Source organism: Thermomicrobiales bacterium (genome assembly GCA_041390825.1).
Lineage (GTDB): Bacteria > Chloroflexota > Chloroflexia > Thermomicrobiales > UBA6265 > JAMLHN01.
Genome location: JAWKPF010000034.1, coordinates 1 through 46,105 on the forward strand (window position 1 = coordinate 1; position 46,105 = coordinate 46,105).

The 46,105-nt window shown below is 62.4% G+C and carries 40 protein-coding genes; 24 read left to right on the forward strand and 16 right to left on the reverse strand.

Features of this window, described 5'->3' with window-relative positions; all coding sequences use genetic code 11:
- The coding region (locus R2855_16160) for a hypothetical protein (GenBank protein ID MEZ4532527.1) at positions 1-699 on the forward strand (699 nt) is incomplete at its 5' end.
- A gap of 1 nt (position 700) precedes the next feature.
- Entirely contained in the window at positions 701-1,408 is a 708-nt protein-coding gene (locus R2855_16165) for a haloacid dehalogenase type II (protein ID MEZ4532528.1), read from the forward strand.
- Positions 1,409-1,572: 164 nt separating this feature from the next.
- Here the strand turns inward: R2855_16165 and R2855_16170 are convergent, their stop codons facing one another.
- The gene (locus R2855_16170) at positions 1,573-1,950 is read right to left on the reverse strand and encodes a cupin domain-containing protein (GenBank protein ID MEZ4532529.1); all 378 of its coding nucleotides are present in this window, start codon (positions 1,948-1,950) and stop codon (positions 1,573-1,575) included.
- A gap of 179 nt (positions 1,951-2,129) precedes the next feature.
- Here R2855_16170 and R2855_16175 point away from each other — a divergent pair, with 179 nt between their 5' ends.
- A complete protein-coding gene (locus R2855_16175) occupies positions 2,130-4,583 on the forward strand; it encodes a LuxR C-terminal-related transcriptional regulator (GenBank protein ID MEZ4532530.1) in 2,454 nt (817 codons plus the stop codon).
- 319 nt (positions 4,584-4,902) lie between these two features.
- Here R2855_16175 and R2855_16180 read toward each other — a convergent pair whose 3' ends face one another.
- The 3 genes from R2855_16180 to serA form a co-directional block, all read right to left on the reverse strand.
- Positions 4,903-5,556, reverse strand: a complete 654-nt coding sequence (locus R2855_16180) for a hypothetical protein (protein MEZ4532531.1) — start codon at positions 5,554-5,556, stop codon at positions 4,903-4,905.
- A gap of 78 nt (positions 5,557-5,634) precedes the next feature.
- Positions 5,635-6,285, reverse strand: coding sequence for a hypothetical protein (locus R2855_16185; protein MEZ4532532.1), 651 nt, complete (start codon positions 6,283-6,285; stop codon positions 5,635-5,637).
- A 79-nt stretch (positions 6,286-6,364) separates the two neighbouring features.
- Positions 6,365-8,626: a phosphoglycerate dehydrogenase gene (serA, locus tag R2855_16190; protein ID MEZ4532533.1), complete on the reverse strand. Its 2,262-nt coding sequence runs from the start codon at positions 8,624-8,626 to the stop codon at positions 6,365-6,367.
- 253 nt (positions 8,627-8,879) lie between these two features.
- Between serA and R2855_16195 the strand changes: the two genes are divergently transcribed.
- The 5 genes from R2855_16195 to R2855_16215 all read left to right on the forward strand — a co-directional run bounded on the left by R2855_16195 (position 8,880) and on the right by R2855_16215 (position 16,325).
- Positions 8,880-11,300 carry a LuxR C-terminal-related transcriptional regulator gene (locus R2855_16195; GenBank protein MEZ4532534.1) on the forward strand — a complete coding sequence of 807 codons (2,421 nt, stop codon included), beginning with the start codon at positions 8,880-8,882 and terminating at the stop codon, positions 11,298-11,300.
- Between the two features lie 156 nt (positions 11,301-11,456).
- Positions 11,457-13,505 (forward strand): PQQ-binding-like beta-propeller repeat protein, encoded by a 2,049-nt coding sequence (locus R2855_16200; protein ID MEZ4532535.1) that lies wholly within the window; start codon positions 11,457-11,459, stop codon positions 13,503-13,505.
- A gap of 41 nt (positions 13,506-13,546) precedes the next feature.
- The gene (locus tag R2855_16205) at positions 13,547-13,753 is read left to right on the forward strand and encodes a hypothetical protein (protein ID MEZ4532536.1); all 207 of its coding nucleotides are present in this window, start codon (positions 13,547-13,549) and stop codon (positions 13,751-13,753) included.
- A gap of 329 nt (positions 13,754-14,082) precedes the next feature.
- Positions 14,083-14,499, forward strand: coding sequence for a hypothetical protein (locus R2855_16210; protein MEZ4532537.1), 417 nt, complete (start codon positions 14,083-14,085; stop codon positions 14,497-14,499).
- Positions 14,463-16,325, forward strand: coding sequence for a PQQ-binding-like beta-propeller repeat protein (locus R2855_16215; GenBank protein ID MEZ4532538.1), 1,863 nt, complete (start codon positions 14,463-14,465; stop codon positions 16,323-16,325). Before R2855_16210 ends, R2855_16215 begins: the two co-directional genes overlap by 37 nt.
- A 71-nt stretch (positions 16,326-16,396) precedes the next feature.
- Here R2855_16215 and R2855_16220 read toward each other — a convergent pair whose 3' ends face one another.
- Together R2855_16220 and R2855_16225 are read right to left on the reverse strand one after the other, a co-directional pair.
- Positions 16,397-16,795 (reverse strand): PPOX class F420-dependent oxidoreductase, encoded by a 399-nt coding sequence (locus R2855_16220; GenBank protein MEZ4532539.1) that lies wholly within the window; start codon positions 16,793-16,795, stop codon positions 16,397-16,399.
- A complete protein-coding gene (locus tag R2855_16225; GenBank protein MEZ4532540.1) occupies positions 16,795-17,877 on the reverse strand; it encodes a D-2-hydroxyacid dehydrogenase in 1,083 nt (360 codons plus the stop codon). The genes R2855_16220 and R2855_16225 overlap by 1 nt, the downstream gene beginning before the upstream one ends.
- Before the next feature lie 359 nt (positions 17,878-18,236).
- Between R2855_16225 and R2855_16230 the strand changes: the two genes are divergently transcribed.
- From R2855_16230 to R2855_16240, 3 genes are all read left to right on the forward strand, one after another.
- Complete coding sequence (locus R2855_16230; GenBank protein ID MEZ4532541.1) at positions 18,237-19,727, forward strand: plastocyanin/azurin family copper-binding protein; 1,491 nt, start codon at positions 18,237-18,239, stop codon at positions 19,725-19,727.
- A gap of 203 nt (positions 19,728-19,930) precedes the next feature.
- Positions 19,931-21,046: a Xaa-Pro peptidase family protein gene (locus R2855_16235; protein MEZ4532542.1), complete on the forward strand. Its 1,116-nt coding sequence runs from the start codon at positions 19,931-19,933 to the stop codon at positions 21,044-21,046.
- Positions 21,047-21,213: 167 nt separating this feature from the next.
- Complete coding sequence (locus tag R2855_16240) at positions 21,214-21,954, forward strand: SDR family NAD(P)-dependent oxidoreductase (GenBank protein MEZ4532543.1); 741 nt, start codon at positions 21,214-21,216, stop codon at positions 21,952-21,954.
- Between the two features lie 38 nt (positions 21,955-21,992).
- On the opposite strand, the gene R2855_16245 is transcribed toward R2855_16240, so the two are convergent.
- Positions 21,993-23,864 (reverse strand): hypothetical protein, encoded by a 1,872-nt coding sequence (locus tag R2855_16245; GenBank protein ID MEZ4532544.1) that lies wholly within the window; start codon positions 23,862-23,864, stop codon positions 21,993-21,995.
- Positions 23,865-23,922: 58 nt separating this feature from the next.
- Complete coding sequence (locus R2855_16250) at positions 23,923-24,408, reverse strand: DUF983 domain-containing protein (GenBank protein ID MEZ4532545.1); 486 nt, start codon at positions 24,406-24,408, stop codon at positions 23,923-23,925.
- A 113-nt stretch (positions 24,409-24,521) separates the two neighbouring features.
- On the opposite strand from R2855_16250, the gene R2855_16255 reads away from it, so the two are divergent.
- The 4 genes from R2855_16255 (at position 24,522) to R2855_16270 (ending at position 29,347) form a co-directional block, all read left to right on the forward strand.
- The gene (locus R2855_16255) at positions 24,522-25,805 is read left to right on the forward strand and encodes an MFS transporter (protein MEZ4532546.1); all 1,284 of its coding nucleotides are present in this window, start codon (positions 24,522-24,524) and stop codon (positions 25,803-25,805) included.
- Positions 25,806-26,032: 227 nt separating this feature from the next.
- The gene (locus R2855_16260) at positions 26,033-27,217 is read left to right on the forward strand and encodes an N-acetylmuramoyl-L-alanine amidase (GenBank protein ID MEZ4532547.1); all 1,185 of its coding nucleotides are present in this window, start codon (positions 26,033-26,035) and stop codon (positions 27,215-27,217) included.
- A 222-nt stretch (positions 27,218-27,439) separates the two neighbouring features.
- Positions 27,440-28,798, forward strand: a complete 1,359-nt coding sequence (locus R2855_16265) for a CapA family protein (GenBank protein MEZ4532548.1) — start codon at positions 27,440-27,442, stop codon at positions 28,796-28,798.
- Positions 28,799-28,975: 177 nt separating this feature from the next.
- Positions 28,976-29,347 (forward strand): cupin domain-containing protein, encoded by a 372-nt coding sequence (locus R2855_16270; GenBank protein MEZ4532549.1) that lies wholly within the window; start codon positions 28,976-28,978, stop codon positions 29,345-29,347.
- A gap of 25 nt (positions 29,348-29,372) precedes the next feature.
- Here the strand turns inward: R2855_16270 and R2855_16275 are convergent, their stop codons facing one another.
- The gene (locus tag R2855_16275; GenBank protein ID MEZ4532550.1) at positions 29,373-29,726 is read right to left on the reverse strand and encodes a hypothetical protein; all 354 of its coding nucleotides are present in this window, start codon (positions 29,724-29,726) and stop codon (positions 29,373-29,375) included.
- Positions 29,727-29,775: 49 nt separating this feature from the next.
- Between R2855_16275 and R2855_16280 the strand changes: the two genes are divergently transcribed.
- The 6 genes from R2855_16280 (at position 29,776) to R2855_16305 (ending at position 35,608) form a co-directional block, all read left to right on the forward strand.
- Positions 29,776-30,756, forward strand: a complete 981-nt coding sequence (locus R2855_16280; protein ID MEZ4532551.1) for a threonine/serine dehydratase — start codon at positions 29,776-29,778, stop codon at positions 30,754-30,756.
- 177 nt (positions 30,757-30,933) lie between these two features.
- Positions 30,934-32,304 carry a sugar ABC transporter substrate-binding protein gene (locus R2855_16285; GenBank protein MEZ4532552.1) on the forward strand — a complete coding sequence of 457 codons (1,371 nt, stop codon included), beginning with the start codon at positions 30,934-30,936 and terminating at the stop codon, positions 32,302-32,304.
- Positions 32,295-33,341: an extracellular solute-binding protein gene (locus R2855_16290; protein ID MEZ4532553.1), complete on the forward strand. Its 1,047-nt coding sequence runs from the start codon at positions 32,295-32,297 to the stop codon at positions 33,339-33,341. The genes R2855_16285 and R2855_16290 overlap by 10 nt, the downstream gene beginning before the upstream one ends.
- 490 nt (positions 33,342-33,831) lie before the next feature.
- Positions 33,832-34,356 (forward strand): hypothetical protein, encoded by a 525-nt coding sequence (locus R2855_16295; GenBank protein ID MEZ4532554.1) that lies wholly within the window; start codon positions 33,832-33,834, stop codon positions 34,354-34,356.
- Positions 34,357-34,533: 177 nt separating this feature from the next.
- Positions 34,534-35,061 carry a hypothetical protein gene (locus R2855_16300; GenBank protein ID MEZ4532555.1) on the forward strand — a complete coding sequence of 176 codons (528 nt, stop codon included), beginning with the start codon at positions 34,534-34,536 and terminating at the stop codon, positions 35,059-35,061.
- On the forward strand, positions 35,042-35,608 hold the full coding sequence (locus R2855_16305; protein ID MEZ4532556.1) for a hypothetical protein: 567 nt from the start codon (positions 35,042-35,044) through the stop codon (positions 35,606-35,608). Before R2855_16300 ends, R2855_16305 begins: the two co-directional genes overlap by 20 nt.
- Before the next feature lie 743 nt (positions 35,609-36,351).
- Here R2855_16305 and R2855_16310 read toward each other — a convergent pair.
- The 7 genes from R2855_16310 to R2855_16340 all read right to left on the reverse strand — a co-directional run bounded on the left by R2855_16310 (position 36,352) and on the right by R2855_16340 (position 44,819).
- Complete coding sequence (locus R2855_16310; GenBank protein ID MEZ4532557.1) at positions 36,352-36,528, reverse strand: hypothetical protein; 177 nt, start codon at positions 36,526-36,528, stop codon at positions 36,352-36,354.
- Positions 36,529-37,484: 956 nt separating this feature from the next.
- Complete coding sequence (locus R2855_16315; protein ID MEZ4532558.1) at positions 37,485-38,051, reverse strand: hypothetical protein; 567 nt, start codon at positions 38,049-38,051, stop codon at positions 37,485-37,487.
- Between the two features lie 154 nt (positions 38,052-38,205).
- Positions 38,206-38,985 carry a hypothetical protein gene (locus R2855_16320; protein ID MEZ4532559.1) on the reverse strand — a complete coding sequence of 260 codons (780 nt, stop codon included), beginning with the start codon at positions 38,983-38,985 and terminating at the stop codon, positions 38,206-38,208.
- A complete protein-coding gene (locus R2855_16325; protein MEZ4532560.1) occupies positions 38,978-39,523 on the reverse strand; it encodes a sigma-70 family RNA polymerase sigma factor in 546 nt (181 codons plus the stop codon). The genes R2855_16320 and R2855_16325 overlap by 8 nt, the downstream gene beginning before the upstream one ends.
- Positions 39,524-39,868: 345 nt before the next feature.
- Positions 39,869-41,290 (reverse strand): FAD-binding oxidoreductase, encoded by a 1,422-nt coding sequence (locus tag R2855_16330; protein MEZ4532561.1) that lies wholly within the window; start codon positions 41,288-41,290, stop codon positions 39,869-39,871.
- Positions 41,291-41,367: 77 nt separating this feature from the next.
- The gene (locus tag R2855_16335) at positions 41,368-41,607 is read right to left on the reverse strand and encodes a hypothetical protein (GenBank protein ID MEZ4532562.1); all 240 of its coding nucleotides are present in this window, start codon (positions 41,605-41,607) and stop codon (positions 41,368-41,370) included.
- Positions 41,608-41,765: 158 nt separating this feature from the next.
- Positions 41,766-44,819, reverse strand: coding sequence for an AAA family ATPase (locus R2855_16340; protein ID MEZ4532563.1), 3,054 nt, complete (start codon positions 44,817-44,819; stop codon positions 41,766-41,768).
- A gap of 281 nt (positions 44,820-45,100) precedes the next feature.
- Here R2855_16340 and R2855_16345 point away from each other — a divergent pair, with 281 nt between their 5' ends.
- From R2855_16345 to R2855_16355, 3 genes are all read left to right on the forward strand, one after another.
- Positions 45,101-45,538 carry a hypothetical protein gene (locus R2855_16345; protein ID MEZ4532564.1) on the forward strand — a complete coding sequence of 146 codons (438 nt, stop codon included), beginning with the start codon at positions 45,101-45,103 and terminating at the stop codon, positions 45,536-45,538.
- Between the two features lie 7 nt (positions 45,539-45,545).
- The gene (locus tag R2855_16350) at positions 45,546-45,842 is read left to right on the forward strand and encodes a DUF503 domain-containing protein (protein MEZ4532565.1); all 297 of its coding nucleotides are present in this window, start codon (positions 45,546-45,548) and stop codon (positions 45,840-45,842) included.
- A 41-nt stretch (positions 45,843-45,883) separates the two neighbouring features.
- Positions 45,884-46,105 (forward strand): FAD-dependent oxidoreductase (locus R2855_16355; protein ID MEZ4532566.1); only part of this gene is annotated, 222 nt, incomplete at its 3' end.

Sequence of the window (46,105 nt, forward strand, 5' to 3'; positions counted from 1 at the left end):
ATCACGTTCGATACCGGCGGGTACTCGATCAAGCCAGCCGATGCAATGCTCGACATGAAAGGCGATATGGCCGGTGGCGCGGCGGTGCTGGCCACGATGACCGCGCTGAAGACGCTCGGCTGTCCCTACGAGGTGCATGGCGTCATCTGCGCCGCCGAGAACATGATCTCGGGTGAGGCATTTCGGCCGGACGACATCATCACCGGCATGAACGGTGTGACGATGGAAATCCTGTCCACCGATGCCGAGGGGCGGCTGGTGCTGGCCGATGGTTTGGTCTACACCTCGCGGCTTGGCGTGGGGGAGATGATCGACCTTGCGACCCTCACTGGGGCGAAAGTCGTCGCGCTTGGCGACGAAACTACCGCGCTCTATGCCAACCGAGACGATCTGGCCGCCAACTTGCTGGCGTCCGCCAAGCGTTCGGGCGAGCTGATGTGGCGCATGCCGTTGACCGAGGCCCTGGAAAAACAGATCAAGGGCGAACTGGCCGATATCAAGAACACTGGGGGACGCGCGGGCGGTTCGATTACCGCGGCGCTCTTCCTGCAGCATTTCTCGGAAGGACTGCCCTGGGCGCATCTCGACATTGCGGGCGCCAACCGGACCAAGACCGGCTCATCCTATACCCCCAAAGGCACGACCGGTGTGGGTGTGCGTACGTTGCTCGATTACCTGACGAATGGAGAGGATGCCTAGCATGGCTGACACGATTGGACTCGACGCTATCGACTGGGTTACGTTCGACTGCTACGGCACGTTAGTCGACTGGGAGGGCGCCTTTGGTTCGCTCTGCTATTCGATTGCGCTGCGCAACACCCCCGATCCTCCCTCGGGCGTGCAGTTGCGCGAGCGCTGGGAAGAGATCCAGTTCGAGATCATCCAGGGGCCATACCAGGAGTACAAGCGCGTCCTCTCCGAGAGCATTCGCGCGTGGTGCCTCGAGATGGGATACCAGTGGCAGGATTCGTTCGGACCGGCCATGACTACTGCCATGCGGTCGATTCAGGCGTTCCACGACACGAAACCGGCACTCGAGCGGGCCCGCGCCGCCGGTCTCAACCTGGCGATCATCTCCAACACCGACCGCGACATCATCACGCACTCGATCAAGCAGATCGGCGTTCAGTTCGACAAGGTGATCGTGGCGCAAGATGTCGGGGCCTACAAACCGTCTCCGAAAGTGTTCGAATACGCCATCGGCGAGATAGGCGCCGATCCGGGCCGTATGCTGCACACCGCGTTCGGGTTCAAGTACGACATTGGCCCGGCGCAGCAGTTCGGGATGAAGACCGCCTGGGTCAACCGCAACGCGGAACGGCTCCCCGATGACCGCATCCAGCCTGACTTCATCTGGCCGGACTTGTGGGGATTGGCAGCGTTCGCAGGCAAACCGTACGACGTGTAGTGGGCACGCGGCATGCGGCACGCGGCACGCGGCATGCAGCATGCAGCATGCAGCATGCAGCAACGGATGAGTATTGGCTCCGGGAGGTCGCGCCTGATGGAGCTGAGCGAGTCAACTGCGTGCTGCTAGCTGCATGCTGCATGCCGCATGCTGCATGCCAACCGCTAGCTCTCGTTCGTCCAGACGGTGTAGAGCTTGCGGATTGGGCGCTTGACCTCCCAGGCGCCGGCCCAGCCCTTGGGGAAGGTGCAGGAGTCGCCCTCTGAGAGGGTGAAGGCTTCGCCGCTGTCGGGCGTGCAGACCATCTCGCCCTGCACGATGTAGATCATTTCCCCGTGGTGCTCGAAACGGGCGCGGAAGACCCCGGTGTCGCATTCCCAGATGCCGGTTTCGATACTGCCGTCGCCATTGACCCATGCTTGATAGTCGCGCGTTGGGATGGAGACGCCGTTCTGGCTGATCGGTTTGGCGTCTGGCGCAACGATTCTGGTGAGTTCATCGCTCCCGATCCTCGTAGCCGAAACGGCGGTTGCGGTCGACATCGTGTGGTCACTCCTCGTCTGCTCAGGTCTGGACAGCACGTCGTCGCGCAACTGCGGCAACGGCGCGTTGGTCCATTCTATTGGGTTCGATGCGGGCGCGTTGCGATTGCCGGGCGCACCGAACGTCAACTAAGATTCGACCGCCGAACACCGCATCGCATCCGCAGCAGGGAGTCTCTGTGTCGCTATCGCACGACTCCGTTTCCGCTCAACGGTTACCGGCCCAGCGAACGTCGTTCATTGGGCGTGAGCGGGAGCTTGCCTCGATTCTGGCGATGCTGCGCCAACCCGCGGTGCAACTGATTACCCTGACTGGCCCGGGAGGTGTTGGAAAGACCCGGCTGGCGGAGCATGCCGTCAGCGTTCTGATCGATACGCCGGGACTCGAGGTGGCCTGGATTTCCCTTGCGCCCTTCGAAACGGTCGACCAAGTGGCTCAGGCGATTGGCGAGAAGTTCGGGCTGAAAAGCGTCGGCCCCGATTCGCTGCCTGACCGGCTGGCGGCGATGTTGCTCGGACGTCCCGTGCTGCTCGCACTCGACAACTTCGAGCATTTGCTGGACGCGGCGCCCATGGTTGCCGAGTTGATCGAGGCGTGTCCCACACTGACGATTCTGGCGACGAGCCGCGGAATACTCAATGTCTCCCTCGAGCGAGAGATTGCAATCGACCCGTTGCCACTACCCACCCAGAACGCTGCACGGGCCGAGATCGAGGCGAGTCCGGCCGTGCAGCTCTTTCTTCAGCGATCATCGCCGATTGCCCATGACGACCCGATTCCGCTCGAAGCGCTGCACGCGATCGAAGGCATCTGCCGGCGCCTCGACGGGCTGCCGTTGGCGATCGAGCTGGCGGCGTCCTGGAGCCGGTTGCTGACTCCGGCAGAACTGCGTGTCCGGCTCGACCGGCGACTTCCCCTGTTGGTGGGTGGTCCGGCAGATGCGCCACCACGTCTCCAGTCGATGGGCAGCGCGATCGGCTGGTCGTATGAACTACTAGACGGTGAGGCGAAACGGTTGTTTCGCCGGATCTCGATCTTTCCAGATGTGTTTACCCTGGAAGCTGTGGAGTTCCTGGAACGCATGCTCCCTCCATCCAGGGACGATGCGAGCCAGACGCCGAAGCAGATGGCCACCCTGAGCGCGCTGGCAAGCCTGGTTGGTCAAGGGCTGGTGAGCACGAACGACCGGCACGAGCTCCGCATGCTGCAGACCATACGGGAATACAGTCTCGCCCTGTTGGCGCAACACGATGAGGTGGACGAATGCGGACGGGCGCACGTGGCGTGGTGCGTTAGCCGAACGCAAGAGCCGGTGTTCGATCCGCTCGATGGTTACCTCTGGGGGCCATCCAATCGATTGTCCGATCAAGCGGACTTCTCCGCTGCTTTGTCCTTCGCGCTCGATCATGGCGCATACGACGATGCGTTGCGTCTGGCGATCACGCTGTCACCGACATGGGCGGAACAGGGTCGCTATGCCGAGGCGCGCAACACGCTGGACCGCATTCGCGATGGCCTGCCGTCATCGGCGGCAGAGGAACGTACGGTGCTGATGGGATGGTCTGCCGAGTGGGCATGGCTCCAGGGAGACTATGGGGCAACTCGGTCGCTTGCGGAAGCGTCACTGGATGCGAGCCTGGCAGTGGGGCTGGAGGCCGGGATTGCCGCCAATCAGTACCGACTCGGGCGGGTCGCGACCTTGCACGATCCGCATGCTGCGCTGCCATATTTGCTCGATGCGCTGCAGGCATTTCAGTTTCGGGGAGAACAGCGCAATGCATGCTGGTGCCTGATCGGGTTGGGACACGCCGTGCTTGGAACTGGGGAAGCGACAGGCGCCCAGACCTGGTTCGACCAGGCCTCTGCTATCGTCGCGGGGGTTACGGAGGATCCAGGCGGGTGGATCGCCCTCGGTCTCGAACTGGGGATCGCGCGGCTGGAACTGCAGCTTGGGGAGAACGACCGGGCAGCAAGCGTGTTGACGGAGGCGCTGGCAACGAGCCGGGCGCAGCGAAACGGCTACTTCGAGAGTCTTTGCCTGTCGTACTTATGTGACATCTTTCGGCGCGAGTCGTCGTTCTCCCGCGCGGTGGAGTCCGGGCGTGAAGGATTGCAGATTTCCCAACGCCTGGGGCATCGATTCCGCGAGCGGCAGTGCCTGATCCAGATTGCGCAGGCCGCCTTCGATATGGGCAAGCTCGAGCAGGCGATGTTGCTCGATGGCGCAGTGGCGGCACTTGCAGCGCAGATCGATTTCACGGTCTCGGACCGATCGTTGCGTGATCGGATTCTCGAAGCCTCCCCCGGAAAAGGGAAGCGGCTCTCGGAACTGGAAGCGGCTGGACGACGGCTAACTGGATCGGAACGGCTGGCGGAGGTGATTGCGCTCGAACTCGAGTTGAACCCGGTTCGCGAACGCGCAAACGCGCTCTCCACCCGAGAGGAAGAGGTGCTGCGCCTATTGGCGCAGGGCGCCACCAACGGAGAGATCGCCGATCGGCTCTTTGTCAGCCGACGGACAATCGACACCCATGTCGGATCGATCTTGCGCAAGCTCCAGGTCGCCTCCCGTCGTGAGGCGGTCGAGTCGGCTCGGGAGCAAGGCATCGTCGAACGCGGTGAGACGGAGTAGCGGACCGGTCGATCTCGACATGGCATATCCAGCGGAATGCCAGGGCCAATCGGTATACCGATTTCGCGCGTGAACGGTGACGATACGTAGTTTGGCCGATGCGCCCGGCCAGCGCGCCTGGGACTATTCGATCCATGCCTTCACGAACAGTTGCGCTTGCAATCGAAGATGTTCTGGAGACAAGGACATGGGCATTCGAAGCGTTCCAGCGACTTGGGGAGAGACATGTAGCGGACGGCCCGACGAGGGCAACGCGCGCGGCCCGCGTGTAGGACCGCGCGTGCGAATCATTCGACCCGAATGCTGATCTGACGTTCGGCTAGTTCACCGAGGCGGATGCGCCCGGCAGGTTGATCTGCGCCGCGCCGAGCAGGACGTACGGCGGTGAGCTGAAATTGCTGCTGTTGGTCAGATTCGAGACCACGATACTGTTGGCCCCCAATGCAAAGTACGAAGCCGGGATCGTGATGGCCACCGTGGTCCATGGCGCATTCTGGCCTTGTCCCTGACCATCCCAACTCGCAAACCAGCTCGTGCCATTGAAGATCGAGGCGCCGTTGATGGTGATCTGGATCGGATTCTTGGTGCCCGATTCATCATTGAGGCCAGTGAGCGTCAGCGTGACCGGACCGGTAGGGGTCGAGCTAAGCTGAATCGTGAGGCTGGCGGTGCTGTACTGAGTCTGGGTTCCGTAGAGCGCGGCCCATGGTCGTCCATACCACTGGCCGTTGCCTTGGTAGTAGCCGCCGGTCCATTCGCTGGCGGCAAGGGTCACAGTGGTGGAAACGCTGGTGGTCGGATTCACCAAATTGCCGCCGCCTGCGGTGGCCTGCACACCCTGGCCGAGCACCTGGATCTGTACATCGCCCTGGGCGAGCGTTCCTGCCAGCGGCAAGACCAGCGTGCCGACCGCGAGCGCAGTGGTCAGAGTGATCGTGCGGATTCGACGAGCGATCGAGGGACTGAGATTCACGGACTGCGCTCCTTCATTGCGACAAGCGTCGGGCGATCGAACGACATGAGGCGGCACCGCGCCGCTCCGAAAACGAACCTAGCTTTGTCCCGGTGGGTCGACCGTCACGCCAGTGGTCTGCACCGACGCGCCACCGAGAATGACATATGGCGCCTCGCCTTGATTGCCGGTTTCGGCTGTATTCGAGAGGGTAATCGCATTGACTCCAGGGCCGAGCAAACCCTTCGGAATGGTGATCTGCACGGTGGTCCAGTTGCCTTCGCCCGGGGTTCCTCCCCAGTCTTCGAACCAGGCATCGCCGGTATAGACGACAGTCTGATTGATGGTGAGCTCGATCGGTGTCTTGCTCGGGGCGTCGTCATCCATGCCGACGAGCGTGAGGATCACATCGGTCGTCGAAGGGTCTGAGAGACCGATATTCAGCGTGCCGGTGCCTTCGCCGGTCGATTGGGCGTAGAGCGCGGCCGCCAACCGGCCATAGCTTTCGGTTTCTGTCACCTGCGCCGCACCGACCCAGAGCTCGGGACTGAAGGTAGCGATCGTGGTCAGTCCGGCGACCGGATCGAGGAGGGAACCATAGGCCGCTGGGGTAGCCGGATCGCCCGGTTGGATGATCTCGATCTTGACCTGGTCGCTCTGTGTGTCCTGAGCCACCGTCTGACCGCCGCCGGTCAGCGCGCTTGCAAAAACGAGCGCCGAGACGAAACCACCAAACCGCATTCGCCGCATCGTTGCCTTCCCCTCCACGGTGATTTCAGACAATTCAGTTGTCGCACGGGTGCGAACCGTTCTCGCGCCCAATGTTTGGTTACAGGGTATCAGGCACGGCCAGCGCTGGCACGTGCGGCCGGGGACGGCTGAGATCGGCCGGAAGTGAAATCTTGAACGCCCCGACCATGCCGGGAATCGCCCGGATCTCCTCCAGCGCGCCGTCAGGAATCTCGTTGTCGACGTTGACGACCATGATCGCCTCACCGCCACGGTGGTGGCGTCCAACCTCCATGCCGGCAATATTCACATCGTAGCGCCCGATGATGGTGCCGACCCGGCCGATCACGCCTGGGACGTCCCGGTGGTGCGTGATGAGCAACTCGCCGGCCAGCGGCCGATCGAGGGTAAAGCGGTCGACCGCGACGATGCCGGCCTGCGCGCGGTCCCAGACCACGCGCACCTGATGGGCAGGTTCTTCCGGTTCGCCGGTTGCCTCGAACGAGAAGGTCGGAATCACATTCGGGTCGCGTGTGCCGCTGTCGAGCTTCACCTCCATGCCGAGCTCTTCCGCGATCAACCGGGCGTTGACCGGCGTGACCCGGCGATGGGTCCAGAGATGCATGGCCTCGCTCAGGGCGGCTCCCGCGACATGTTCGGTGACATCGTCCGGGACATTTCCGTTGACGGTCATGCGGAATCCCGCCGGGGGCGACGGCTGAAGCACCGCGAGCAGATGCCCCGCGGCACTGGCGACCGACGTCAGCCGTTGCAACTCGGGCGCCACCAGCGAAGCCGGAGGCAGATTGACCGCGTTCGGCACCGCCTGGCCATTGAGCGCGCAGATCACCGAGGAACTGATCATTTCCCCCACGGCTCTGAGCGCTTCCTCGCTCGAACCGCCGATGTGCGGCGTGAGGACCGCGTTCGGTAGCCCAAAGAGCGGACTCTCGTGGCAAGGCTCATGCGGGAAGACATCGATCCCCGCGGCCGCCACGGCTCCCGACTTGAGCGCCTGGGCGAGCACGTTCTCGTCCACCACGTCGCCACGCGAGCAATTGAGCACGATGACGCCCTCCTTCAGGAGGGGGAATGTTGCCGCGCAGAGCATGTTGCGGGTTTCCGCCGTGGACGGGACGTGGTACGTAATGATGTCCGAACGGCGCAACAACTCTTCATAGGACACCGACTCGGCGCCGAACTCGTCGAAACGGGCGTCGGAAATGTACGGGTCGTAGGCGAGAATGTTCATTTCGAATGCCGCCAGCCGCTTGGCGACTACGCCACCGACCCGTCCAAGTCCCACGATGCCGACCGTGCGTCCCCGCAAATCGACCGGTTTCAGCTTCTTGCGTTGCCAAAGCCCTTCATGGGTTGTTTGGTCGGCGCGTGGAATCTGACGGGTGATCGAAAGCAGCAATGCAATCGTGTGCTCACCTGCCGAATAGCGATTCGCTCCCGGCGCGTTGAGCACCAGCACACCCGCGCGGGTAGCGGCATCGAGATCGACATTGTCGACACCTACGCCTGCCCGCGCGATGACACGCAGGTTCGGTCCGGCGGCGATCACTTCGGAAGTCACCTGGGTTTCGCTGCGCACGATCAGGGCATCGGCATCGCCGAGTACCGCCAGCAATGCCGGGGTGTCGGTGCCGTCGACATCGATGATTTCGGCCGCTTCGGCGAGAGTCGCGCGCGCGCCGGGATCGATGGCGTCTGAAATGACGATGCGCGGGCGCGCGGCGAAGGCGGCGGTACCGTTCTTTCCGTCATCGATCCGCTCCATCTCATCGCGCAAGAGCGATGGGATCGGCGTCAGGCTATCGACCCGCACCACGCCGGGGAGATCGTCGGTGTAGGCATCGGGCGGTGAGATGAGGAAGCAGAGCATTCCGGAGTCGGAATAGGAACGCGCGTGACGGATGCTGTCCTCGACGGCCACGTTGCAGCCGCGCTGGGTGGCGACCGTTGGCTTGTCGTCTGCAAAAAGGATGGTGATCTCCGGGAAGTTGTGATGCCGCAACCAGTTGCGGGTCATCTCCGCCGAAGCGGCCGAACGCGCGGTGATGATCTGGACGTTCTCCGCGCCGAGCAGGTCGATGACATCGCGCAGGAACTGTTGCGCTCCCTCGGCGGGTTGCAATCGGGACGCCGGCCCGGCGTTGGAGTAGACCCAGTCACGCACGGTCTGGGGCACATTCAACCCGGCGGAATCGACAAAGGCGCGTTCTGGAAGATCGAGCTTGAACTTCTCGGATGCGGCAATGGCCAGGGGGCGCGGGTGTTCGGTCAGCACCCCGTCGAGATCGATGGCGAGATTGAGCCGGGGCCGGGCAGTGTGCCCATTCAACGTCGGACGCATAGGTAGCAACGGAGACTCCAGAACCGCTTAGGCAAGATAGTCGCCCGGGCCACTCCACATTGCGCGGTCCGGAAACGCTAATCATAAATGAGTGACGACTATGGGGCCCGGAGACCGGCCGGGACTTTTCCGCATCGCGGTCGATCGGGGACGACGCGCGCGCTGCCTGCGGGTTCTGCGTTATGATGAGTGACACGCCCACAGACGCAAGTGAAGCACCCTGTTTTCGCCATTCATGCACGAGTAGACGCCGATGCGCCCGGACCGCGCAGAGCTCGATGACCTCAGCGATCCATCAGACTCGCCCCCTGGCCCGATTCATCTCGATGAGTTGCGGGTGCTGGAGTTTGCGCCGCGCGCCCTGCACTTTCCCCCCTTGCCGAAACCCCGCACATCGCTCATTGGACGTGAACAAGAGATCGAGCGCGTTCTCGGGCTGGTGACCGATCCGCAGTATCGGCTGGTCACACTGGTAGGCACTGGGGGCATCGGCAAGTCGCGTCTTGCGCTGGCCGTGGCGCATACGATTGCAGACGCCGGAGCGCTGCCAGTAGCGTTCGTGTCGTTGGCCTCCCTGCGCAACCCATCGCGTCTGATTGCTGCGATTTCCGCTCGGCTGGCGTTGCCGGATCTGCCGTCCGATCCAACTGTGCAGCAGTTTGCCGCGGTACTGGGAGGACGCCGGCTGGTGCTGGTGCTGGACAACCTGGAACAGCTGCTGCCAGCGGCCCCGGTGCTGGCCGAGCTCCTCGACGCGTGCCCTGCCATGACATTGCTCTGCGCCAGTCGAAGCCGTCTTCGGCTCTCTGGCGAGCAGGTCGTCCCGGTCGACGGACTGGAGCTCCCAGCTACGGATGTCGATGCGCCGGAGGAAGCGCTGGCCAGTCCGGCGGTGCGGTTGTTCGTCGAACGCGCGATGGCGATGCTGCCGGGATTCGAATGGACGACCGACCAACTTCAGGCCACTGCCGCCATCTGCCGCCGGGTGGAAGGGGAGCCGCTGGCGATCGAGCTTGCCGCTGCACGGGTGCGCATCTTGCCGCCGACCGCTCTCCTGGCGCGCATGGATCCCATTCTCCCGGCGCTTGGCAAGGGCCCAGTCGATGCCGATCCGCGTCTCCAGACGATGGATCGGGCAATTCAGTGGAGCTACGATCTGCTGCTCCCGCGCGAGCGTGACACCCTGCGCCAGTTGGCGGTGTTCATCGGCAGTTGCTCGCTGGAGGAGCTGGATGCCGTGCTGCCGGGCACGCGCGACGATCATCTGGAGAGCATCGAACTTCTGCAGGAGGCCTCGTTGCTGCGCACGATGCCCGATGCGGACGGATCGGTGCGCATCTCCATGACGCCGCCGGTGTGGGAATACGCGCATCAACTCCTCATCGGCAGTGCGGATGAACGCGCCTTGCGAGATGCGCATGCTGATCACTTCGTCCAATGGCTGCGCCCAGGCGACTTTTACCGGAATGTCAGCGGACGAAGCGAACTGCTGCGGCATTACGTCAATGGGTGGCCGAACGTGCGAGCGGCGTTCGAGTGGCTGGTCGAATCGGGACAGGGAGAGCGGGCTCTGGAGCTCACCTGGGCAGCGTCCGATCTGGGCTGGCTGCGCCTGCATACCCAGGAAGTCAGCGACTGGATGGAACGCGCCTACGATGTCACTGCTGGTGACCAGGCATCGCCACTGCGGGTGCGGATCACGTCCTGGATTGGGTTGATGGCCTCGATTCATGCGGACGATGACAAGGCGCTGCGTTTTTCCCAGGAGGCGATCGAGCGGGCACGCGTCTTGGGTGATCTCGATCTGCTTGGATTCGGCTTGCGTCACGGAGGACAGATCGCCCGCAATGCTGGAGCGATCGACCGCTCCATCGCCTATTCGACAGAATCGCTCGCATTGCTGCTTCCAAACAAGCCGACGGTGCAGCGGACGGCAGCGCATTATGAATTGGGGATGAGCCTGAAGGCGGCCAGTCGCCTCGCAGAGGCGAGAGAGCAGATCGAGGCCGGGCTGGTGATTGCGAATGCAACCGCGGCGAACTATCTCCAGCCGCTGAGCGAGTTGGCGCTGGTGGGGCTCGCGTTGGCGGAAGCGCGCATCGAGGAGAGCCGGAGCCTGTTGCGGCATGTGCGCGATGTGAGTCTCGACCGAGAGGTTCTCTCGCTCGTAGCGGAGTTTTTCTTGCGGGTCGCCGAACTCGCGCTGTCCGATGGCGAACCCGAACGTGGAGCGCGTTTGTTGGGCGCTGCCGATCGGGTCCTGGAACTAACCTCACGACTCCGTTTTCGCGATACAGGCAGCCGGGCGGAGCTCGAACAGCATCTGCGCGCGGAGCTCGGCGCTGACGGGTTCGAACGCTTTCGAACGGAAGGCGCTCGGTTGACCCTCGACGCCACGTTTGTCGAGGCGGAGCGGACCATCACGCAGCAAGAGCGGCCAGATGCGGTTGACCAACCGGCAGACCTGCTCGCGCAGCTCTCGCCACGGGAACGCGAGGTGCTCGATCTGTTGGTCGATGGCCTTACCGATCGGGAGATCGCCGACAGACTGTTCATTTCTCGCTCGACGGCGTCGCGCCATGTGGAGGCGATTCTGCGCAAGCTGGGCGTTCCCACGCGCACATCGGCGGCGGTCGTCGCCATCCGCGCCCGCGATCGGCAGGTACCGAGCTGACGCTCTCCCGGATCCGCTCAGGAAATTGGGAATCCTCCCAATAGGCAGCCGTGCACCGCTCTGCCACCATCGGAGCACGTGACCAACCTGGTTTCGCTCGCTGTCAGGACGTCCAGTAGGCGGCGAGTTCGGTGTCCCCAATTGAGGAGGAATGTCATGCGCATCGATTGCCTGTCACGAAGGTTCGGAGTAATCGTGCTTGCTCTGACGTTCGTGATCGTTCCATCTCTCACCGCTGTCGCGCAGGATGCATCGCCTGCGCCAGGAACTCCCTCTCCGGTCGCGAGGCTCGATCCGGCGATGGTCACCGGTACCTGGCTAAGCATGGGGAATCTTCAGCGGAACGGCCAGGTCGACGGCGCGCCGCTGGCCGGTTCACCCACAATCCTCTGGGAATCAGAGCTCGGCAGTGCTGCCTATCTTGCTCCGGCGGTTGGCGACAAGATTGTCATCGCCCAGTCGGAAATGGCCATTGCCGCGCTCGATCGGGAAACCGGATCCCAACTTTGGTCGGTGCCCATCGAATCGGTAGGGACCACACCAACACTGGTCGATGGTTTCGTCTATACCGCCGGCCTCCAGGGTGCTGTTGCGCTGGATGCACGAAGTGGCGAGGTGATCTGGTCGTTCGTCCCGGAACCTGAACTGGAAATGGAACCGCCGGACGGTTTTCCCCCTCTCTCGATCGTGAATGGGCCGGTAACCGTCGCTGATGGATCCGTCTATGTCACGGGCGATATTTACGGGGAACTCTGGGCGATCGACGCCGCGACCGGGGAGCTCCGCTGGGTCTACGACACCGAGGGCGGCGTCCCCGGTGCGGTTTCTTACGTCGATGGAATGCTCTATGTCGCGTCAGATGGCGCCGGAGATGCGGGTTCGCTTGCGGGGTCGACGAAGAGTCAGTTGCATGCGGTCGACGCGGCGACTGGTGAGCGGATTTGGACGAATGAATGGCCGGCGGACTCAGTTTTCCCCGGTGGGACGGTGGTCCTGGACGATATGGTACTTGTCGGCCTCTCGGACCAAGTGGCTCATTTCGGGACATGGCAAGCCTACGACCGCCATACCGGCGAGCTTCGCTGGAGCACGCGTACGTCGATTGCTCCGTGGGCTGGCAGCCTTGCGGCCGTCGACGGGATGTTCATCGTTCCAAACGGGGATGCCGGAGGCACGTTGGCGCTCGATGCCGCGACCGGAGACGTGATATGGCAACACGACTCTTCGCCGATGGCGTACTGGGATATGGTCGTTGTCGATGATGTGCTCTACATGCGAACCGGTGCGCCCGCAATCGAGGCGATCGATACGGCAACCGGCGCGTTGCGCTGGTCGATCTCAACTGGCGAGCCCGATACGGCATGGAGTGGACTCGCATACGCTGATGGCGTGCTCTACGCTGGAACGGATACTGCGATGATGGCAATTGGCGGTGATGGCGGGACCTCGCCGGAACCGGGGCCACCGTCGCTCGCGACGACTATGCCTCTGTCGGCAGATGCAGATGGCTTCCTCCAATGGGTAGGGGTTATCGAGTCTCCGGAGGAGTTCCAGGGGCCGGCCGGGATCGCGTTCCGACCAAACGGTGAGATCTTCATCGTCGATTCGAAGAACGACCGGATTCAGATTTTCTCACCTGATGGGACTTTCGACCGTGTTTGGCCAGGCGAAGGCGATACGGCCGCGATGTTCTCATTTCATGAGCCGGATGGGTTCTTTTGGGGTGATCTGGCCTTTGCCGCCGATGGATCGCTCTTTGTGACCGATCCCATGGATGGCCGAATTCAGATCTTTGATGCCAATCTCAACCCGACTGCCTCCTTCGACCTGCCGTCCACGAGTCCAGACAACCTGAGCCGCCCTGGTGGCATCGCGCTCGATGAAGCAACGAACCGGCTCTATGTGACCGACTTCGCGCATGATCACGTGTTCGTCTTTGACCTCGAGGGGAACCTGGTCTCCACATGGGGCGGCGACGACGGTGATGTCGAGCTGTCCCTCTTCACACCCAGCGACGTCGCGGTTGGGCCAGATGGAAATGTCTATATCACCGATTCTGGCCGTGGACGGGTACGTGTCCTCACGCCGGAAGGCGAGACAGTCGCTGTTTTTCACTCCTGGAGCCGAGTTGATTACGATTGGCAAGGGTGTCGATCCCGGCAGGTTCACGGGTCTCGTGGGTGTCGCGGTCGACTCCGACGGTAATATCTCACACACTCGACTACAGCACGAATCGGATTCAAGTCTTGTCGCCCTCAGGCGAAGTGCTCGGCGTGCTGAGCGGTATCGCTGGAGAAACAGAGTACTTCTCGAATCCCTGGTCGGTCGCCATCGGACCGAATGGCCTGGTCTATGTGGTCGACGAAGGGTTCGATGACGGTCTGGTTGCCGTCTTGCGCACGCCGCTCACCACGGCGCCTGTTGCTTCACCTATCGCCTCGCCGGCTGCCTGACCCTCCGGCGAGCGCATCGCCTGGACAGCGGGAGCGGGGGCGCCCACGATTGCCAGCGTTGCGAGGCAGCCTGTCGGAGGTCGCCCTGGCGCTGTCTGGACCTTCTGACTAGCGTGAGGTTCTGCGTCACAGATCGTTCGCTGAACCCGTTTACCTGAAAGAGCATCTGACTCGTCGACATCGTCTTTCAGTTGTCAGCGTTGCGTCGGGGACAAGCTTCCATGAACGCCGTTCACGTCAGCCGTGGTTCCCGTACGACGCTCTCTCATCCAGTCCCTTGTCGCCGGATCAAGTGCTCGCATGTTTCGTTTCTGCAAATGGAGGCATGTATGCATCGTCGTTCTCGAATCCGTTGGTGGATTCCGTGGTTGATCGTCCTCGCGCTCATGTCTGCACCTGCACTGGCGACAGCGCAGACCCCCGAACCGGCGGCATCTCCGGTGCTCGACTCGTCGCAAGTTGCCGGCGAGTGGGTCGCTCGTGCGAACGATCAGCGCAACGGCCAGGTGGGGGGCGCTCCGCTAGTGGGAGCTCCCGAGATCTTGCGGACAGCGGAACGGGGCACTCCAGCCTATCTTCCGCCTGCAGTTGGGGATGACATTCTTGTCGTGCAATCCGAGGACGCTGTTGCGGCGCTCGATCGGATGACCGGTGAAGTGCTCTGGGAGTCTCCTGATCGAGTCTTCAGGCTCGGCGCCGTCATTAGTGGATGGCGGATTCACACCGCGGCCTGCAGGGCGCGGTAGCTATCGATGCGCGTGATGGGAAAACAATCTGGACCTTCGTGCCCGTCCACGAACTAGAAGGCACGCCTCCAGCAGACTTCCTGCCGCAAACCATCGTCGACGCGTCGGTCGCCGTAATCAACGGAACTGTCTTCGTCTCGGGAGGTGTCTACGGTGGCCTCTGGGCGCTCGACGCCGCAACTGGCCAGGAGAAGTGGTTCTACGATACGGACGGCGGAATGCCTGCAGTAGTGTCGTACGTGGACGGAACGCTCTATCTCACGGCAGATAGTCTCGATCTAGCGGGTATGCTGGCCGGATCGACCGTTAGCAGGCTGCAAGCCGTCGACGCTGCGACCGGCGAGCTGGCTTGGTCCACCGAGTTGCCACCCGAAACGGCGTCTTTCACGACACCGATCGTGCTGGGGGATACGCTGCTTATCGGAGTTTCCACCCCAATTCCGTATATTGGAAGCTGGAATGCCTACGACCGGCTGACCGGCACGCTCCTCTGGAACACCCCATATCCGATACCTCCATGGCCGGCGAATGCGGCGGCCAAAGATGGCCTTTTCTTTGTGCCGGGAGCCGACATTGGAGGTGTACTGGCGCTCGACGCCGTCACTGGTGACGTGGTCTGGCAGCATGATTCTCCCCATATGGCCTGGTGGGGGATGATCGTTGCTGGTGATGTGCTCTATGTACGCACGGAAGAACCGGCAATCGAGGCGTTGGACACGGCAACTGGCGCATTGCTCTGGTCGTTGCCGGCCGGTGAGCCAGATCAGCCCACAAGCGGAATCGCGTACCGCGACGGCGTGCTCTATTCCGGCGCTGGAACCGAGGTGTTTGCCATCTCCGGCGACGGTGGACCAGCCCCAGCCCCGGGTGAGCCAGCTCTCTCCGGGGTGCTGCCGCTCGATCCGGACGCCGGTAGTTTCCTGCAGTGGGGCGGTGTGCTGGACACGCCGGAAGAGTTCCAGGGGCCAGTGGGTATCGCGGTTCGCCCAAACGGCGAAATCTTCGTCATCGATGCTCGCAATGACCGGATTCAGATCTTCTCTGCCGATGGCGAGTTCGATCGTATCTGGCCGGCCGACGGCGATACGAGCACCGCTTTTTCGTTCCACGAACCCGACGGCTTCTTCTTTGGTGACCTCGCGTTTGCCGCAGACGGGTCTTTGTACGTCACGGACCCGTTGGACAGTCAAATTCAGATGTTCGACCCCGATCTGAACCCGACAGGAGAGTTCCTGTTGCCATCGGTCGATCCGAACGATCCCAGCCGGCCGTCCGGGATCGCGCTCGACGAAGACGCAAACCGCCTGTATGTGGCCGACTTCGCCCGCAGCAACGTGTTCGTCTTCGATCTGGCTGGAAATCATCTCGCCACCTGGGGGCCAAATGGTGGCGACGTTGAGATCCCGCTTCTGAATCCGGGCGATGTCACGGTTGGCCCTGACGGGAATGTCTATGTGGCCGACTCGCTGCGCAGCCGTATCCGGGTACTGACTCCTGACGGAGAAACTGTTGGCGTCTGGGGAGGAATCGGAACGGGCCCGGGTCAGTTTGCGGGAGCAGCCGCGATTGCGTTCGATGCGGATGGCAACGCATATGTCACCGACTACGTTGGCAATCGCATCCAGGTCATTTCGCCAGATGGAACGGTAATTGGCATCCTCGGAACACACGGCACCGGAGACGGGGAACTGCAGCAGCCGACCTATCTTGCCTTTGCGCCGGACGGCCGGCTCTTCGTCAGCGACGAAACGAACAACCGGGTGGTGGTCTTGTCGACGTCTGCAACTGCGCCGATCGCCACTCCACTCGCCTCGCCGGCTGCCTGACCCTCCGGCGAGCGCATCGACCGGCACGGGGAGCATGACTGGGCTCCCCGTGTTCCGGTCCACCCATGTGGCTATCTCAATATCGTCGAGCGGAGCGGCTCGATGACGTAGAGGGCGTGCCGGTCTGGCATGCCCTCGTAGCTCTCTTCGCCGGTGTACTTGCGCACCATGGCGATTACGTCCGGGTCGCGGCTATCGACGACGCGAACGCTTCTGACGACGCCACGAATCTCGAGATAGTGCGCGGGGTCATCCGGATCGGCCATGGAGAGCGCAACGCGCGGGTCGCGCGCAAGGTTGCGCGCTTTCTGGCCGGTCGGGCCGATAGCAATGACGATCTGTTCACCGTCCCAAATGAACCAGACGGGATTGGATTGCGGCTCGCCGTGCGGCCCAGTGGTCGCGACATGCGCGAGCACCGGCTTGTCGAGCAAGCCCTGGTGGCTCTCGGGAATGACATTCGCCGGCATCAGTAGCCTCGCTGCTTGTCGAGCAACGGGCTCATTTCATCGTACCGCCCGTCCAGGTAGAGTGGGAGATTGCGCACGAAGATCTCGGTGATGCGCTGGTTCTCGCTCCACGCGGTGCTGGCAGAGTGCGGCGCGATGAGCACATTCGGCATATCCCAGAGAGGCGAATCGTCCGGCAGCGGTTCGGTGCGGAAGACGTCGAGCCCGGCATACGCGATCTGCCCGGACAGGAGCGCTTCGATCATGGCGTCTTCGTCGATCACGATGCCGCGGGAGAGATTGACCAGCACAATGCCCGGTTTCATGGCCGCAATCGCGGCCGCGTCGACCAGGTTTTCCGTGTCGGGGGTGTGCGGCGTCGAGATCACGACGAAATCGGATCGCGCGAGCACGTCGCCCAATGCGTTGTGGTCGTAGGCTTCGTCGAAGCCGAGCGTACGAGCGCGGTGTTCATCGACGCGCGATGCGATGGCGATGGTGCGCATGCCAAACGCCTTGCCCAGACGGCCCACTTCACGCCCGATTCGTCCGGGTCCGATGACGGTCAGCGTTTGGCCGTCGAGTTCCCCACCGCAGAACCGCTCCCAGCGGTGCGCCTGCTGCTCCGATCGCAATCGGGGAAGCTCCTTCACCCAGGTGAGCATGACCGCGAAAGCGAATTCCGCCAGCGGTTTGGCATGCACCCCGCTGGCGGTGGTAACGAGGATGTCGGTCTCGGCCAGGCCGAGACGTTTGATCATGGGGCCGACACCGGCGGAGGTGGTTTGGATCCAGCGCAACCTCGGCATGAGCTCCAGCACCGGTTTCGTCTTGGCTCCGGGCGTGTCCCAAACGACTTCGGGGATGTCCCAAACGATCTCGCATTCGGCCAGCATTGCTTCCCAGCGGGACTGATCTTCGGGAGATCGGGACCAACCGTCCGGTCCGTGATGGTCGTTTCGATAGAGGGTGGGAGGCAGCAGATCCGGCTCGTACCGGACCTCGATCCGTCCCGGCGCGGCGGCGCGGATTTGCGCGACGTACTCGGGTTCGAGCGGTGAGGTGATGCCGATAATGGTGGGTTTGGTCTGGTTCTTGCTCACTTCGCCTTCCGCCACGCGCGAGGTCTGATCGATGCGGCCGATTGTACGTGGTAGATACGGCATAGCACGGATCGCGGTCTCGAATTGGCCGCGCAGCGTCCGGCGCTCGATCGAGCGGGAAATGGGTGCTGGAGCGCGTTGCTTGTGGAAGCGGGCCGGAATTCCGTACAGTTATTGGGCAAATCTGTGCTCGACTGCGCGATCGTTACGAATTTGCAACCTCGAACCAGCGAATGTAATTTTCTTGCTTTCCGCGCACGGCAAACTTCGCACCACGTCTCGGAACGGAACGAGCGCACGTGTCGTGGGTGTTGGCCACGAAAGCGGCGTCTCGGAATCACTCGTACAGGAGGTACGGCGTGTTGAACAATCGTGTAACCCGGCGACTTTTCATGGGCTCGGTTGCGGGAGCGTCGATCGCTGCCCCGCTCGCGGCGCTTCAGAACGATGCGGCCGCGCAGACCCCGGTCGCCGGTGGGTGGACCCCGGTGGATAATGTCCGGCCGGTCTTGACACCGGTTGCGGAGCTGCAGCCGGCTCCCGAAGATGAGATCCATGTCACCATGGCTCCAAACGTGCCCCCAGCCATCACCCGCACCAATCAGTGCACCTTCGAGGTTGCTCTCGAATCGATCGAGGGTGTCTGCCCGCTCGATCCCGAGAACGGCGTCAACACCGAGATGTGGGGATTCCGCATTGCCGGTGACGATCAAACGCTGTGCGGTTCGCCCGGTCCTGTCATCCGCGGTCGCGTGGGCGATATGGTCACGATCAAGATGACCAACCTGGCCAGCAGCATGCATCCGCACAACATCGACTTCCACGCCGTCACCGGCCAGGGGGGAGGCGCCGAAGGGTTGACCGCGAATCCGGGCGACACAGTGTCGATCCAGGCACGCCTGCTCTACCCCGGCGCGTTCATGTACCACTGCGCATACGGTGATGTTCCCCAGCACATTGCCCATGGCATGTACGGCATGATCATCGTCGATCCGGAGGAGCCGCTCCCGGCGGTCGATCATGAATGGTCGATCTCGCAAAGCGAGTGGTACGTCATGGAAGTTGGCGCGGAAGACCAGGGCGTCGCGAGATTCGATCGTGCCGGTCTCGTCGACGAGCATCCGCGGTACGTCACGTTCAATGGTCGCACCGATGCGCTGCGCGGGGACAACGCGCTGCAAATGAGTGTGGGAGAGCGCGCGCGCATCTACTTCGTCAATCAGGGAATCAATCTGGTCTCCAGTTTCCACCCGATTGGGTCGCATTGGGATTTGGTCTATCCCGAAGCCGCGACGAGCCCGGCAAATGTTCCTATTCGCGGATCGCAGTCCACGCTTGTTGTCGCTGGCGGCGGCACGGTGGTGGAACTCGATGCGCTGGTGCCGTCGACGGTCATTTTGGTCGACCACTCACTCGTGCGTTCCTTCTATAAGGGGTCGATCGGTCAGATCGTGATCGAAGGGGAGCCTGATCCAGAGATCTTCGTCTCGCTCACGCGTGAGGTGACCGAAGAGGGCCATATGGCGTCGCCTGTGCCCGAAAACATCGCGGCGGAAGTGATCATGCCTGAGGGCGCGTTCCTGCCGGAGAATGCCCAGATTGCCTATAGCCCGCCGGTGGTGACGATTCCGGTTGGCGGAACCGTCCTCTGGCACAACGAGGATTCGGTGTCGCACACAGTAACCTCTGGTCTTTCGGATGGTTTCTCGGGCACGCCGGACGGCAAGTTCGATTCGGGATTCCTGGACACTGGAGCCAGCTTCAGTCACACGTTCACCGAGCCGGGCACATATCCGTACTACTGCCAGCCGCACCCGTGGATGCGCGGGACTCTGCTCGTCGAGGAATAGTCTCGGCGCGACCCTGCGTCAATCCAGGGGCCGGTGGCAATCCGCCACCGGCCCCTTCCCATTCTGGGTGTCGGCGCATGATCCCGTCCCCGGTTCGCAAGCGCGGAACGCATGTTGCTGATCCAGCCCAGGTGCGATTCAGGGCCGGTGCTAGAATCGCGGACATGGAGCGGTTCGTTTCTTTCCCCAGAGGAGCATCAAGCATGGCCCCAGGAGTTCCTACGCAGGCGGTGTATGCCGAGCGGATCAAGAAGGCGCAGGCCGAGATGAAGCGGCAGGGAATCGACATCCTGCTGGTCGGTCCGTCGTCCGATCTGGTCTATCTCATCGGGTACGACGCGCACCTGAGCGAGCGGTTGAACCTGCTCATCATCCGGCAAGAGGGGACACCTGATCTGGTCGTGCCGGTGCTGGAATCGTTCCTGGCAACGAGCTGCGAGCCGAATGTCACGCTGCGGCGCTGGCAGGAAACCGAATCTCCCTCCGAGTTGGCTGCGTCGCTGATTGGCGACACGACCGGGGTGACGCTAGGCGTCAGCGATCAGCTTTGGAGCACCTTCCTGCTCAAACTGCAGAAAGCGATGCCAGAAGGGGATTGGACGACCGGACAACCGATCCTGGCGCATCTGCGCGTGACCAAGGACCAGTCGGAACTGGACAACCTGTTCGAGGTTGCGCGGCTCACGGACGAGGCGTGGCATGAGTTCGTGGAAAGCGGCCAGATCAGCGGACTGACGGAAACGCAAGCCATGGAACGGCTGTCGGGCATGATGGAGAAGCGCGGGTTGGGCCGGTCCTTCGGCATCTGCGCCAGCGGGCCGAACGCCGCCTCGCCTCATCACCACACCGGCGACCGCGTGATCCAGCAGGGCGACTCGGTGATCTTCGACTGGGGCGGCACGCTCAACGGATATCACTCCGATGTGACCCGCACCGTGTTCGTCGGCACCCCGACGGACGAGTACCGCAAGGTCTACGCAACGGTGAAGGAAGCCAACCAGGCCGCGCTCGACGCGGTGAAGCCGGGCGTTGCCTGCGAGGACATCGACAAGGCCGCTCGCGATGTCATCACGAAGGCCGGCTATGGCGAGGCTTTCTTGCACCGGGTCGGGCACGGGTTGGGCATGGATGTGCACGAAGAGCCATATCTGGTCGGCGGCAACAAGACGCCGCTCGAAGTCGGGATGGTCTTTTCCGACGAGCCTGGCATCTATCTGGCGGGAAACCTCGGTGTGCGCATCGAGGATTCGGTGGTCGTTACGGAAACGGGCGGAAAACGACTCAACGAAGCAAGCCGCGAGCTCACCGTAATGGATTGATCGGACGCGATCGTTCGCGGGCCGAATTCGAGACCGGACAGACAGGGCGGCGCCTGAGCGCCGCCCTGTTGCGCATTCGCCATGCCGCCGCATCCGGTTGTCATGGGAATGAGATGCCCGGGGACGCATAACTGAGTGTGTACATCTGTCACCAAAGGAGGTTTGCGATGGCACAGTTCGATGGCAAGACAGCGCTGGTCACCGGAGGCGGGAGCGGCATCGGTGAAGCGATCGCCACGGTGCTTGCCGAGCGCGGGGCGGCTGTGGTCGTGTCCGATATCCATCTGGATGCGGCGCAACGGGTGGCCGACGCGATCGTTGTGAAGGGTGGCAAGGCAGCCGCGTTCGCCGCGGATGTGGCGAACCCAGCAGACTCGAAGGCGACCGTGGAGTTTGCCGTGAAAACGTTCGGGGCGCTTCACCTGGCGGTCAACAACGCGGGCATCTCTGGCGTGCCGGGTCCTGTCGGCGATCTTGCGCCCAGTGACTGGGATACGACGATTCGGGTCGATCTGAACGGTGTGTTCTATGGCATGCACTATCAGATTCCCGCCATCCTGGAAGCGGGTGGCGGCGCCATTGTCAACATGTCCTCGATTCTTGGGGTCGTCGGCGAGGGCGGCGCCCCGGCCTATACCGCGGCGAAGCACGGGGTCACCGGATTGACCAAGGCAGCGGCGATCAGCTATTCCGGTCAGGGCGTGCGTGTGAACTCGGTGCATCCCGGCTATATCGAGACGCCGATGATCGAGAACATCGACACGAGCGGGGCGGCCCAGTTGCATCCCATCGGACGCCTGGGGCGTCCTGAAGAGATTGCCTATGTCACGGCGTTTCTCTTGTCGGACGAGGCGTCGTTCGTGACTGGCGCCCAGATCGTGGTCGACGGCGGATACACCGCGCGTTAGGGATCGAACCTGCGGATGTAGCACGCAACCCTATGTTCCTAGGCGGTGCGGTGCTCGGTTTCGATCATGCCCGAGCGCTCGAAGATGCGGCGGACGATGGCCAGCGTGGAGGCGTAGGTCGAATCGAGCCCGTAGTAACTCATCCCGCGCGCGCCAAGGGTTTGCGCGCGGGAATACGGGGTATCTGAGGCATAGTGGATGATGCCCAGATCGAGCCGCCCGTTCGAATGCTGCGCGAGGTTGATGGCCTCGTCTTGCGGGTAGCGGTCGAGGAAAAGATCCTCGTAGATCGCGTTCAGATACGGCCCGGCTTCCATTTCGACCACGGTGAAACTCTCGCGGTAGAAGAAATCGAGATACCCCTGGTTCTGAAGATAGGTGCCCTTGACGGTGACCGCTTTCTGATTGTCGAGCGCGGCGCCATAGACGAGATAGGGCGCCAGATCGGCATAGGAGAAACAGTTGTCGAGCCAGTAGGTATTGCCGGAGTGCTCGTCGAAGACGACGTTGGCGATCATGACGTCGCCAATGCGGCCGTTGAGCGTGGCGGCTTTGCCGAGAATGTAGATGCCGCGAATCTGCTCGGTGCTCATCGCGATCTGCGACATGATGTGATAGGCCGCCAGCCCGAGCGGGTAGTTGATGTTCACGATAATCGCGTCCGTGTTGCCCGGCACGAACTTCTCGCCGGGACGCAGCAACCGCGAATCGAGCGATTCGACGTCGAGCTGTTGCAAGTCGATGACCTGCGTGCCAACGTCGATCGCGCCGGTCGACGAGAAGTGGCGGATGCCGGCAGCGGATTCTTCCTCGTTGCGGGTCTTGCGCTCTGCCTCCCGGCCGGGCTCGGTGAAATACGTACGGGCCGCGAAATAGAGCAAGTTTTCCCAGGACGAGCGACTCGCGCCCGATTCCAGAGCCTCCAGCTCGGGTAGCAGTTCGTCGTGCATCGTGTCGCGGATGTACTGAGTCAGCGCGTCTTTGCGACGCATGGCCGTGCCGGCGAGGGTATTGACCAGACTATGCGTGTTCGACGAGACGAAATAGACCGGTCGCTCCAGGAACCCGAGCTCGGCCATCGCCAGTTGCACTGGAGCCCACCATTGCCGGGTGGCACGGTTGTACCCGAGGTAACTCGCGCCCAGCATACGGATGTCCCAGCGCTTGCGCTGTTTCGTCAGCCCCAGCAGATTCGACCAGAGTTCTTTGCCCCAGACCGAGCGAAGCCGCTTCCAATCGTTGGGAGATATGAGCAAGAGCTCGCCAACCCGCTCGACCAGCGGCGCGTCTTCCGGTTCTCCGGCGGCGAAGTTCTCGATCAGCGCGGCTGCTTCCGGAGACGCGCGCAGGATGCGATGGATCTTGGTGAGTTCGATCTGCAGCGCCACGATGGTCGGGATCATGTCGTCCAGGTCGGATGACGATGCGATGAGCGCGCCGAGCACGTCCTTGCCGTCGTAATGCCATTTGCGTCGCCGGGCGGGCGCGGTTTGCAATCGCCACGTGGTGAAATCTGCGAATCCCGCTCGCTCGAATGCGATGGCGCTCTGGCCCAACACGAAATGGCGGCAATGCATCACGGACGGCGGCAGCCGCTGCAGCGAATACATCATCGCGTTCATATCCGGTTCGGTCTCGGTCGCCCCGGCATGTAGGGATGGCGCCGCGGTGATATGCGCTGGCTCGAAGCTGGAGACGCTCACGGCACCTGAGCTTTCCAGGAGCGTGGTGTAGGTGCGAACGTAGAGATCGACTTCGCGTTGGTCCGCGCCGGGCTGCGCACGCGCGCCCACGCGCCGAATCTGGTCCGCCGCGCCCATGTCGCGTCCGCTGTTCTCCCGTTGCTCCCGCATTGTGTCCCTCGATTGCTGCGACGCCGACGCGTTGTCGGGAGTATATCGGGGCATCATGGCAGCTCGTCGATCGCGCCCCGTCGACAGAATGTGACTCGACGCTATGAGCGGATGGCTACATCAGCCGTTGTTCGCGCTCGAGGTGCGAATCGCCCTGAATCGATAGGTCGAGCGCCATCCACATGGTGCGTGACCAGGGAAAGAAGATCACCGGCAACAAGATTGCTGTGCCGATGGCCAGCGCCTCCTGCTGGTAGAGCGAAAGATTGCTGCGCAGCAAGATGATCACGATGATGATCACACCGACGATCTCAGCGCCGACGAGATTGACAGCGTAGCCGCCAACGAAATATCCCGGCTCGGGTTCGAATCGGTAGCCGCAGCGTGGGCAACACGTCTTGATCCAGAATGGGTATTTGATGATGCCCCCCTGACCGCAATAGGGGCATTGCAGCAGCAGGCCGCGTTTCAGCAGTGTGCGACGACGTGCTGAGCCTTCGGCGGGCAGATTGCGCTGCATCGGTTGCGGAATGCACATCTCGTCCGGATGAGCAGCGTTCGCATGCGTCGGTTGCGACGGTTGTGTGGATGTCTTTGGCATGAGCCTCCCCGGAAAAGCCGGGCCTTCACTACAATGGAGTTCTTCTCTCGCTCCATGGGCACGACGATGTTGACGACTGGCGGACACGTGCAGCGGTTCTTGGCGGACTCCGCATGAGTCAATCCGTTTCCAGCCGATCTTACCGCGTTCTGCGCTATCGGGATTTTCGACTTCTCTGGTCCGCGGAGGCGCTCTCTCAGGCAGGCTCGCAAATTCAGCGGGTGGCAATCGCCTGGCAGGTCTACGAGCTCACCCACGACGCGTTCAAGCTCGGGTTGCTCGGTCTCTTTCGCTTCATTCCAATTCTGCTGTTTGGGCTTGTCGGCGGGGTCATCGCCGACCGGGGAGATCGGCGGCATACGCTGATCTGGACGCAAAGCGCATTGCTGGCGCTGGCGCTCGTGCTGGCAGTCCTGAGCAGCTCCGGGCATATCACTGTTTGGGTGATCTATCTGGTCACAATGGTGGCGGCGGTGTTCGAGGGAATCTCGAATCCCACACGCCAGGCGCTGATGCCGCTTCTGGTTCCGCGCAGCGAGCTTCCCGCGGCGTCCACCATGGGTGTGCTCGTTTCGCATGTCTCGCAAGTGGTCGGGCCCGCTGCAGGCGGCATCATCATCGCAACGTTGGGGGTGACCGGAGCGTACGTCATCGACGCGCTTTCCTTTCTGGTTGTCATCGTGGCCGTGTTGCTGATGCACCAGCGTCCACCAGCCGTCGCCATCACCATGTCCGGCTATCAGGCGGCGCTGGAAGGGTTGCGCTTTCTCAAGAACACGCCGACGTTGTTCGGGGTCATGCTGGCCGATTTCCTGGCAACCCTGTTCGGCGCCTGTACGGCGCTCATGCCGATCTTTGCCGATGAGGTGCTCGGGGTCGGGCCGCGTGGACTCGGATTCCTGCTGGCTGCGCCCGCGGCCGGAGCCGTGACCATGGCGATTGTCATGAGCGTGACTCATCTGCCGGACAAGGCTGGGCTCTGGGTACTGGGATCGATCGTGGCGTACGGATGTTTTCTGATCGGATTCGGTCTCAGTACGACCTTGTGGGTGTCGATGCTCTTTCTGGCATTCAGCGGCGCGGCCGATGCGATCAGCATGGCGCTGCGGCACGCGACGCGCACCTTGCTCACACCGGACGACTTGCGGGGCCGGGTCGCGTCGGTGCACCGCGCGCTAGGCATGGGGGGACCGCAACTGGGTGAATTTCAGAAAGGCATCACCGCGTCGCTTCTTGGCGCTGGTCCGGCGGTTGTGCTCGGCGGGGTGTGCACGATCGGGGCCGCGGCCTTCGTTTCCTGGATTTTCCCCACCGTGACCCGGTATCGCCTGTCGGTCTCGGAGGCGAATCCGCCAGCCGAACCGACGGTCCCGGGGCCGGTCTCCAGCGCCCAGTAAGCGGTTCCGGCTGCCGACCGCCCGGGAGCATTCTCCGTGCGTGGACTTGCAATCCTCCCGAACGTGCATTTACGCTGGCTCGACGCACTGGCTGGAGTGTTCCTTCGCGTTCATCGGAAACCGTAATCCTGACAACACTCCATCCGTGACAATCGATATTCGATCCGTTTGGTCGACCGACCGGGCCGTACTCGTCCGCAAACGAACCGGTCCGCCCGCAGAGGCTGATGGCCGAAGAATGGTTCGAGGACGAGCTTCCCTGGCTTGGTCCTCCCCCGCAGTTGCCCCCGCGACGGGAGCAGCCACAACCGACACCTCCGGCACGCCGCACTCCGCCACCGGCGCGGCGACGGCCCGTTTCGGCGCAGGCAGCGGCTACCGCGTCCGCGGCGTTGCCGCGGATGCAACTGCCAGAGTGGACGCCGGATCTCGCAGTTCCACCCTACGCGCGTATTCAGCAACGACGCTACGGCGAAGTGGTTGCGCTGAAATGGGCCGGTGTGTTGCTGATCCTGGTCGCGGCCTTGACGGCCCTGGCGTTGATCGTGCGCGACATTCGCGCTGGCGGGGAAGTAACGCCGGTGCCGACCGCGCAGCTGGTCATCCCAGCCGCGTCTGAGCTGGGTGGCGGCAGCGCGGCGTCCGAGATCGTCGCGAACCCGCTCTTTGTCGGCAAAGTCATTTGCCTCGATGCCGCGCATGGCGGAAGCGATCGCGGATTCAAGCGTACGGGCGATGCCAGCGCTCCTGCGATGGACGAGGCGCTGTATACCGCCGCATATACCCGTGAACTGGCCGATCGACTGACCGCGATGGGATTCACGGTCGTGACCACCCGGGATGGCGACACCGTGCGCAATGAGCAGTTTCAGGATGTCAACCGCGACGGTCTCACGCGAGAAAACGCGACCACCGATGCCGATGCCGCACACAACGCCCTGATCGACGAGATGCAGGCGCGAATCGATTTCTGCAACGACGAAGAGGCCAATCTGCTGATCTCGCTCCATTTCGACGGGTCGAGCAACGGGAGCGATTCCGGATTCTCCACCTGGTATGCCGAAGGGCGCGCCGACAGCATGGAGAGTCAGCGGCTCGCGCAATTGATCAACCAGGAGATCGGCGCCGATCTGGCTGCCGCCGGGTATGTCATTCCCGATCTGGGCGTCATTCCGGAATCGACGGCGGCGCTGCGAGGGAATCAGATGCTGTATGACTCCCTCTTCATGATTACCGGGAACCGCAACGGTATGAAGGACCCGAGCCGCATGCCCGGCGTGGTCGCTGATCTCTTGACCATCTCGAATTCCTCCGACGCGCAGGTGCTGGTCAGCGATGCCGGCCGCGCGGCCATGGTCACCGCGATGGCCGATGCCATTGGCCGCTATTTCAGCGAACAACCAGCAGGGTAGGTCTTCGGCAGCCGTGTTCCGGTCGTCGCACTGTCCGACGGACGGTTCGGGCGGCGTATTTGGCGTGACTCGCGGACATGCTCGGGGTACGATTGGCCGGAATTCGGCAGACGTGCTGCCGCGTCGAGAGGAGCTCAGGTGCCAGCAACGTTGTCGGATCGATCCCTAACTCGCCGAACAGTTCTGAAAGGGGCTGCCGCCGGGGCAGCAGGGGCAGCGACGATGCACGGGAGCGGATCGATTTCTGCCCAGACGGTGGCCGGGCTGCCAGCGGGAATGGCGCTAGTCACCTCGCCCCGGTTGCCGCTTTTTGGGATTGGCAGTGGAGACGTCGATCGGCTGCTGTCGGGCCAGGTTGCCGATTGGCGGGCGCTTGGCTCAGCCGTTTCCTTGCCGGTCGAGGTTTACGCGCTCTCCAGCGCGACTCCGGCCGCGAATGGGAGCGCCGTTGCCGACTACGAGGCCCTGGTGGCCGAGTTCGGCACGCATCCGGGTGCGGTTGCGCTCGTGCCAGTCGACCAGGTCGACTATCGCGCCAATGTGCTGGCGGTCGATGGGTTCGACCCGCTGCGCAGCAGTGACGGTGTGATCCGGGTCGGTGTGGTGGGCGATATCGTTCCTGGGCGCAATGTCAACAACAAGATGGTCGCGTTCGGTGACTACACGCATCCCTTCCACAAGGTTGCCGCCGAGCTGAGCGGATACGATGTCATGGTCGCGACTCTCGAAGGCAATCTTTCCAGCTCGATCCTACCGCCGGAGGATGCACATACCTTTTCGTTCGTCTCCAGCCCGGAGATGGTGGAAGGGTTCGCCATGGCCGGGATCGACGCGGTCACCCTTGCCAACAACCACTCGATGTGGAACAGCGAAGGCTGGGGCGCGCAGGCATTGCTGGACACGATGGCCGCGCTCGAGCAGGGGGGTATTCCCTACTTCGGCGCGGGCAACAATCTGGCCGAGGCGCGGGCGCCCTGGGTGGCCGATGTTGGCGGGACAACGATTGCGTTCCTCGGGATCGACGGTGTCACCGCCAACGAGGAGGCGCGCGATTTTGGCGCGACCGTCTACATGAGTGAGCTCGGAGGTTCCGGCTATGCCGGCGCTACCGACTCTACGCCGGGCACCAACCCGTATATCACCGAGCAGTTCCTGGCGGACATCGAGGCGGCCGCGGGTCAGTACGACTATGTCATTCCGTACTTCCACATGGGAATCGAATACTTCCCGGTGCCACCTGCCTGGGCGCGTGAAGGCGCGAAAGCCGCGATCGAGGCGGGCGCCACTATGGTGGTCACCAATCATCCGCATGTGATCCAGGGGTTGCAGAGCCATCAGGGCAAACCGATCTTCTATTCGGTCGGCAACTTCATCTTCGACCAGATGTTCTCGGTCGAGGTGCGGGAAGGCAGCATTCTGGAAATCGTGCTGCGGGATGGCAAGGTGGTCGGGCTGCGAGCGCGCGGAGTCGAGATCGAGGATTTCAACCAGCCGCGGCTCATGACCGCAGGGGAGCACGCCTCGCAGATGGATCGGTTTTGGCAAAACACCGACCGCATTGCCGCGGCGGAAGCGGGATAGCCTGAGCCAGTGTCCTGGGAGCCAGGCAGAGCCCAGCGCTGCGTAGTTCTTGACACCAAGCCGCAGTCGGGTCATCTCGAGGCGTCTTGCTATGCTGATCGTATGGCACCCAGGGCGGCCCCTGCGACGTTTGGGGTACCCGTTTGGCCGGACCGGGCCAAGGCAGAGGAGCGTCCTATGACATCCGTGGTCGTCCCGTCCTCAGATCTTCCGCTTCTGATTTCCCCTGCCAGGGGGCCGATCGCAGGGCGCCATCTCTTCGAAGGCAGTGCGTTTGGGCTAGATAGCCTGACGGTGGTCGTTGGTGAGTCGCCTCCAGGACAGGGCGTGTCACTGCACAGTCACGACTGTGACGAGCTGATTCTCGTTCACGTTGGGCGGGGAACATACACCGTCGGGGAAACGACCATCGAGGCGGGAAGCGGTGATCTGGTCGTAATTCCCGCCGGGGTGCCCCATCGCTGGGTCAATCAGACGGAAGAACCGTTGGTGCATACCGCCATTTTCCCGACGGCCACGTTTGCCCTGGAGTACCCCACTGACAAGTGAAACAAGCTCGGGTTCGCTTTCAGCCTTACGCCCGGACAATGACCTTGCCGCCGCGGGCGATGATGAGCATTTCGCGGTTGGAACGGCGGAACTGAACTTCGACGGTTCCGACGAGATCGACAGTGCGCACATCGGTGAAGACCACGGTGGACGAGGGGGAGATGGCATCGACCCGAGCGATTCCCGGCCAGAGCGTCAAGAGCGTCGCTGGCAACCCGCGAGAGTTCTCCACTGTGAGTTGGTGCACCGCACTGCCCGGAAGCTGAAACGGGGCGCGAGCGACACTGGCGCCCAACGCAGCCGCAATCAGTTCGACAGCGTGCTCGTCGAACGGAATGTGGAGGATGGGATTCACTGGCGAAGCTGGCTGATCGGCCATAATTCCTCGTCGTACTCGCGGCGCTGGCCGACCAATTGCGGAGAATCCGATGCCGACCGATGCCGAGTCTCCCATACCGACGTCCATCACGATCGAAACCATCTGGGAGGCGCGCGACCGGATCGCGCCATATATTCATTGGACCCCGGTTTTCACGTCCGAGACATTGAACGGTCTCACCGGGACGCGCCTGCACCTCAAAGCCGAAAACATGCAGAAGACCGGCGCCTTCAAGGTGCGCGGCGCGTTGAACGCGGTGGCGCAGCTCTCTCCAGATGAGCGAGCGGCCGGAGTCGTCACGTTCTCGGCCGGAAACCACGGCCAGGGTTTGGCCTACGCGGCGCGCACGTTCGGCACGCCTTGCACGGTCTATATGACGGAAAGCGCCGTGCCGACCAAAGTCGCTGCTATCCAGGGCTACGGCGCGACGACCCGGCAGTTTCCGACCATCCAGGAAGCCGTCGCCCAGATGGATCGCGACCGCGAGCAGTCGGGCGCGGTTTTCATCTCCCCGTTTGCAGACGAGGCCGTGATTGCGGGACAGGCGACTGTCGGATTGGAGCTCTTCGAGCAGGTCGAGGATCTGGACGCGATCGTGGTGCCGATCGGGGGCGGAGGACTGATCTCGGGTATCGCGCTGGCGGCGCGCATCCTGTATCCCGATCTGCGCATCGTCGGGGTAGAGCCGGTTGGAGCACCGACCATGACCCGCGCGCTCGAGGCAGGTCACCCGGTCACACTCGAATCGACAAACACCATGGCCGACGGGCTCACTGCCCCGTTCACCGGCGAGCTGAATCTCGCCATCGTGCGTGAGCTGGTGGACGATGTCGTGCTCGTGAGCGAAGACGAAATCGTGACCGCGTTGAAACTGGTGCTCGACCGCACAAAGCTCCTGATCGAAGGCGCGGCTGCGGCAGGGATTGCGGCGTTGCTCACCGGGAAGGCCGGGATCGGCACCGGATCGGTAACGGCCGCGGTGCTCACGGGGGGCAATATCGATCTCGATCGGCTCAAGAGCATTCTCTAGCGGGCAACGAACCGCACCTGGACCGATCGAAATGGCAGGAAATCGGTTGCCAGGCGCAGTTCATCAGCGAATTCTTGCCGCTCTTCGGCTGTGGATCGTTTCCCTATAGAATTCGCGCGTACATATCGTAGATTCATCAATCTCAGTCCACGACGTCGATCAAGGAGTCCAACGTCAATGCATTCCAATCGTTCCGCGCGTTCTCGCATGAGAGCTCCGATCGACCGGCGGCGGCTGTTGCAAGGCGCGGCGCTGGGCAGCGCCGGGTTGGTGCTGGCACGTTCCCCGATGGCGTTCGCCCAGGATGGGGGATTGAGCGGGGAGATCACCATCGGCTACGAGGGTGCGGCCACCGGCGTCATCCCCTATATCGAAGCGACCGCCAAAGCGATCGAAGAGGCGAACCCGGACGCGACGATCACGCTTCAGCCCTCGCCGGGCGGCAACTACGCCACCCAGGTGATCCTGCAGCTCAATAGCGGCCGCGCGCCCGATCTCTTCCTGTTGGTTGGTGTGGCGATGGCCGAATTGGCCGCCGCTGATCTCATTGCCCCGATGGATGAGTTCACCGGCGACTGGGATGGATGGAACGAGTATCCGGAGGCACTGCGCGAGTCGCTGACGTACGACGGTTCGGTCTGGGCGATTCCGTATCTGATGGATACCCACTTTCTCTACTACAACAAGGACATTCTGGAAAAAGCAGGGCTCCCGCGCGACTGGACGCCCGCGAATCCAACCGAGATTCTGGACGCCGCGCTCAAGATCAAGGAGAGCGACGACAGCGTCATCCCCTATGCCCTCTATGCCGGCGCAAATGGCGGCAATGGAACGGTCTCGCGCGGGTTCATCCCGCTGGTCTATGCCTTTGGGGGGCAGTTGCGGGATGCGGATGGCAAGTTCATCATCGACAGTTGCGCGATCCGCGCCGCGCTCGACTACTACTACCGGGCGTACCAAACCGACAAGACCGTGCCGCAGGAGGTGATGACCAGTCCGCAGCCGAGTGCCGCCATGAGGCAGGCCATGATCGACGGTGAGCTCGGTATTCTCTATGAAGGATCGTGGGCCTATGGTCCGTGGCTCGATGACGATGAGGACTGGACGAACGAGAACATCGGCTATGTGATGTTCCCGGGCGATGGCGATGTCGCGCCGTTCGCGGTCGGCGGCACCGGGAATTCCTGGTTCATCAACCAGCAAGCCGAAAACAAGGATCTGGCCTGGGAGTTCATCAGCCAGTTCAACTCGGTCGCGAACCAGGTGGCGATCAACGTCGAGGATCCGCACATTCCGGCCCGGGCCGACGCCGCGGCCGATCCTGCGTTCCAGGAGACCCCGTTCCTGAGCGCGATGGTGGGAACCTCCGATTCGTTGCTGCTGACAGCGCCAGACCGCTCCTTCCTGCAGTTGGTTGGCATCATCCAGAATGCCACTGGGCTGATCGCCACCGGTGAGGCAACTCCGGACGAAGCGGCTACCCGCTACGCCGAAGAGCTGACCCGCGTGCTGGGCGCCGACAACGTGGTCGCCCAACCGTGCGAATAGCAGGGCCGTCCCGCCCGGTAACACGACGATCCCTGCTAGCCGGCGGAAGCGCCGCGCTGGCGGGGGCGATCCTTGCCCGGCACGGAGATTCGCTCGCGCAGGGATTGAGCGGTTCGATCGTCCTGGGGTACGAAGGCGCGAACGAGCGAGTTGGCCCCTTCATCGAGGCCGCCGCGCAGGCGGTCATGGCAGCGAATCCGGGCACATCGATCGAGATCGTTCCGTCGACGGGCGCAAACTACCTGACCCAGTTGGCGATGCAGCTCTTCACCAATACGGCGCCCGATGCGTTCTTCACGCTGGCGGTAGGCGCTGGCGAATTGGCGAAGGGCGGCTTCATACGCACGCTGGATGACTACCTGGCCACCTGGGACGGTTGGGCGCAGTATGGCGAGCGGGCGCGTTTCGGCGTGACACTGCAGGACGCCATTTGGGCGCTTCCCTGGGGACTCACCGTCTCTTTCCTCTTCTACCGAAAAGACCTCTTCGCGGCCGCGGGACTGCCGGTCGATTGGCAACCAGCGTCCCGTGACGACATCATCGGCGCCGCTGAAGCGATCAAGGCATCGAATCCGGACGTGATCCCCTATTCGCTCTACTCCGGGGCGAACGGCGAGACCGCGACCGGGTCCGAATTCATGAATCTGATCTACTCCAATGGCGGTACCCTGACCGATCCAAACGGGAAGTGGTACATCGATAGTTGCCCGATTCATGGAACCCTCGAGCACTACGAGACCGCATTTCAGACCGCGGCAGTCATTCCCCAATCGGTACTGACCGACGTCTCGCCACTGGTGACGATTCCCGGGTACTTTGGTGACGGGGAGCTTGGCATTTTGCGTGAATCCGCCAAGTGGTACGGCTACTGGACCGAGGAAGATGCGGCGTTGGCGGAGCAGATCGGCGTCGCCTATTTTCCTGGGAAACGACGGCCCGATGGCGCTCGGGGATGCGAGCGACGCCTGGTACCTGAACCGCAATTCGAAGAACCCCGATCTCGCCTGGGCGTTCATCGCGGCATTCAATTCCGCTGAGAGCCAGGCCGCCCATGCGGTTGTCGATCCTCCGCCTTCCGGCGTGACGATGCGCGGGCCGATATGTTGGCTGGCGTTGGCGACGCTGTTGGCCGCGAAGATGCTGGATGTCGCGGAGTCGTTGCCGGTCCCACCTCCGGAACCGCGTTCCGCAAGCTGATCAGTCGTGCAACGCTGGCCACTGCTTGCGACCGGTTAAACGACACCCGATGAGGACCAGCCGGTTCGCCGACGAGCTGACTCGGGCCATGGGTGCCCAACGTCATCTCGAGCCGCACCATGAGCGGCCACCGTGACTGAACTGGCTGGCCGATGCGGAAACGCCGCCACCGATCGCTAGCGCAAAGGGGAGCAACGGCCCTACGTCGCTGCCATTACCCCGGCAGCGATTCTGCTCTCGGCGTTCTTCATCTTTCCGGCGTTTGGGTCATCTACACCAGCACGACCAGTCTCTCATCGACCAACTTCAGCAGGAGCGCAGTTCGTCGGGTTGAACACCGGCGCTTGGGCGAACCCCGACTTCTGGTTCGTCAAGAACACGGTCATCTTCACCATCGGCGCTGCCATGATCGGCCAGACGATCGGCGGTCTGCTGATCGCGCTGCTGATCCATCATGCGCGGATTCACAAGCACAAGCTGGCCGGTGGCGTTCACCGCGGTCTTGCTCGGCTGGATTCGCCCGCCAACCCTGGCGGGCTCATCTGGGGCGGCATTTTCGACGACGCAACGATGAACACGGTGCTGACGGACGCTTCATCTGCCGCGCGTATCGACACATGTTGGGCGACTACTCGATGCTGGCTGTCATCCTGGTCGAGTCGTGGCGCGGGCTTGCGTTCGCGCTCATCATCGCAAGGTCTGGTGAACGATTCCAGACCAGGTCTACGTGAAGTGGCCAGCATCGACGGCGCGACGCCGCGGATGCATCACAGCGACGCCCCCGGCGCTTTGTGGCACGTCATCTCGCTGGTCTTTGCTGGTGACGACGATCGTTCACCATCGGCAGCTTCCTGATGATCCTGATCTTGCTCAATGGCACCCGGCGTGCCACGGAAACCACGCTGCAACGCTACCATCAGGCGTTCACGCTCTTCGACATCGGGTACGGTGCGGCGCTCTCGGTGGTCATGCTGGTGCTGAGCCTGTTCTTCGCGCTCTTCTATTTGCGCCTGGCGCGAGCGAGCAGCAGTAATGGAACAGCAACTCACGCCTCCGCCAATGGTGAAAGAGCGCTATTCCAGCCGGGCCCGCTGGTTGACGAATATCGCGTTGATTCTTGTTTCACTGCTGTTTGCGGTGCCCTTCTTGTGGATCGTGGCAGCCGCGTTCGATGGCGATGCGGGCAGTACGCCTCGGCTGAACGAGCCGACGGACACTTCGCTATCTCTTCGACGAACGCGATGTCGGGCGCGCGCTGCGCAGTCAGCCTCAGCGCCCGTGTCGGTTTCCGATGCGCTGGCCACGGTATTGGCGTCACTGGCGGGGTTCGCGCTCTCGCGGTTGCGATTCCGTCACAAGACCTATGCCGTTTACGCGGTGCTGTTGCTCTATGCCATCCCGATCGCGGCCACCATGGGTGGCGATCTACGACCTGGCCGACCGGCTCGACTTCATCGACATTCCTTCCGCGGGCTGATCCTGGCGCAGACCGCCATGATCCTGCCGTTCCTGATCTGGTTGATGAAGGTTCTACGATGGCTTGCCGCGTTACCTGGATGAAGTTGCCGCCATGACGGCTGGTCGACCTGGCGCGCGCCTGGTGGGACATTCTGCGCCGTTGAGCAAGACAGGTTTGGCGATTACGGCCGGGTTCGCGTTCACCGCGGCATGGTTCGAGGTGCTGCTGGTCATCATCATGATCACCCAGCAGGACAAAGCGACCTTGCCGCTGCAGTTCTTCTTCGCCGCCGATGGCGGCCGCAATGCCGAAGTCACCGCGGCGCTTTGGCGTGCTCTATCTCACGCCGGTGCTGATTCTTTCCTGATCCCGCCGCTGGATGGTGCGCAGCCTGATTACGTCCACCCGAGGGCTTTGATGGCGCGCTTCCCCTCGATGCATTGGTTCCGCGACTTTGCAGCGCAATTTTGGTGCGTTGATTCCGGAGGTTTGTCGTGGACTATCGCTCATTCGATGCGATCGTGCGGTTCGTTTGGCACGCGCGGCGATCTCGCTGCTCAGCCGCTGGCAGCGGAGTCGCCATCAGCAGCGACTCGCGCTTGGCAATGGAAGTTGCGCAGGTTTCGGCGGTACGCCGGAGCCGAGTGAAGGCGCCGCCGACAGCGCCACGCCGTTCGTGCAGACGGCGGCCGGGGGCACATTCCTCTCAACGCCTCGTCATCTCCTGGAAGCCGGCAAGCACGGGACGCATCTCCTGGCCAACTGAGCGGTCCTCGACAGACGATCCATCTTTTCCGACCGGCCTCAGCATGCTTTGGCCAGGTCGAGACGGAGACATTTCTCGGAGCAGTATGGGCTTCACACCGGCCAACTCGCCCAATGTGGCCCTGGTGGTGAGCACACCAGCCGGGGAAGAGGACATTCTCATACTGGAGTTACTCAACCCGACGTATGAACGTGATGGAATCTGCTTATCTACGAAGCCAACATCCCGTATTCGGGCGAAGGTTTACGCCGGCGGCTGACCGCCAACAGACCAGAAGCTGGCTTCCGAATTTGCGCATGCGTCGCTCTTCATCGACGACTGTCCGGGGTGATGTGACTTGATGCCTGGATGCTGACATGCACTATTGGGGGGAGTTGGCTGGCGCTCGAGATTTCTTTGCTTGATCGATGATCGATGCCAGCCGCAGATGGATTCGAGAAGACCGACCGGGATTGCATGACCCAGTTCCTGACTGCACGAACAATTGCCATTCCAGCAAATCCAACCACTGATGTTTGCCTCGATGAAGGAAGGTGTTGATGTCTCGCAGCGGTGATGGCGGATACGGTGCGGCCGAGCATCTCTGGAAAACGTACACCGAGGCCGCGGGACCAATCGTCCGCATTCAGCCAGCCATCAGCGATGGGAGCTGGTGTCCCTCCTGACCATCCGGTGCGGCAAAGACGACGACGTTGCGTATGGTGGCGGGGCCGAGCTTCTGGATGCGGGTGAGATCAATATCGGCGACCAGAATGTGGTGCCGCTTCCGGCCAAGGACCGAGACATCGCGCTCGTCTTCCAACAGTACGCTCTCTATCCACATGACCGTGCGAGAGGAACCGGAGCATCCGCTCAAGATCCAGAAGCTGACCAAAGAGGAGATCACCAAGCGGGTCGACAATGCCGCCAAACTGCTCAACTGAGCTGGCAAGATGGACCGCGCTGGGGAGCTCTGGCGGCGAGCAGCAGCGGTGGTGCCGGGCCGGGCGATCGTGGCGGCTCGGCGTCTTCCTGATGATTGTCGCCTGAATCTCGACGCCATCCTGCGCGTGCGGAACCCGCACCCTGCGTTGGGAGCGGAGACTGGTGTGACCACCATCATCACCCATGACCAGAGCGAAGGATGTCGATGTCCGACCGATTGCTGCTGTGATGAATCACGGTATCATCCAGCAGGTCGGCGAGCCTGATCATATTTACGCACCCGGCCAATACCTTAGGCGGGTTCATCGCGATCCGCCGATGAATCTCTTCGATGCAGAGCGACCGGCGGATGGAACGTGATCGATGGCGATTGGGTGATCCAGGCTCCGGCCGATCTGCCGCAGGGACCACCGCTATGCGCGGCCGAGAGCATTCGGCTTTCGTTGACAGAGCGCGAAGGCTGGCATCCGATGTCACCATGTATATTTCCGAACCGCAGGGTTCCGAACCATCGTCAATCTGCATCAGGGCGAGAAGTTCATCTGTGGTGACCGAGCCGGAGATCTCTGGCCCGTCCAACGAAACGGTGGTGAATCTGGAGCGCGGCGCGATGCGGTTATTCGACGCGACGACCGGGCAGGCGATTTAGGGATTGGGTCCGGGGCCCGATCCCGGAGTCGGCCGTCAAGGGTCGAAGGTCCAGGGTTGATGACGAACTCGGTGCGGGGGCCGATCAGACTACCTCGATCGTTCCGGTCATGGCAGGGTGCGGCCCACAGACGCATTGGTATGCCCTACCTGAAAAAGAGCCGCGCGTAGGCGGTCGCGGTCCAATCAAGCCAGAACGCTCGATCGCCCCGTCGATGACGATTGTGTGTCCTCGACGGAGTTGCTGTTGGTCCAGACGACGAGTGCGCCGGCCGCAGAGATTTCGACCGCTCCCGGTTCGAAGTTGCCGGACTCCATGCCGCCGGTGATGTCGATGACCACGGCCCTGCCAGGCGCGGTGAGCGATTCGTCGCTGGACGCTTGCCCGACCTCGATTGGTCCCATTTCGAATGGTGCGAAACCGCCGGGTGTACCGATGAGTTCCCAGATCCCGTTCGTCGGGAAGGTCAGCACGACGGTGTAGTTCCCGGTGCCGGGGACTTTCGTCGCGGTTTCTTCGATCGATTCGCCGTTTTCACTGTTGGTGGCAGAAACCGTTAGTGGGTCGATGTCGACCGGCGAGATACCGTGTTGCTTGATCACCAGGGAGAGTTCGACTGGCTTCCCAGCCTCGATGACTCCCGGCCGGTCGACGATTTCCACGCTGGCCCAACCACCGGCGCGCGAATGGTGAAGCGGAATCAATGCGAGTCCGGCGAGTGGTGCAAGGGCAACGAAGCGTCTTCTGTTCAAGGCAAGCCTCCTTCGGTGTGGGCAGATGTTCACCGCTCATACACCGGTGGAGGCGTTCAGGTTCCACGAGAACGGGATGTCCTGGGCGTATAGCTCAGGCAAGCACATCTGCCCCGCTGTCCAGCGAGGCCTGACCGCGCATGGCAAGCAGTTGTCATGAGACTGGCTCGAGTGATTCCGCGATGGCGAGCGCCTCGTCCATGGAAAGCGCAGATTCGAGACGGAACCCGATATCGCCTTGCTGCCAAAGGAGAACGTTGGCGGTGGAGCGGGAATCGATGGACTCCTCACCGAAGATGGTCAGATTCGATGCGACTTCGATCCACCAGGCGGGCTCTCCGTTCACCGTCGTCTCGGTGATGGACCCGGTGGAGGTCCCGACGGTCTTGATCATCATGTAGATGTCGTCGGGTGGTTCGAATTGCATCAACAAGGCACCGAGACCGGTTTCGGCGGCCTGCGGAAGCGCGTCGTCCGGTGGCCAGGCCATCAGCCCGAGCACATCGCCGTTTTCGAGCACGTGCAGATAGAGCGCGTCGGGTTGGTCGAGCGCGGCTGGCTGCATCGGTGCGAATGGAAGCCAGCGCACAAAATCCTGCATCGAGGTCGGTGTGCCCAGATTCGGCGTTTCTACCGGCGCGGCCGGTGGTTCGCCGAACTCGATGCGCACACCGTCGATTCCCAGAAAGTCAGCCACCGAGGTGCGAACGGTTGCCGATCCTGCCAGGAGCGCGCCCACGATCAGCAGAACGAGCGCCGCCGCCGCAAGCCAATGCCGTCGATGACGCGCTCGAGGGAGTGGGGTGGGCGCGGCTTGGGTGGCGAGAATCGACTCAGCCAGGTCGGGTGTGGGCGACCAGTCGAGACGGGCACCAAGGGCGGCGAGTTCCAGTTCGAGGTCGTCCCTCGTGATGTCGGACCACCGGCTAGACATCGATGATCCCTCCCTGTCCTGAAACGAGCGCCTCACGGAGGCGAACTGTTGCGCGGCTGAGGCGAGACTTCACGGTCCCACGTGGACATCCGAGCAGACTGGCGATCTCGGATTCGGACAAATCGAGAAAGTACCGGTACGTGATGATCTGCTGATCGGGCAGACTGAGCGTGCGTACCGCCGCGAGGAGTTCTCGATGTCGTTCATTGCGCTCCGCGAGCTCGGCTGGCGATGGTCCAAGGGAGACGATGCGCTCGTCGAGTGGACCGGTCGCGTGGCGGGCGCGCGATCGCACACGGTTCTTCGCTTCGTTGGCGACGATGCGCAGCAGCCACGGGCGAAACGGGGCGTCGGTTCGAAATGAGCCGAGTGCCTGGACCGCTTTGATGAATGCGGTTTGCGTGGCGTCCTGCGCTTCGTCACGATCGCCAGTGATGACCAAGGCAACGCGGAAGGCCACGTCCTGATACCGCCGCACGAGTTGCTCGAGGGCGTGCTGGTCTCCCGTCCTGGCTCGTTGAATAAGGTCGTCGTCGATCGGTGTCTTGCCTCAGTGCGAACCGCGTTTCACTCCTTGTACACCGAAGGAGTGCGATTGGTTCCCGATCGCGCTCGCGGACCATCGATTGTCACGATAGCGCGGTAGGTCCGGGAGATCCCAGGGGATGTTCGTGATCGAAGGTTCTCATGATTCATCGTTTCCCCTGGCGAGGCAAGGCAGTACGCCAATTGGGCACGGTTGCCCGTAAGTACACCAAAGGGGCGGATGATGCTGTTCACCATGCATCACCTCGCCCCTTCGGCATGCACACCCTACCACAGGAGCTGTTTCCCACGGCGAGCTCGTCACCGGCAGGTGGCTGGCTCGCCGTGGGACGAGTGCTTAGTTGGCGGGCGGGATATTTTGGTTGACCCGGAAGAGATTGCCGGGATCGTACTTGGCCTTGATCCTGGTGAGACGCTCGTAATTGGGACCGTAGCTGGCGCGGACCCGATCGGCGCCCTCATCGGAGGCGTCCATCATCATGTTGACATAGGCTCCGCCAGCCGAGTACGGATGCAACGCTTCCCAATACGAGCGCGCCCAGGCAGTCATTGCCGGGATATCGGCCGGGTCGGAGCTGATGCCCGCCATCACCTGACCCCAATTGGCCGTGCGGTAGTTCCAGGCGGTCGCATCGGGCGCAATGCGTCCGGCGACACCATTGATGGGATAGAGGTGCATTCCTGACTTGGCGGTTGGCAAACGTGAGCCGAAATCGGCATGCAGGGCGATCGCTTCATCTGAAAGCTCATCGACGAAATCAGCCTTCCAATACCAGTAGTCGCCAGGTGGGTAGAGACCATCAAAAAGCGATTGCATGGTGGGATGCGGCATCGGCCCGACCCAATCCAGAAGTGGCGTCCCGAACATGGACCGTACCGGCGCGAAGACCTCTTCCGCCGAATCGAGCGAGCCGAGATAGCACCAGACGATGGCGCAGATACTGCGACCCCAAAGCTCCTGTGGGAACGGTTCGGACGACGGGACGATGTGGAACGCGAAAAAGCCATTCAGGTCATCGGGCGCCTGTACGATGAAATCGCGATACCAGGTGAGGATTTCGGTCGTCTGCTCGACTGGCCAGAAAATGGGACCCGCGTAGACCGTGTCGACCGGGTGTAGGCGGAAGAGGAAGGAGGTCACGACACCGAAGTTGCCGCCGCCTCCCCGCAACGCCCAGAAAAGATCCGGGTAGGACTCGGGACTGGCGGTCACAAACGAACCGTCCGCCAGCACGACATCGGCCTCGAGCAAGTTATCGATCGACAATCCACAAGACCGGGTCAGATAGCCGAGCCCGCCGCCGAGGGTGAGACCGCCGACCCCCGTGGTCGAAATGATGCCGCTGGGAGTGGCCATGCCAAAACCGTGGGTGGCGTGGTCGACATCTCCCCATCTGCAGCCGCCTTCGACCCGCACCGTGCGGGCAACCGGATCGACCCGAACGCCGTTCATGGGCGCGAGATCGATCACGATGCCACCCTCGCAGGTGCCCAGGCCAGGACCATTGTGCCCTCCGCCCCGGATCGCCAGCAGCATGCCGGTCTCGCGCGCGAGATCGACGGTGGCGATCACGTCCGCGGCATCGGCACACTGCACGATCAATGCAGGGCGTTTGTCGATCATGGCGTTGTAAATGGAACGCGCTTCGTCATAGCGGTCGTCTTGCGGGGTGAAGACCTCACCCCGGATCGTGCTGGTGAGGCGCTGGATCGCTTCGCTGGACAGGTTCGGAGAACGGGTCAAGGTTGCAGTTGTCATGGTGCTCCTCCTGAATTCTCGTACGACGCGATTGGGTCGATTCAGTGCATGTTTATCCAGTGACTCATGGGGGTCTGCTACCCGGTGATCGGCATTGCGTTTGTCGTTCTGGTGGCCGGAACCCCGCCGAGTCTTGTTCCCATTTCGATCAAGAGTGCTCCGATCCGATGGCGCAGCGTTGTGTCGATCGATGATGTTGCCTGGTGTTCATGCATCATGCGGCGACGGGCCGCCCGGGCGAGATCGGCGTTCTGTCGTTGCTGCGCGGCGACGAAATCACTGTAGAGCGCGCAGTTTCCATGGAAGACCTGTTGCATTGTGCTGCTACTCGCTGTGAGTGATCTCGCACCGGAGCGCATGTCCCGTGCGGATCGGATGCATTCGGTGGATCAGCGGCATCCTGATCCCAGAACCATCATCAGCGAGAAACGGGCCTCGGACATCACCCGTCACTAGGTATTTCCGCGACCATCGATTAGGTATCCGGGTCAGTATTCTCGAGGGACGCCGCATACCCGGCGGCTTCACGGCGACTGCTGACGCCGAGTTTGGCAAGCACGTGCTTGACGTGGGTTGACGCCGTGTGCGGACTGATGAAAAGCGCTTCGGCAATTTCCTTGTCAGTCTTCTGCGCAGCGACGAGGAGCAGCACCTGTTGCTCGCGGGCTGTCAGTCCGGCTGGATGCGTCGATCCTGGCTTCGACGCAGTTAGCCTGTTCGTCAGTTCGGCGATGCGCGCGAGTACGAGAACCGCTCCAAGGCCTTCACAGATTGCCCGGGCTTCGTCCAGGAGTGGCTCAACGGGCATTGCCTGTTTCATCTCCATTCGAAACTTCGCGAGCGCGAGCAACGTCAGGGCGCGTTCGAACGGGGCGTCACAGGCGGTGGCCAGCGCGAGCGACACTTCCAGGTGCGATTCGGCGGAATCCGGGTTGCCGGAGGTTGCTTCCAGCTCTCCCATGATCCTGTGCGCGGCAAGCAGAACCAACGGTTGATCCGGGGACGACGCAAGCGACACTGCCTGCGCGGCGCAGTCTCGAGCCGCGGCCACATCGCCAACTGCCTGATGCCAGATGGCCCACATGAGCTGACCGTCGGCGCGTCCCAGCACCGTTGTGCCCCAAGCGAGCCAGCGGTCGTGTGCTTCCAGCCAACCGCGGGCTCCGTCGAGATCGCCTGCGTCGATGCAGAGTTCCGCGGCCAGGCGCTGCAGGAACAATCCTTCGAGAAACAAGGTATCGCCGGGCTCCGTTCGGTCTCCCTCTGGCAGCAACCTCAGAATCTCATTCCAGGCGGATAGCGGTTCAGCGCGTTGACGGGCGAGGAACGCGTTCGTGGTCGTGACTTCACGGCGCAGATAGACGTTTCCAGGGTCGGGGAGATCGCGGAGAATCTCATCGGCGTCCTTCCATCGTCCGTCCACGACAAAGCATCCCAGGAAGGCGAGCCGCGGGGACACTCCTGGCCGGAGCGCTCCCCCGGCGCGCGCGAGCGCTGCGGCTGCTTCTTCGGCGCGTTGTCGCCTAAGGGACGGATTTCGAGCGCGACAGGTGAGCTCCACGTCCCGAAGCAGACCGAGCAATGTGAAGGCCACGAGCATGTGATGGCCCACCGAGCCGAAGAGCCGTACGGCTTCATGTCCATGCTGGCTGGCGATGTCGGCCTCGCCGAGTGCTGCATGCGCTGCCGCTTGTCCGTTTAGCAGGAACGCACGCATCGCGTCGGTGAAACTGGGAATCGATGGAAGGCCCGAGAGCATCGCCAGGAACTGACGCTGCCGTTCGATCGCCACCTGGGCTTGTCCGGTCGATGTGAAGTACCACAAGTCAGCTCCGCTGAGTGTGTGGAACCCAGCCGCATGCAAGGTTCGCTCTACGGAGACAACTGCCGCGCGATCGAAGGCTGGCATTTCGGAAATTGTGTTCGTCAACCACATCGTGACCATTTTGGTCACCTGATTCGCATCGATCGAAAGGTCAAGCAGTGTTTGCAATCCGGTGGAAAGGTGCTCGATTCCAGCGCGAAAGTGATCTGAGTAGCAAAGCAAGACACCGTGAAGATGGGAAATCAGCGCGGAGGCAATATGATCGCCGGAGCGGGCCGCACGCTCGTCAGTCTCATTCAAGAGTTCCGCGGCTTCGGCTGGATAGGAGAAGCGAAGTAGATACGAGATTCGCAGGATGAGTCGGTTGTATGTGGAGCTCTGGCCCTCCATTGCCTTGATGATGTTGGCTGCGGAACGAAGGAGTTCCGCGGCGGTCAGCCATGCGTATGCGCGCTGCGCCTGATCGGCTGCGCGTTGCAGCCACTCGACCGCCCGAATGTCGCCCGCGAGCTGAAAGTGCAGCGCGACGGCGTCCGGATTCGGGTTCGGTTCCGATGCCATCACCTCGGCGATGCGCTCGTGCCATAGGCGTCGGCGGGGAGGCAGAATCCCCTCGTAGATCGCCTCCCGGGTAAGCGCATGCACGAAGCGGACATGGGTCCCGTTGGGCATGGCCTCGATGAGATGGGCTGCGGCAGCCCGCTCGACGATCGCGAGCAATGCCTCGTCTTCGAGATCGGCGAGCGCTGCCCACAGCGCCAGCGGCACCTCCTGGCCGATCACGGCGGCGATCTCCAGCGGACCCCGCGTGGCTTCTCCCATTCGGGTGACTCGGCTGTCGATTACGTGCTGAATCAACGAGGGAACGACAACGCGGGCAAGCTCCCCGAGCTGTGAGATGTCGCTGCCGACTCGAAGCAGCCCCGCTTCTTCCAGCGATCGAAGCAGTTCTACGGCAAAGAATGGATTGCCATCGGTGTGCCGTTCGAGATATGCGCTCAACCGAACAGCATCGGCCGACGAGAGGCGATACTCGTGCCTGATCAAGAGGAGCAGGGCACTGCCGTCGAGCCGCTTGAGTTCGAGCCGAAGCGAGTCTCCCTCTCGTACAAGCGCGGGCAACATCTGCGCGAAGGTATGGCGCCGAGGTAGTTCGTCGTGCCGGTAGGTGGCAATGACGAGCATCGGCATATCGGCGAGCGCAGGGGCCAATGAGCGAAGAAGCTCGACGCTGGCCGGGTCGGCCCAGTGAAGATCCTCGAGCAGCAGAAAAAGTGGCAGGCTGGCGGCAAGGTCTTCGAAAAAACTCCGAACCTCCGCGAACAATGCCGCCTGATCCGGAACCGGACCCAACTCCCCGTTTCGAAACGCAGCTGGAGGATCCGGCCAACTCGTATCGCTGCGATGTCTGCGAAAGACCTCGAGCCACGGTCCATAAGGCGGGGCACTGGATACATCGAAGCAGTGACCGGTTTCGAACTGGATGCCGGTCGCCTCAGCTTCGATCGCCAGATCGCGGGCCAGCGATGTCTTCCCGATTCCTGCTTCTCCGCTCAGGAGGATGAGCCGCCCGGTTCCATTCGATGCGGCCTGCAATGCATCAGAAAGGAGACCCCGTTCATTCGTTCGTCCAACGATCCGATGCGCGCCGGGTATGTCTTGCCGGATTGGTGGAGAAATGGCTCGTTCGCCGGGGCCAGTCATGGAATGGCTCCTCGCGGATTCGCATTGGTACGCGGCGAAACGTTTGTGTGTGCGACTCAATTATGTGAATTTTGACTGGCTTCTGTCCAGACAGGGATTTCTGGTCGCCTAACGTGATCTGTTTCAGCGGCGCAGTTCAGCACGTTGCCGCCACCCGGATTCTTGCGCCTGAGCCACGATGCAACTGCGTCTTGTCGTTCGGTCCGGAACCGATTCTTTCAGGTCGATGATGGGTACAATGAGCAAAATCTCGTGGAAAGATGGAGCGAGTCGAGGCAAAGGTGGGCACAAACGAATCGGTCGAGGAACTGCTCGATTTGGCGCGAGCGAATGCGCAAGCGCTGATCATTGCCACTACCAGCTATCTGGCGCAGGCAGGCATTCCGCTGGATGGATGGTCGGCGTATTTGGGGCATGTCTATGCGAACTCCTGGGACGATTCGATGGCGCACGATCCCGCGGTGTTCCTCGATGCCGTGCTGACCAACTACAAATCGATCGGCGCGCAGGTTCATTCCACCAAGCTGGAGGCGGGCCGCGCCGAAGCCGTAATTTCCGGGTTCCCGAACGAGGCGCTGTGCGCCGAGCTCGATGCCGATTGCTCGCTGGCCGAGACGTACCACGATGTGGCCGCGCCAGTCGCCGAGCGGCTGGGATTGACGTGGTGGTGGGGATCGAGCGGGGAGCTGACCACGCTGGTCGTCACCGCGGGGGAGTAACCCGGAGATGGCCTCGATCATCGGCGTCGCGCATGTCACCCTCTCCCTGGACTATTCGTTCTCGCTGAAGGACAAGCGGCAGGTCGTACGGTCGATCACGGCGAAGGTGCGCAATCAGTTCAACGCCGGCATCGCCGAGGTGGACGACCTGGACGACATGCGGGTCGCCACGCTGGGCATTGTTTGCATCAGCAATCAGGCATCGCATGCCGACGAAATGCTTGCGACGATCATTCAGTTCATCGAACGCAATCTCGAACTCGGCGTCGTTGGCGAAATCGAGACAGAGCTCATTCATGTCTAGGTGAACTGCCTCGGCGGTTCTTGGTTGCTGGAGCTTGAGAGATGTCGACAACACCCAAACAGCCACGCGTGGTGGTGGTTGGGGCCGGGTTCGGCGGATTGCGCGTTGTGCAGGCGCTGAAGAATGCTCCAGTCCAGATCATCGTTGTGGATCGCCGCAATCATCACACGTTCCAACCCTTGCTCTATCAGGTCGCAACCGCAGCGCTCTCCCCGGCGGATATTGCCAAGCCGATTCGCTCGATCCTGCATCGGCAGGACAAC

Excerpts from the sequence above, each read along its gene's own strand:
- R2855_16165 (MEZ4532528.1), top strand. The coding sequence starts at position 701 with ATGGCTGACACGATTGGACTCGACGCTATCGACTGGGTTACGTTCGAC.
- R2855_16170 (MEZ4532529.1), bottom strand. The coding sequence starts at position 1,950 with ATGTCGACCGCAACCGCCGTTTCGGCTACGAGGATCGGGAGCGATGAA.
- R2855_16185 (MEZ4532532.1), bottom strand. The coding sequence starts at position 6,285 with ATGCGGCGAATGCGGTTTGGTGGTTTCGTCTCGGCGCTCGTTTTTGCA.
- serA (MEZ4532533.1), bottom strand. The coding sequence starts at position 8,626 with ATGCGTCCGACGTTGAATGGGCACACTGCCCGGCCCCGGCTCAATCTC.
- R2855_16195 (MEZ4532534.1), top strand. The coding sequence starts at position 8,880 with ATGCGCCCGGACCGCGCAGAGCTCGATGACCTCAGCGATCCATCAGAC.
- R2855_16200 (MEZ4532535.1), top strand. The coding sequence starts at position 11,457 with ATGCGCATCGATTGCCTGTCACGAAGGTTCGGAGTAATCGTGCTTGCT.
- R2855_16210 (MEZ4532537.1), top strand. The coding sequence starts at position 14,083 with ATGCATCGTCGTTCTCGAATCCGTTGGTGGATTCCGTGGTTGATCGTC.
- R2855_16215 (MEZ4532538.1), top strand. The coding sequence starts at position 14,463 with ATGGCGGATTCACACCGCGGCCTGCAGGGCGCGGTAGCTATCGATGCG.
- R2855_16220 (MEZ4532539.1), bottom strand. The coding sequence starts at position 16,795 with ATGCCGGCGAATGTCATTCCCGAGAGCCACCAGGGCTTGCTCGACAAG.
- R2855_16235 (MEZ4532542.1), top strand. The coding sequence starts at position 19,931 with ATGGCCCCAGGAGTTCCTACGCAGGCGGTGTATGCCGAGCGGATCAAG.
- R2855_16240 (MEZ4532543.1), top strand. The coding sequence starts at position 21,214 with ATGGCACAGTTCGATGGCAAGACAGCGCTGGTCACCGGAGGCGGGAGC.
- R2855_16245 (MEZ4532544.1), bottom strand. The coding sequence starts at position 23,864 with ATGATGCCCCGATATACTCCCGACAACGCGTCGGCGTCGCAGCAATCG.
- R2855_16250 (MEZ4532545.1), bottom strand. The coding sequence starts at position 24,408 with ATGCCAAAGACATCCACACAACCGTCGCAACCGACGCATGCGAACGCT.
- R2855_16255 (MEZ4532546.1), top strand. The coding sequence starts at position 24,522 with ATGAGTCAATCCGTTTCCAGCCGATCTTACCGCGTTCTGCGCTATCGG.
- R2855_16260 (MEZ4532547.1), top strand. The coding sequence starts at position 26,033 with ATGGCCGAAGAATGGTTCGAGGACGAGCTTCCCTGGCTTGGTCCTCCC.
- R2855_16265 (MEZ4532548.1), top strand. The coding sequence starts at position 27,440 with ATGCACGGGAGCGGATCGATTTCTGCCCAGACGGTGGCCGGGCTGCCA.
- R2855_16270 (MEZ4532549.1), top strand. The coding sequence starts at position 28,976 with ATGACATCCGTGGTCGTCCCGTCCTCAGATCTTCCGCTTCTGATTTCC.
- R2855_16275 (MEZ4532550.1), bottom strand. The coding sequence starts at position 29,726 with ATGGCCGATCAGCCAGCTTCGCCAGTGAATCCCATCCTCCACATTCCG.
- R2855_16280 (MEZ4532551.1), top strand. The coding sequence starts at position 29,776 with ATGCCGACCGATGCCGAGTCTCCCATACCGACGTCCATCACGATCGAA.
- R2855_16285 (MEZ4532552.1), top strand. The coding sequence starts at position 30,934 with ATGCATTCCAATCGTTCCGCGCGTTCTCGCATGAGAGCTCCGATCGAC.
- R2855_16300 (MEZ4532555.1), top strand. The coding sequence starts at position 34,534 with ATGGAACAGCAACTCACGCCTCCGCCAATGGTGAAAGAGCGCTATTCC.
- R2855_16320 (MEZ4532559.1), bottom strand. The coding sequence starts at position 38,985 with ATGTCTAGCCGGTGGTCCGACATCACGAGGGACGACCTCGAACTGGAA.
- R2855_16330 (MEZ4532561.1), bottom strand. The coding sequence starts at position 41,290 with ATGACAACTGCAACCTTGACCCGTTCTCCGAACCTGTCCAGCGAAGCG.
- R2855_16335 (MEZ4532562.1), bottom strand. The coding sequence starts at position 41,607 with ATGCAACAGGTCTTCCATGGAAACTGCGCGCTCTACAGTGATTTCGTC.
- R2855_16340 (MEZ4532563.1), bottom strand. The coding sequence starts at position 44,819 with ATGACTGGCCCCGGCGAACGAGCCATTTCTCCACCAATCCGGCAAGAC.
- R2855_16350 (MEZ4532565.1), top strand. The coding sequence starts at position 45,546 with ATGGCCTCGATCATCGGCGTCGCGCATGTCACCCTCTCCCTGGACTAT.